This is a genomic window from Deinococcus radiotolerans (assembly GCF_014647435.1).
In the GTDB taxonomy this organism is placed as follows: domain Bacteria; phylum Deinococcota; class Deinococci; order Deinococcales; family Deinococcaceae; genus Deinococcus; species Deinococcus radiotolerans.
In genome coordinates this window covers 111,625-156,611 of the sequence record NZ_BMPE01000007.1, presented here as the reverse complement: position 1 = coordinate 156,611, position 44,987 = coordinate 111,625, and the positions used below count along the sequence as shown (strand labels likewise).

Below are 44,987 nucleotides of genomic sequence, written 5' to 3'. Positions count from 1 at the left end.
AAGCGGACCGCAAGGTCACCGCCTACCACGAGGTCGGCCACGCCCTCGCCGCCCAGCTCCTCCCGTACGCCAACCGCGTGGCGAAACTCACGGTCGTGCCGCGGGGCCGCGCCGCCGGGTACATGATGCCCGACGCGGACGACCGCCTGCACGTCACGCAGCCCGCCCTGGAGGACATGATCGCCGTCGCGCTGGCCGGGCGCGCTGCCGAGGACGTCGTATTCGGCGAGATCACCACCGGCGCGCAGAATGACTTCCAGCAGGCCACGGGCATCGCGCGGCGCATGGTGACCGAGTGGGGCATGAGTGAACGCCTTGGGAAGGTCGCGCACGCCAGCGACCAGGGCTCGTACCTGGGGGGCGGGCCCCAGATGCTCCCCATGAGCGAGGGGACCGCCGCGCAGATCGATGATGAGATCAAGGGTCTCATCGACGCGGCGTACACGCGGGCCGTGAATCTCGTCGGCGAGCACCTGCACCGCGTGCATGAGATCGTGCAGGTCCTCCTGACCCGCGAGACCCTGACGGGCGAGGAGTTCGCCGCGCTCCTCAACGGGGAGACGCTCGAACCCCTGCCGCCCACGTCGCCCACCCCACCCGCCAGTCTGGCCGGGTGAGGAGTGAACCTCAGCGGATTTTGACGCCGTCGCGGTAGATGTTGTAGATGTCGGCAGGCCTGGCTTCCACGACCGGGCGCGTGCCGGTGTACTGGTTGATCTGCGTGTCGTGGATCGTCACGGCCCCGTCATAGTTCTGGTGCACGCCCGGCAGGGTCGAGTCGATGCCGGTCAGCGTCACGTTCTGCAGGGTCACCCGCGCGCCAGAGCGGCCCCCGGGGACGAGTGAAATGAAGCCGTTCCGGCCGGACGCGACGGGATTGAACTTGTAATCCCGGCCGGTGAGGCCGTCAACTTGGATGGCGCCGCCGTCGGGCATGGCGAAGAAGGCCGTGCCGTTGCTGTTCGCCACGTGGTTTTTCACCACGATGTTCTGGTTGTGGTGCCCCGCCACGTCCACGCCCCCGCCCCGGTTGTTCGACGTCTCCACGTTCGTCAGGTACACCCCGTTGTTCCCGTATGTGTCACTGGTGTTCGGTTCGATGTCGATACCCGCCTCGGGGTTCGAGCCGTTCGCGCCGTTGAAGCGCCCGCCCGTGATGTACACGTTCTTGCTGCTGATCACGCTGGCGTTGTTTCGCGCGGCGTTCAGCATCTCCGCCCCGTCGATGTAGATCTCCCGCGGGTACAGCGCGTCCGAATTCCGGCCGACCTGATCGCGGATGTAGAGGTTGTCGACGGGGCTGTTCAGGCCGCGGATGCCCTTGAGGCGGACGTTGACGCTGCCGCCGTCAATGAACCACGCGTACTGGTTCCAGTTGGTCAGGGCGGGGCGCCCGGCACGGTTGGCGTCGACGGTGAGGTTCTCGACGGTGACGTTCTGCGCGGCGATGCGCAGGACGTAGAGGCTGCTGGCGGTGGTGGTGCCGTCCATGACCTTGATGGTCGCGCCGTTGCCCTGCACGGTCAGGCCGTTGGTCGTGACGCTGTACTGGTACACCCGGGACCGGCCCGTGAGGTAGGTCTTGCCGGCGGCGAAGGCGATGGGTTTGGCCTGCTTGTTGGCGGCGTTGAACAGGGCAGTCAGCGCGGTGGTGTCGTCCGTGACGCCGTCTCCGCGCGCGCCGAACGATTCGGGCGTCAGGCTGCCGGGCGCGGTCACGGCCTGCGCCGCACTGGGCACGCGAACGGCGGCCTCAGCCACGCCAAAGGCGGGTGCGCCGCTGTCTGGCGCGATGGTCACGCGGACGTACCGGGTGAGCTGCTCGGGGAACGTGTAGATGTCCGGCCCGGCCGAGCGGGTACTCCGGCCGCTGGCGACGGTCTTCCAGGTACTGGCGTCGCCCGATACGGCAATGGTGAACTGGTACGTCTGCGCGGCGCCGTTTAACCAGAGGACCGCCAGGGCGTTCACCCGGGCCGGGGCGTCCAGATCGAAGCGGATCCACTGGGCGGCGTCGGTCTCGCTGGTGGCCCAGTAGGTGCCTGCCGCCTCATCCCGGGCGCGCCAGGAGGTGTGGTCACTCAGGGCGTCACTGGCGAGCGAATCGCTGGGTTTCAGGAAGCCCGGCGGGAAGGCCACAGGACGCGGCGCAGCGCTGCCCGGGGCCGCTGGCGCAGTCACCTGCGCCGTGGCGGGGGGGCTCAGGCTGCGCTCGCCGAAGAAAAGCAGCAGCAGGCAGAGGTACTGCACTGAGAGCATCACGGTCCGACCGGCAGGGGCCCTAAACGTGAGAATCACCTCCCACGACGCGAGGTTCGTAGTGCCTTCATGGTACCTGAATCGCCGCCAGAATCGGTGAACATCACAGCATCGTTAAAAGCACCCCCGGCCAATCACGCCTTCCATCCCATCAGCGCACAGGGGGTTCAGAAACGGCGCGCCCCCCGCCGGTCCTGAACGGGGCGCACGGTCTGCCCGTCCTAGCCGAAGTATCCGAGCAGGTCGATCAGGGTGCGCGCGTAGTCGTTGGGTTTCAGCCCGCGTTTGTCGAGTTTCACGCTGGGCGGGAAGGTCACGACCTCGGTCTTGAACGGGAAGCTGCGCAGGCCGGACGCGTCGTAGTCGAGGGCCTTGTAGGCGAAGGTGACCTGGATCTGGGTCATGGTCTCGCCGATGCTCAGCACGCGCCTGGCGGCGGCGGTGAGGCGGAGTTTGGCAAGATCGATGAAGTTCTGCACTTCGGGGGTGGGGAGCCCGTATTTCTTGCGCAGGTCGCGTTCGACGCGGCTGATGGCCTGGAGGGTGCGGCTGTCACTCAGGCGGCCATAGGTGGCGATGCGGGCTTCCTCGTCATTCTCGAAGTACTCGGGGCTGAGGCGCGCGTCGATGGGCAGGTCGATGCTGATCGTGGCGGGCGCCTCGATCTTCTCACCCTTGAGTTTGGCGACGGCCTCGGCAAGAAGTTCGGTGTACACGTCGATGCTGACGGCCTGCACGTGCCCGTGCTGCTCCTCACCCAGGATGTTGCCCACGCCGCGGATCTCCATGTCCTTCTCAGCCAGCAGGTGGCCGGACCCGAGGTCCTGGAGGTCGGCGATGGCCCACAGGCGGCGCTGGGCGTTCTCGGTCATGCGCGGCGGGTAGAACAGGTACGCGTAGGCGGTCTGGGCGCGGCGGCCCACGCGGCCACGCAGCTGGTACAGCTGGGCGAGACCCAGGCGGTCGCTGCGTTCAATCAGGATGGTGTTCGCCTCGGGAATGTCCAGGCCGGTCTCGACGATGGTGGTGGCGAGCAGCACGTCAAACGCACCCTGCTCGAAGCCGAGCATGATCTCCTCGAGTTCCTCCTCGTTCATGCGGCCGTGCGCCACGCCGATGCGGGCTTCCGGGACGAGGTTACGCAGGTACAGGCTGCGCGCGCCGATGCTGGCGATGCGGTCGTGGATGTAGAAGACCTTGCCGCCGCGTTCGATCTCGCTGAGGATCGCGTCGCGCACCGTGATCGGGTCGAAGGGGGCCAGGACGGTCTGGATGGGTTTGCGACCCTTGGGCGGCGTCTGGATGCTGCTCATGTCGCGCAGGCCCACCATGCTCATGTACAGCGTGCGGGGAATGGGCGTGGCGGACAGTGCCAGGGTGTCCACGGCGCGGGCGTCCTCGGGAATGTCGATCTTGCCGTCCTTGGGCGCGTCGGGCAGGCCGCGCAGCGCACGGAGTTTCTCCTTCTGGCCCACGCCGAAGCGGTGTTCCTCGTCGACGATGATCAGGCCCAGATCGCGGAACTGCACGTCGCCGCTGAGGAGGCGGTGCGTGCCGATCAGGATGTCCACCTTGCCCTTCGCAGTGTCAGCCAGGATCGCCTTGGCCTGCTGGGGCGTGGTGAAACGCGACAGCCCCTCGACGCGCACGGGCAGGCCCTTGAAGCGCTCCACGAAGGTGCTGGTGTGCTGCTCGGCCAGCAGGGTGGTGGGGACCAGCACCGCCACCTGCTTGCCATGGCCGACGACGCGGTGCGCGGCGCGCAGGGCCACCTCGGTCTTGCCGAAGCCCACGTCGCCGGAAATCAGGCGGTCGGCGGGGTTGGCCTTCTCCAGGTCGCGCATCGTTTCCTTCAGCGCCGTTTTCTGGTCGGCGGTGAGTTCAAACTTGAAGTTCGCCTCGACCTGACTGTCCCATTCGGGCTGCGCGGGGAAGGCGTTGCCGGGCGTGACCTGCCGCGCGGCGTACTGCACGAGGAGTTTCGCGGCGACCTCTTCGGCGTTCTTGCGGGCCTTCTCCTTGGCTTTCGCCCAGTCCTTCTTGTCGAAGGAACTTAAGCTTGGCGGGTCGTCGGTGGTGCCGGGGTGGCGGCGCAGGACGGGCAGCTGCTCGATGGGCACGCTCAGGCGCGCGCCGCCCCGGTACGTGAGGTTCAGGTAGTCGCGGGTGACACCCAGCACCTTGCGGGTTTCCAGGCCCTCGAACTGCCCGATGCCGTGCTCCGGGTGAATCAGGTAATCGCCGACGTGCAGGCCCAGCGCGTCCGTGACGGGCTTGCCGCTCAGGCGCTTGCCGCGCAGGGCGCTGCCGCCCTGGAAGCCGTAGATCAGGTCCTCAGTCAGGACGACGGTCCTGTGTTCGGGAATGACGAAGCCGCCCTCGCCCGCCGCGCGCAGGAAGCCCAGGCCACCCTCCGGCACGCGGGGGATCTTCAGCCAGGGAATCTCGTGGGTGTTCAGCAGCTTGTCCGCCAGGTACGCGGCGGTGCGGTCGTGCCGCACGAGGATCATCACGCGGTAGTCCGCGTCCCGCCACTCGTTCACGTCGCGTTCCAGGTCGCTCAGGCGCGCCCGGTAGAACGGGAGGGTCGTCAGGCCGGTGTCCAGGTCCGGCAGGTCGAGGGGTGAGCGCCCGAAGCTCGTCACCTCGCGCGCCGCCAGTTTCGGCCAGAGGGTGTCGATCAGGACACCCAGCGCGGACGCGTAGAACTCCGGCGAGTCCAGGAACACCCGCCCGGGCACCAGGTCCAGGCGGGTAGCGTCCCACTTCACCTCCGTCAGGTAGTCGGCGGTGGGTTCCAGCGTGAAGCTCTGCGCCTTCTCGCCTGTCAGCGCGCCGGGCTTCAGGAAGCGCAGGGTGTCCAGCTCGTCCCCGAAGAACTCTGCCCGGACCCACAGGCCCTCCTCGGCCTCGGCGGGCAGACCCGACCCGGCCGAGAGGCGCAGTTCCAGCGTGTCGCCCTGAATCTCGAAACCGGGTTCCTCGCCGCGCTCGTAGCCCAGGCGTTCCAGGCGTTCCAGCAGGACCTCGCGCGGGTAGCTGGCGCCCACCTTCAGGGTCAGCGCGTGGTCTTCCGGGCGGGACGGGAACAGGTCCAGTGCGGTGTTCACGTCCAGCACCACGTGCTCGTGCCGGGCGTCCCAGTCGCGCAGGCCCGGGTTCACGCTGACCGGCGCGCCCAGCACCCCGGCCGTGGCGTAGCTGCCCAGGCGGTCCGGGGTGGTCAGTAGCACGGCCGGGCCCGGGAACGCCGCGAACAGCGCCGCGCGCGCCACCTGCGGCAGCAGCAGCAGGTTTCCAGGCGGGGCGGCGGGCAGCAGTTTCGACAGGTTCGGCGCAGCAACAGTCACCGGAAGAGTGTACGCGCCCCCGCCAGTGAAGACCGAGAGCGAAAAGACTTACCGAAGAGAGAGGGACGCCTGCGCGAGGGCCAGCACCCGGTCCGGGAAGACGCTGAAGGCGCTGCCGGGGGCTTCAACCTGCGAGTGATCCCAGCTGATCATCCGCACGGCGACCAGTTCCGCGTCTCGGTGCACGATCAGGTTCTGTCCCCGGAACCCGTCGTGCCGGAAACCCACCTGCGGCCCGGCGTGCACGGTCATCCAGTTCAGGCCGGCGGGCAGGTCCTGCGGGACCAGGGCCGCGCGGCTCAGTCGGTTCAGCAGGTCCTCGCGGGTGGCTTCGCGGCACGTGCAGGCTTCCAGCGCCTGAAGCTGCGCGTCGTTCACCCCGGCGTCCCGGGCGGCCTGCACGTGCGCGGGCGTCACGCTGTAGCGCGTCCAGGCGGGCAGCAAGTACCACAGCAGGCCCATCTGATCGTTCAGGGGCGTGGCAGGGCCCGTACTCTGCTGCATCCAGTCCGCGCGGATCAGGTCTTCGCCGTCGCGCAGGGCCAGCACGCCCAGGCGGCCCAGGTCCCGGGCGTGCAGGAACAGGTCCGCGAAGCCGTTCGGCAGGCCCCGCGCGTCCACGGACTAGTGCCAGTCGGTGATGCCCAGCGGCCCCAGCAGGTCCTCCCGCGCGAACGTCTCCAGGCGGCGTCCCGTCACGCGTTCCAGCAACCCGGCGATCAGGGCCATGGCCTTGTTGTTGTACGAGAACTGCGTGCCGGGCGCGGCGTCCAGTTCGGCGCACAGGGCCAGTTGCAGCCGGTCCTCGCTGGCGTACACCTCCTGCCCGGCGTGCGGGACGTTCTGCAGCCCGCTGGTGTGGGTCATCAGGTGACGCAGCGTCACGTCCCGCTTGCGGCCCTGCCGCCACTCGGGGAATACCTCATGCACGGGCAGGTCCACGCCGGGCAGGTGACCCAGGGTGACGGCGCGGCCCACGAGCAGGCTCAGGACTGCTTTGGTGACGCTCATGGTGGCGATGGGCCGGTCGCCCTGACCGTCCATGGTCTCGTCGGCCAGCACCTCGCCGCCGCAGGAGATGAACAGGACGCTGGTGTGCGCGTGGCGGGCGTCATCCAGCAGGGCGTCCAGCTCGGTCCGGGGCATGGCCGCAGCTTAGCCGGGCGTGTCTGCATGCGGCGCCGCATTCTCGGAGGGCGGTGAAGAATGACGTCAGGGACGCTTCAATGGGGCTGAAGGCAGGCCGGGCGCCCACCCGTCACACTGTTTGACATGAAACGGATTGCTCTGGTGTCTCTCCTGCTCACCCCGGCGCTGGGCGCGTGCATGTCCGAAGCGCAGACAGCCGCGCCCGCCCGCCTCATCCTCAGCGGGGTGGGGCACGACAACCAGGGCCTGAACAACTGCGGGCCGGTCACGGCGTCCGTCGTACTCGGGTACCACGGCAAGAAGGTCACGCAGGCGCAGGCGGCCGCCGCGCTGAAAGACGGCCCGAACGACGTGGAGGTCAGCACGCAGGAGGTCGCCGCGTACCTGGAACGCCAGGGGCTGCGCACGGTCATCCGGTACGGGGGCACGCCGGAACTGCTGCGCGACCTGATCGCCGCCAGGCTGCCCGTCGTGGTGCAGCAGCGCCTGAAAGACGGCGACAACACCGCGCACTTCCGCACCGTGTACGGCTTCAGCGCGCAGGGCCTGACCAGCAGCGATTCCCTGCTGGGCGCGAAACTGACCCACACCGAGGCGCAGTTCGAGCGGCTGTGGAACTACTACAACGGCGAGTACCTGCTCGCGTACCCCGCCAGCCGTGAGGCGGAGGTCCGGCGCCTGCTGGGCAGGGACTGGGATGAGACCGCCAACTGGACGCGCCTGCGCGACGAGATGCAGGCCCGCACCCAGAAGGGCGGCGCGACCGCGTTCGACTGGTGGGGCCTGGGGCAGGCGCGGCTGGCGCTGGGGCAGCCCCAGGACGCCGCGCTGGCCTTCGACCGCGCCGTGCAGATCGGTGTGCCCCTCCAGTACCACTGGTACCGTCAGGGCGCGCTGCTCGCCTGGAACCGCACCGGGCAGGCCGAACGGACCCGCGAGGTGGCGCAGCGCATCCTGGCGCAGCAGCCCGGCATCAAGGAGATTGAGGCGCTGCTGGCCCAGGCGAACGCGGAGTGACGTTCGTCAGCGGGCCGGGGCCTTGCAGCCGGTCAGCAGGGTCTTCGTGGTGGTGGTGCTGTTCCCCACGAACGTACTGAGTTCCGCCGTGCCCTGATGCTCCCACCATTGCAGGCCGCCCCGCGCGCCAGCCGGACCGTTCAGGCTGGCGTACCGAGCGCCGCTGGCGCTGATCGCCTGCGCCAGCCCGTACTTCTGCCCATTCCATTCCAGCACCGCGAACATGGGGTCCGTGCCGAACTGCACGTAGTACACGCTGAGGTTCTGCCCGCCCGCGCAGGCGTACTTGAACACGCGGTAGTTCACCTGCACGGGCGGCGTCGCCGCGCCCGCCACACCCAGCATCAGTCCAGCTACTGTCAGAATGACTCGTTTCATCCTTCCCACCGTAGCCACTGCACGTGAACACTTCACGAGCGTCAGATGACAGTGCCCCGAAGTATGCTCCGCGCATGACCCCCACCGAACGGCGTCACCACCACGCCGCCCGACGCCTCCTCATCGGCATAGCCACCAGCCTCGTGATCGGGCTGGCCACGCCCGCCACCTGGCCCGCCGAAGCCCGGATCCTGATCGGCTGGAACGTGCTCACGCTGACCGTCATGGCGCAGCTGTGGCCCCTCATGATGAGCGCCGGACCGGGCCGCACCCGTGAACTCGCCACGCGCGAGGACGACAGCCGCGCGCTGGCCGGGACCATCACCATGACGGCCGCCCTGGTCAGTCTGGTGGGTGTCATCTTTCTGCTGTCCGACGCGCATGACGCCAGAGGCACCCGCGAACTGCTGCTGACGGCCCTGGCGGTCGCCACGGTGGCCAGCAGCTGGCTGCTCGTGCAGACCGAGTACACCCTGCACTACGCCCGCCGCCACTACCGCGACGGGCACGGCGTGCAGTTCCCGCATGGGGACAGCAACCTGGAGGAACCCACCTACTGGGACTTCGCGTACCTGGCCCTCACGGTCGGCATGACGTATCAGGTCAGTGACACGAACCTGAACACTCGCGCTATGCGCCGCCTGCTGCTGGGGCACGCGCTGTTGTCCTTCGTGTTCGGGACCGTGATCATCGCGGTGACGATCAACGGGATCGCCGGACTGATCCAGTAGGCACCCTGACCGCCTGCGGGCACAGGAGGACACAGTTCGGCCCGCCCTCACACCGGAGAGCGGGCCGGGCAGATCAGGTCAGCTGAGGCGTTCGACGGCCCGCGCGGCGAGGACGTCCACGAGGTGCGCGCGGTACTCGGCGCTGGCGAAACGGTCCCCGAGCAGGTCACCCGCGTCTACGAGACCAGTGGGCACGCTCTGGGAGCCGTTCACGGCATCCTCCAGTGTCGTCAGGCGGTGGGCCTTCTCGGCGGCGCCAGTGTACGCGGCGCGCACGCTGCCGTCCGCGTGCCGGACCACGGCGACGCCCACGACGGCGTAGTGGCTGGCGGGGTGGCGGAACTTCTCGTACGCGCTCGCCTGCGTGGTCGCGGGAATGCGGATGTGCGTCAGGAGTTCACCGGGCTGCACGGCACTCTCGAACATGCCCTGGAACATGTCGTCCGCATGCACGGTGCGCTCGCCGCCGGGGCCGCGGATGACGAACTCCACGCCCAGCGCCAGCGCGGCAGCGGGGTAGTCGGCGCTGGGGTCAGCGTGCGCCAGGGAGCCGCCGATGGTGCCGCGGTTGCGGACCATCGGGTCGCCGACCCAGCCAGCCACCTCGGGGAACAGCGGCAGGTCGCTGCGCAGCACATCCGCGTGGGTGGTCATCGCGCCGACCACCCAGTAGTTCCCGTCGCGGGTGATGCCTTTCATCTCCTGAATGCCCCAGATGTCCAGCAGCGCGGGCGGCTGCGCCAGCCGAAGCTTCATGGCGGGCAGCAGACTGTGCCCCCCCGCGATGACCTTCAGGTCAGGATTCTCGGCAAGGGCGGCAAGGGCCTGATCGACACTCTCGGCCTTGTGGTACTCGAAACTGGCTGGATACATGAATCCCTCCGGGATGGGGGTGAGGGTTGAAAGGGGACAGTTGATGGAGAAGGAACGGTCGACCGACCATCAACCTTCTTCCATCAACGCTTCAGTCGTCGGCGGCCTGCGGCTGGCTGCCGCCCCTGGCTTCCCTGAGGGCGCGCCAGACCTTCTCGGCGGTGTAGGGCATGTCGAGGTGCGCGATGCCCGCCTCGTGCCACAGGGCGTCCATGACGGCGTTGGCGACGGCGGCGGTGCTGGCGATGGTGCCGGCCTCGCCGATGCCCTTGACGCCCAGGGGGTTGTGGGGGCTGGGGGTGACGGTGTGGCCGTGCTGGATGAACGGCACGTCGTCCGCGCGGGGCATGGCGTACTCCATGTACGTCCCGGCCAGCAGGTTGCCGTCCTCGTCGTACGCGGCTTCTTCCAGCAGCGCCTGCCCCATGCCCTGGGCGATCCCGCCGTGCACCTGCCCCTCGGCGATCAGGGGGTTGATGAGGGGCCCGCAGTCGTCGACACTGCCGTAGCCGCGCAGTTTCACGTGGCCGGTGTCGGTGTCGATCTCGACGACGGCGATGTGCGTCCCGAAGGGGTACACGAAGTTCTTGGGGTCGTAGAACGCGGTGGCTTCCAGCCCGGGTTCCAGGTCCGCGGGGTAGTTGTGCGCGAGGTGGGCCATCAGGGCGATGTCGAAGAAGGTTTTGCTCTTGTCGGGCGCGCCCTTGATGCGGAACACGCCGCCCTCGTGCTCGATGTCGTCCTCGCTGGCTTCCAGGAGGTGCGCGGCGATCTTCTTCATCTTCGCGGTGATCTTCTGCAGCGCGAGTTTCAGGGCGCTGCCGCCCACCGCGGCCGAGCGGCTGCCGTAGGTGCCCCAGCCGTAGGGCATGCGGCCGGTATCCCCGTGGATGAGTTCGATGTCCTCGATGGGAATCTGGAGTTCGTCGGCGGCGATCTGCGGGAAGGCCGTCTCGTGGCCCTGCCCGTGGCTGTGGCTGCCGGTGTACAGTTCGACCTTCCCGGTGGGGTGCACGCGTACGAGGCTGGATTCCCACTGGCCGGCCTGCGCGCCGAGCTGCCCGACCAGGGCACTGGGGGCCAGGCCGCAGGCTTCCAGGAAGGAGATCAGGCCGACGCCCAGGATCTTCTTGCCGCCTTTCATGCGGGCCTGTTCCTCGCGCAGGGCGGCGTAGTCCATCATCTGCATGGCCTGATCCAGGGCGGGTTCGTAGTCGCCGCTGTCGTACACGAGCGCCACGGGCGTCTGGTAGGGGAACTCGTCGGGCTGGATGAAGTTCTGGCGGCGCAGTTCGGCCGGGTCCATGTTCAGTTCGTGCGCGGCCATGTCCACGATCCGCTCGATGAGGTACGTGGCCTCGGGACGGCCGGCGCCGCGGTAGGCGTCCACGGGGACGGTGTTCGTCATGACGCCCGTGACCTTGGCGTGAATGGCGGGGATCTTGTACACGCCGTTCAGCAGGGTGCCGTACAGGTACGTGGGCACGGCGGGCGCGAACAGGGTCTGATACGCGCCGAGGTTCGCGTGGGTGTTCACGCGGAAGCCCAGGATCTTCCCGTCGTCACTGACGGCCAGTTCGGCCTCGGTGTCATGGTCGCGGCCCTGCGCGTCGCTGACGAAGGCCTCGCTGCGCCGCGCGGTCCACTTGACGGGGCGGCCGATCAGGCGCGAGGCGAGCAGCACGATGACCTCTTCCTGGTACTGGAAGATCTTCGTGCCGAAACCGCCGCCCACGTCGGGGCTGATCACGCGCAGCTTGTGCTCGGGGATGCTCATCACGAACGCCGCGATGATCAGGCGGTGAATGTGGGGATTCTGGCTGGTGGTGTACAGCAGGTAGTCGCCGCCGGCCGGGGTGAACTGCGCGAGGCTGCTGCGCGGCTCGATGGGGTTGGCGACCAGGCGGTGGTTGCGCAGCTTCACGTGCACCTTGCGGGCCGCGCCGTTGAAGGCCTCGGTGGTGGCGGCCTCGTCCCCGATCTCCCAGTGGAAGGCGACGTTGCCGGGCACGTCGTCATGCACCAGGGGCGCGCCGTCGGCCAGGGCCGCGTGGGTGGTGGCCACGGCGGGCAGCGCGTCGTACTCGACTTCCAGTGCGGCGGCGGCGTCCTCGGCCTGCGCGCGGGTCTCGGCAATCACGACGGCCACGATGTCCCCAACGTGGTTCGCTTCCGTCAGGGCGATGGCGGGGTGGGCGGGCGTCTTGAGGTCCGGCAGCAGCCAGCCGACCGGGATGCTACCCAGTCCGGCCTCCTGCACGTCCTGGCCGGTCAGGACGCGGATCACGCCGGGCATGCTCTGCACGGCGTCGGTGTGAATCACGCCGATCTTCGCGTGCGCGTAGGGACTGCGGACCATCGCGGCGTGCACCATGCCGTGCAGGACCATATCGTCGGTGTAGTGCCCGGTGCCGGTGATGAAACGCGGGTCCTCCTTGCGCTTGAGGGCCTGCCCGAAGTACTTGTCGGTACGGGATTCGCTCATGGGGTGATGCCTCCCTGGGGATGGGCCGTCGGCGCTGGGGGCGGGACAGAGCCCCACTCAGCGGTCAGGGCCCCGAGCTGGTCTTCAGTCGTCGGCAGCCTGGCCCGCGCCGCCCTGCATGGCGGCTGCGGCGTGCTGCACGGCCTTGACGATGTTGTGGTACCCGGTGCAGCGGCAGTAGTTCCCTTCCAGGTGGTGGCGGATGACGTCCTCGCTGGGGTTGGGGTTGTGCTTCAGGAGTTCGGCGCTGGCCATGATCATGCCGGGCGTGCAGAACCCGCACTGAAGGCCGTGTTCCTCCCAGAAGCCAGTCTGGAGGGGGTGCAGGTCGCCGGGCGTGCCGAGGCCCTCGATGGTGGTGACTTCGGCGCCCTGGGCCTGAACGGCCAGGAGGGTGCAGCTTTTCACGGCGTCGCCGTTCACGTGCACGGTGCACGCGCCGCACTGACTGGTGTCGCAGCCGACGTGCGTGCCGGTCAGGCCGAGATCCTCGCGCAGGAAGTGGACGAGGAGCGTTCTGGGCTCCACGTCACGGGTGTAGGTCTTGCCGTTCACTGTCAGGGTGACGTTCATGCGGGCCTCCCACGGGCTGGGGTGGAATGAGGGAGTTCCAGAGCTGGAACCTGAGTTGTCTGACCGACCCCATCTAAACACATGAAGGTTGGAAAAGGGTGCGTGGCCGGGCACACTCGCGCGCGCCCGCCCCAGGTGGGAGCTCCCGTGCAGACGGGCTGCGCGCCGGGCACGCTGCCGCAGCGGCGGAAGTGCTAGCGTGAGGTCATCACCCGAGCCGGAATTCGCCGCTCACGGCGGGGCTCCCCGACGTGGCCGCGCGGCGCTGGCCGCTTCACGAGGACGCGCTATGAACGACAGATTGACGCTGGAACGGCAGAAACTGATCAGCGCCTGGTACCGGTACGTGTCCCAGCAGCACGCGCCGGTGCCCGCAGGCACGCCCGTGACCGAGGAGGTCGCGGCGTCCTGGGCGCGCTCATCCCTGACCGTGCCGCCCGAACGGGTCAGCGCGCCCGTCAAGAACGAGGCGGATGTGCAGCACGCCTGGCAGGAGAGCCCGCTGGAGTACGGCGTGCGCGGCCTGATCCCCGAGCTGCGCCGCCTGGCTGAGGAAGCCGACCTGATCGTGGCGGTGGGGGACGTGGACGGCACGCTGCTGTGGACGCAGGGCAGCGAGCGCATGACCGGCCTGGCGCGCGGCGTGAATTTCGTGCCCGGCGGCCAGTGGGGTGAGGGGAGCGTGGGCACGAACGCCCTGGCCCTGTCGCTGCGCACGCGCCAGCCGGTGCGGGTCTTCAGCGCCGAGCATTACGTGCAGACCGTGCACGACTGGGTGTGTTACTCCAGTCCCATCCGGGATACGGGGACGGGCGCGCTGCTGGGCGTGCTGGACATCAGCAGCACCTGGGAGCACAGCACGCCGCTGGGGCTGGCCAGCGCCCGGCATTACGCCGCGCAGATCGAGCAGGCCATCCAGGGGCGGCCCAGCGTGCCGGCCGGTCAGCTGCACCTGGCGTTCTGCGGATCGCCGCGCGTGACCTTCGGGGGGCAGCGCCTGCACCTCACGCCGCGGCAGCACGAGCTGCTGGGCGTCCTGGCCCTGAACCCGGGCGGCCTGACGCTGGACGCCCTGCACGCGCACGTGTACGGGGATCAGCCGATCAGTCTGAGCACCCTGAAATCTGAGGTGAGTACCCTGCGGGCGCTGCTGGGCGGGCAGATCGCGTCCCGGCCGTACCGGCTGGGGGTGCCCGTGACGCTGGACGCGCAGCGGGTCGAGGAACTGCTGCTGGCCGGCCGGGTGAGCGAGGCGGCCGACCTGTACGACGGGCCGCTGCTGCCGCATTCGGCGTCGCCGCTGCTGACGTACTGGCGTGAGTACCTGGACGCGGCGCTGCGGGAGGCAGTGTGCCGCAGTGGCGATCCGGACCTGCTGTGGCGTTACGCGGCGCGGTTCGACGACCCGGAGTGTCTGGACGTCCTGGACGGCCTGCTGCCCGAGGGTGACCACCGCCGCCCGATTGCGCGGGCGCGGCGCGCCGCGCTGGACGCGGCGTTCTGAGCGGCGTCCAGCGCGCCGGGGAGGCCGCGTGATGTTCCGCCTGAGCGCCGCCTCTCCCCCGCCCCCGAACGTGGCATTGACCCTGCTGGCCCTGAGCGTGGTCCTCAGCATGGCCCCGTGGTTCAGCGCTGCGGCCGCGCTGCCTCAGTTGCGGGACGGCTGGGGCCTGAACGCCTATCAGGGCTCGTGGCTGACCCTGGCCGTGCAGTGGGGTTTCGTGCTGGGCGCGGTGCTCAGCGCCGCCCTGAATCTCGCGGACCGGGTGCAGCCGCGGATGCTGATTCTGGCGGGTGCGCTGCTGGCCGCCGGGGCGAACGCGGCGCTGCTGCTGCACCCGGCGCTGGGCGGGGCGCTCGTGGCGCGGGCGGGGGTGGGGGCGGCGCTGGCGCTGGTCTATCCGCCCGCCCTGCGGGCCATGAGCGCCTACTTCACGCGGGGGCGCGGCCTGGCGCTGGGGGTCATGGTGGGGGCCCTGACGCTGGGTTCGGCCCTGCCGCACCTGGTCAACGCCCTGGGCGGCGCGGACTGGCGTGTCGTGATCGCCACGACCAGTCTGCTGGCCGCGCTGGGGGGCCTGCTGGCGCTGCCGGTGCCGCCGGGACCGCGGAGCACCCAGGCCCCACCGTTCCGGCCCGCGCAGGCGTGGCGGGTCCTCACGGCGCGCGGCCCGGCGCTGACGACCCTGGGGTACCTGGGGCACATGTGGGAGCTGTACGCCCTGTGGACGTGGTTCGCCCTGTTCTTCAGTGGTGTCCTGAGCGGAGTGGGCGCCGTGGACGTCCCGCGCGGCGCGGCGCTGGCGACCTTCTGCGTGGTGGGCGTGGGTGGGCTGGGGTGCGTGGTGGGAGGCGTGCTGGGGGACCGCTGGGGCCGCACCCGCCTGACGGAACTCGCGATGTGGCTCTCCGGCGGGTCGGCCCTGGCGCTGGCGGGGCTGCTGCTGGTCGGGCCGCCCAGTCCAGCGCTGGTGCTGGCGCTGAGCCTGTTCTGGGGGTTCTGGATCATTGCGGACAGCGCGCAGTTCAGCACGGTCATCAGTGAGATCGCGCCTGGAGCGTACGTGGGTACGGTCCTGACCGCGCAGCTGGCCCTGGGGTTCACGCTGACGGGCGTGACCATCGCCCTGGTGCCGGCGCTGCTGGGCGCACTGGGCTGGCCGGGCCTGTTTGCGCTGTGGGCGCTGGGGCCGCTGCTGGGCGCGCTGGCCATGAGGGCCCTGCGCGCCACGCCGGACGCCGCGCGGATCGCGGGTGGGCGCGGCTGATGGTGCCGGCCTCGCGCGCGCATGGGATGGAAGTCGGCGTCCACCGGGCGGCCTAGCTCTCGGGTGGACTCCCCTAGATGAACAGTGTCACTAGATCAGGCAACACTGGACAGGCGCCAGAAGATGTATTTGGTGTAACATGTACACTGTTGCCGTGTGGAAGTCGCCGACTTCCGGCGGTGTTTACGGGACGGCGGGAGCACTCCCAGCCAACTCGTGAATTCGTTCACAGGAGAAAGAGACATGAAGACCCTCATCCTTGGTGCTGGTTACTCCGGCCTGGCCGTCGCCACCAAAATGAAACCCGCTCCCGGCCTCGAAGCCCTGATGGTGGAGCAGAACGCGTACCACACCTTCGAAACCCGCCTCCACGAGGCGGCCGCCCACAACACCCCCGTCACGCTGCCCCTCGCGCCCCTGCTGCGCGGCACCGGCGTGAACCTTGAAAAGGCCCAGGTCGAGCACGTCAACCTGGACGACAAGGAAGTCAAGCTCAAGGACGGCCGCGTCCTCACGTACGACACCCTCGTCGTCGGCCTGGGCAGCGTCACGAACTTCTACCGCATCCCCGGCCTGGCCGAGAACGCCAGTGAACTCAAGCAGCTCAGCGACGCCGACGAGATCTTCACCTTCGTCAACCGCGCCTACACCACCGAGTACCAGGGCAACCGCGACATCGTCGTCGGCGGCGCGGGCCTCACCGGCGTGGAGCTCGTCACTGAACTCGCCCAGCGCGCCCAGCTCCTGACCAAGGAACGCGGCCTGCCACCCTTCAACATCTACCTCGTGGAAGCCGGCCCCAAGATCCTCCCGATCCTGGACGACGCCCTGCGCGCCAAGGCCCAGCGGACCCTCGAGGAGTACGGCATTCACATTCTCGTCGGGCACCGCATCACGCAGGCCACCGCCGACACCGTCACCGTGCAGACCGCCAGCGGCGAGCAGAAGACCCTCGCCGCCGGGAAGATCATCTGGACCGGCGGCATCCAGGCGCGCGACATCGTCAGCGGCAGCAAGCTGGAGAAGGGCCCCGGCGGCCGCATCGCCGTGGACGACAAACTGCGTGCCAAGGGTTACCCCGAGGTGTTCGTGATCGGCGACATGGGCCTCGCGCTGAACCAGGAAGGTAAGCCCGTGCCCACCACCGCGCAGCACGCCGGGCAGCAGGGCCGCCTGACCGGGAAGAACATCATGCGCCTCGTGCGCGGCGAAGAACCCGAGTCCTACGAGCCCACCACCCTGGGCGAGTTCGTCAGCCTGGGCGGCCTGATGGCCGTCGGCTGGATGAAACTCCCCTGGAACCAGAAGCTCGCCATCACCGGCGGCATCGCGCACGTCATGAAACGCGCGAGCGAATGGCGCTGGCGCATCAGCATCGACTGAAGCCAGTTCATGCCTCAAGACCCCCGAGCCCTCACGTGGCGCCGGGGGTTTTTTGCGCTGTAGGCCCTCTGGCCTACCAGCCACACCTGCGGTCTCCGGCTGTTCCCCTGGCCTCTACACTCGGGTCATGCGCCTTCCCCTCCTGCTGATCCTGGCCCTCCCCGCCGCGCTGGCCTCTTGCAGCGGCATGTTCGAGAAACACAACGCCGACCGCGCCGAACAGCTGAAGATCGACAACGCCCTATACTTCCGTACGCAGTGCATCCAGGCGCTGGAACGCGCCCGCGCGACCGCCACGCCCCAGCAGCTGCCCGCCAAGCTGAACGGTCAACCCTGCACCTCCGACGTGCTGGGCGACTACGCCCTGAGCGCCGACATGGCCCGCACCATCACATCCAGCGTCGTCACCCTCGACCCGGAGCGGCTGAGCGACTACACCATCACCGTGACCAGCCTGAACGGCAAGACGTTCCGGTACGTGGACCGTGGCGACGCCGAAGCCGCCGCCGAACAGGCAGGCACGTACACCGAGAGCGCCCCGGATGTCGTCAGCGCGGACACCGACAGCAGCACCGTGAACGTCGAGCAGCAGACCCCCTGACCGATCAGGGAGATCCACCGTTCAGCCCGCGCCAGCCCTGGCCCTGCGTGGGCTGGTTCTTTGCGTCCTCAGTCCAGCCAGGGGAACCACCACGGGTCGGCGGCGCAGCGGGCGTCCACGGTGTCCGCGTCGTGTAGGCGCACGGGCAGTGGGAAGTCAGTCGGCGTGACCGGCGCGGCCAGGACCGGCCGGACCGGGTGAGGGCAGAGCAGGTGCGGTTCGCGCACGCGCCCCAGACCCGGCCAGTCGTAGGGAGGTGTGAGGTCGAAGCCGTCGGGGGGCAGAACGTACACCACGCCGGGGGCGAGCAGGTCCTCGCCCACCATGACGGTCACCTCCGGTTGCGGTGCCAGTGAGAGGAAGTACCGCAAGTCGCTCCAGCCGCCCGCCTGCTCGACCTGAAGGGCGGCGTTCAGGATGAGCCGGACCCGGCGTCGGTCACGCAGGGCGTACATAAGCGCCCACAGTGAGTCCGAGGTGGCATACACCCCGGTGCGCTTGCTGAACTCATCGACGCCGAGATCGTGGGGGGTGCGCGGCTCGAATTCGGTCAGTCCGACCTGCGGAGATCAGTGGAACAGGATACCCTTCCCGTATAGCCAGTTCAGGAACTGCTAGCGAGGCACTTCAGGTGGCAGCCGGGCCGGATTGCGTGCGACCCACGCGCCCTGGAATGCCGTGAGGTCAGATTCGGCGAGGATGACCTGCGGGGCGGTCAGCATCCAGGGGCGCATGACCAAACTTGGCATTTCAGTAGCAGCAACACATCGGCCACCCACTACATAGGCAGACTGAGCTTGACAGAATCTAATCCAAGGCAGACTATGTAGACAGACATAGCTATGCAGGGGCGGCAACCACGCGGGACGCTGCGCGGCCAAAGCCCCACACCGGAGCACCCATGAACCCAGACCTGCTGCGCGGCAACCTCGACCTCATCCTCCTGACCCTCCTCGAACAGCAGCCCCTCTACGGCTTCGCGATCATCCAGGCAGCCCGCGACCGCACCGGCGGCTACTTCGACTTCAAGGAAGGTAGCCTCTACCCCGCCCTGCACCGCCTGGAAGCCGAAGGGTTCCTCGCCGCGCAGCACGGCGAAACCGGCCGTAACGGCAAACCCCGCAAGTACTACGCCATCACCGACCGGGGCCGCGAAATCCTGAAGGCCAAACGCCAGGAATTCGCCGCCTTTACCGGCGCCGTGCATCAGCTCGGTGGGACCGGCGCGTGACCACCGCCGCTCACACCACCCCACGTGTGCTCACCGCGTACCTGCGGCGCGCCACCTGGGGCCTGCCGGAGGCGCGCCGCCAAGAACTGTGGGACGAACTCGAAGAGCACCTGCTGACGCGCGCCGACCACCTGATGCTGACCGGCCTCACCCCCACTCAGGCCACCGCCCAGGCCATCCGTGAACTCGGGCCACCCGCCCGCGTCACCCTGGGCATGGCACAGGTGTACACCATGCCAAAACTCATCCTCACCGCCGCCACCCTCGCCCTCGGCATCAGCGCCGGACTCTACGCCCTCGCAGGCGGCAGCGGGCCTGCCGTGCATATCTCCGTCGTGAAAGGCACGCTCCCGCAGCCCATCTGTCAGCAGGGCAAAGTACCACAGGAAAAAATTGCCAGTATTGTCAGCCAGGACAGCACCACCTGCTACATCCCAACAAGCTCTGCCGATCTGCTTCCGGGCGCCTACGTCAGCGAAGCGACGGTCCGCACTCTTGCGGAGTCCCTCGGCCTGCAGGTCACCATGCGACCTGATGGCTGGATGAATGTGGCTGACCGTGAAGGACGTATGAGCTTCTCATCGCGGGCGGCCAGCGTTCAGAACGGACTGCGCTATTTCGACGTCACCAACATTCCCCACGTGCTACGGATCGCGTCACCCGTCATCTTCTCTGGCTTCGACCATCCCGTGGTTCGCACCGACAAAACCGCCTATGATCTCTCCCCGGCGAGTGGAGCCGACGTGTACGGCAGCTTCTCCACGGTCTTCTGGCAGATGGTAGACAGAGTGTCCAATCTCACAGTGAGCCTCGACGCTCGGTACACCCATGTCATCAGGACCGATCAGCCCGAGGGGGAGGTCGTGATGTTGACGTCCTCCAGAGACCAAAAGTATGCCTTCAATTTCGCTGAGGTGAAGAAGGATGGCATCATCACCATCCGCTCCGCTGAACAAAAACTCCGGTGGACTTCCGACCCGAAGAAGCTGGAAGGGCAGGGCAACACGGGGCGGCCACAAGCGGTGCTCATGCGCGTTTCCAACGTCCCCCTCAACACCCTGAAGTCCGGCATTTTTGTGCCTGCTCAGGCGACGTCCGACGCCCGTTAAACCTGTTGGCCCCCGGTGCGCCCGGTCCATTCTTCCAGGAGGTACTGGAGTCTGGTCTGGGCGTTCTCCTGGCTGCCGTACACGCTGCGGATGAGGTCGCCGCCGGGGGCGAAGGCGAGCCAGTGGGGGGTGCCTTCGGTGTGCCAGTGTCGGGCGAGGGTGCCAGTAAGGTCGAGGGCGACGGGGAACGGGAGTTTCGCGTAGGTCTGGGCGAATTTTTTCAGGGTGGGTTCGACGTCCCCTCTAGGCAGTTGGCGGTGGCCGTAACTGGTGTGGACGGCGAGGAGGTGGACGGCGTCGCCGAATTCGGCGTGCAGGCGCTTAATGAACGGGATGCCGCGGGAGACGCAGCCGGGGCATTCGAGGTTGAAGGTCATGACCAGCCCAGGCCGCGTCCAGTCCTGTGGTGGGGGGAGGGGGTCGCCGTGGACGAAGTCGGTGGGGGCGGGCCAATCCATGCAGGCAGCGTACTGGACGGGCGGGGCGGGCCTATGCTGGGCGCATGAAGCGTTTCGTGATGATTGCGGCGGTGCTGGGCGTGGCGGTGGCGGGTGCGTCCCAGGCGGCGACGGTGGCCGAGGTGAAGAAGAAGGGCGTGCTGGTGCTGGGGACCGATCCGACGTTCGCGCCGTTCGAGTTCAAGGGTCCGGACGGGCAGGTGCAGGGTTTCGAGATTGATATTGCGCGGGCGGTGGCGAAGGATCTGGGCGTGCGGCTGGAGATCCGCGCGGTGGGCTTCGGGGCACTGATGCCGCAGGCGGTCACGTCGGGCCGGGTGGACATGGCGATCAGTGCGATCACGATCACGCCGGAGCGGGCGAAGGTGGTGTCGTTCAGCCAGCCGTACTTCCGGTCGGCGCAGGTCTTCATCGTGCGGGCCGGGAATCCCGGGAAGTTCGCGTGGCCCGCGAGCGTGAAGGGGAAGGTGATCGGTGTGCAGGGGAACACGACGGGGCAGTTCGTGGCGAACGACACGCTGAAACCGAAGGGCGCGACCATCAAGGTGTATGACGATTTCGCGGCTGGACTGGCGGACGTCCGCGCGGGCCGCATTGCGGCGCTGGTGGGGGACGCCCCCACGGTGGATGACCTGAAAAAGCGCCTGCCGGGGCAGTTCGAGCAGGCCGGGAAGGATCTGGCCGCCGAGGATTACGGCATGGTGTTCAGGAAGGGCAGTGATCTCGCCGCCGCCGCGAACAGGACGCTGGCGCGCCTGAAGGCCAGCGGAGAATACCAGCAGCTGCTGAACAAGTGGATTGTGCAGAAATAAATGCTGCACAGGGGGCAGGAGGTTGGATGGGCACCCATCTCCTCCTGCCCCCTGTGCCCTGATCAGGGTGTCAGGCTGAGGACGGCGAGGCTGCCAAGGATCAGGGCGAGGCCTGCCCAGCCGGTGGGTGTCAGGCGGGCGCCGTCGATGCGCTGACTGAGGAGGGCGGTGGTGCCGATGCCCAGGCCACCCCAGAGGGCGTAGGCGACGGCGACCGGCAGGTCGCGCGCGGCGAGGCCGATCAGGCTGAAGGCCAGCAGGACGGTCAGGACGGCGCCGACGAAGTACGCGGGGCGGGTGAACCCGTCGCTGCGTTTCAGGAGGAGGTTCGCCAGGACGTCCAGCAGGGTGGCCCCGATGATGAGGAGGGCAGTGGTGAGGGTCATGCGGGCTGCCCCGTGACAGGTGCAGGGGGGACCGTGTGGTCGGCTGGGGCCCGCGTATCCTCGGGTGGGTGGCGGGTGCCGCGTCCGAGCAGGGCGCTGCCGAGCAGCAGGCCGCCCAGCGCGAGCAGGTGCGTGGGGGGCAGGTGCTCGCCCAGCAGGACGGCACCCAGGACGGTGAGGCTCAGGAGGCCCAGCGCCTCCCAGGTGGCGAAGGCCACGGCGACCGGGATCTGCCGGAACGCGCGGGACAGCAAGTAGAACGCACCAGATAGCTGGGCGTATGTGAGCAGTGTGTGCGTCAGCGGCTGGTCGTGCAGGTGTTTCAGGCTGAGGGTGCCGGTGACCTCCAGGGCGATTGCCGTCAGGAGGTACAGCCAGGCGTGCATAGGTGGATCACCTTCCATGGGGCGGGCGTGGAGGCCCCGATCTGCCACTCAGCGTACCGGGGTGCGGGGCGCACATGGGGTGCAGATGCACGTTTCGTGGTGCGGGGGTGAGGTTGCCCTATCGTGGGGCGGTGAAGGTGTTCGCGTGAAGGAGTACGGTTGTGCTGTGCCTGTCGGGGTGCGCCCGTGACGGAAGTGCTGGAGGGGTTCCGGACGGTGCTGTCCGGGGCGTACCCGCGGCTGCTGCTGTCGGGACTGGGCCTGACGCTGGCGGTGAGTGTGTGCGCGCTGCTCGTGTCGGTCCTGGTGGGCACGGTCCTGGGTGCGGCGCGGGTACTGCGCGTGCCGGTGCTGGGGCGGCTGGGGGACGCGTACGTGACGGTGGTGCGCGGCATTCCGCTGATTGTGCTGCTGTCGGTGGTGTACTACGGCCTGCCGACGCTGGGCGTGACGCTACCGGATTTCCCGGCGGCGGTACTGGCGCTGGGGCTGTACTCGGCGGCGTACACGAGTGAGATCGTGCGTGGGGGCATGGGCAGCGTCCCGGCTGGGCAGGCTGAGGCGGCCCGCAGTCTGGGCCTCAGCCGCATTCAGGCGCTGAGGTTCGTGGTGTTGCCGCAGGCGTGGCGGGTGGCGCTGCCGGCGCTGGGCAACGAGTTCATCAGTCTGATTCTGGGCAGCAGTCTGGCCAGCGCGGTGACCTTGCAGGAACTGTTCAGTCAGGGTCGGTACATCACGAACGCCACCTACCGGCAGTTCGAGGTATACGCGGTGCTGGCGCTGGTCTACTTCCTGCTGACGTTCGCGCTGTCAGGGTTGGTGCGGTGGCTGGAGTCGCGCCTGAGTCGCGGTGTGACCTTACCGGAACGCCGCGTGATCTGAGGTCATAGGGAGTGGGGATGAGGCGGCGTGGGCCGCCTTTTTTCGTATCGCCGTAAGGGTTGTGGCGTGTGCGGTGGCGTGGGCGTGGTGGGTGGTCTGGCGGGGGCGTGCTGAGTGAGGTGGCGCATCACACCCTACGCTCATTCTGCTATTTGCGAAATTAGTGACATTGTTCTATAATCTACATAGTTATTCAGAGAGTCCCAAACGGCTCCACGCCACCAGAATTCACGCTCACTCCACACGAACCCTTCACCCCAGCCATGCCTGAGGTGAACGGCGTTCCACACCCACCGGCGGCCTGAAACGGGTGACATCCCGCTTCCGCTGCCGCGCCACCTCCCCACATGCAGTCGGCCCAGACCACCCGGTACCCCACGGACACCGGACAGGCCGCGACTGGAGATTGATTATGTTTTTAACGTATTTCTTGACCTTTCTGATTTCCACGTTCACACATACGAATCTCTTTTTTGATGTCCCTCTCTTGGCAAACGATGAACAACGGCCACGTTTATAAATGCAATCAGCTAGGCTTTCGCTGTGTCCGACTCCCTCATCACGCTCCGTCAGCTGCTTCTACTTGACGATGCCGAGGGAACGCTGCACCATCTGATCCATACGGCGCAAGACGTACACAAAGCGGCGGACGTCCTCCCGATCATCGCAGCCATACCAGAGGTACCGCAAGACTGGTTGGACAGCGACTTGGGTGGGCTTGCCCTGGCATGGCTGTACTTCCGGGGCATGCAGCACCGCCAGCTTGACGACCTGCTGGACTCCCAGCCCACCGAGCAGCTTTTGCCCTTTCGGGCCCATCTCCACCTGATTCACCGGCGCAGTGAACTGGCCCTGAATATCGCGCGTTTCAGCATTATTCAGACTCCTGACCGCCCGACCCGTTGGCTCACTCTCACCCAGTTGGCAGGGGCGGCCGCCATGCTCGATTTATCTAACTGGAAGCAGCTATACCGATTCCAGATCACTCATGCCACACCCCTTTACCGGGGGATGGCACGCGTGCAGTTCGCGTTCGACCTTCAGCATCATCAGCAGTCTGCGGAAGCGACCATTGAGCTTACGCTGGCGCTCCGAGACTTGCAGCAAGACCCGACGACAACCACATACGTCTACCGAACACTCATTGCTATTGCCCTCGACACCAATCGACCAGCCGCGGCATTAAGCTCCCTACGTAGGGCAGACTCGATTGCACAGGACGGCCTGCTCGCCTCAGAACTCTTCTTCCCGAGATCACTCCTCACGCTGAGCTTGTCTCAGTATCCCATCACGCTCCATACCGCAACCGTCGCGCGCGCGCACATCTCAGCCGTAGAGAGGCTTGCTGAAATCCGAGTCCACGGCGCCCAGGCACTCGCCCTCATGGGGCAGCCATTCGAAGCGATCCTTATGGCCCAGGAGGCCGCGTCGCTGCACCGGGTGCTGGATTCGGGTCGGCACGCGATCCTCAACCATCTGGCGCTGGCGTACCTGCACGCGGGGGATCTACCCCGCGCGCAGGAAGCCCTGAGCCGCGCGGACAGTTACTCACAGCATGCGGGGACCCTCTCGTGGCTGGCCCGTGCGGAGTGCGCCCGACAGGCGGGGGGAGAGCCGCTGCCGCCCAGCGACGCGATTCGAGGGCAGCTGGCGACGTTGCGGTGGTCATGGGTACGGGCGTATCTGCCCGTACTGCTGGAACACTATGGGGTGGTGACGTTCGCACCGCCGGAGTGGACGGTGCGGGTCAGTCTGGCGGGGCCGGTGCGGGTGTGGATGTCCGGGGATGAGTTGCCGCTGCGTTCGACGCGACCCGAGGCGGGGTTGCTGGCGCTGCTGGTGGTGGCGGGGGGGCAGGTGTCGCGGGAGCGGGCGCTGGACGCGCTGGATCTGCCGGGGAAGACGCCGACGGCGCGGCGCAAGGCGCTGAGTGCGGCGGTGGCGGCGCTGCGGGAGTTGCTGGGCTGGCCGGACGCGCTGCGGGTGGAGGGAGGGGTGTTGCGCCTGTCAGACGCACCGCGCTGGGAGGATCCTTCTTTTCCAGTGGGTGGACGGGAGGATTTCTTCTGCGAGGGGCGGTTTGATCCGTGGGTGCTGGAGTGGCGTCAGGAGCGGTCTCTGGCGGGCCTGCCAAACTGAACCGAAGGAATGATTCGATGTTCTCAAAAATATGGACGTTCCGCGGACAGGTCCTCCGCACACTGGGGTCATGACCTCCGACGAGCCGACCGAGCGTGTCCAGATCCCCATCCAGCGCCTGTTCCTACTCGCGCGCCTGCTGCGCGACCGGCCTCATACTGTGGCGGAACTCGCGGCGACCACCGGGCAGACGTTGGCCGTCACCGCGCGCGACCTGCACGAACTGGAAGGTCTGGAGCCCGACCTGCGCGTGCAGCCGGGGCCACCCCAGCGGTACGTGATCGGCGTGGGCCAATCACTGGATGACGCAGGGCGGCTGACGCTGCTGCGCGGCCTGGACGCCCTTGCGGGCCACAGCGGCCAGGGGAGCGCCAGCCTCGAACCTCTGCGCCGCATCCTGACAGACGCGCTGCCGGCGCACGTGCAGGCCGCGCTGCCCAGCCCACCCCGCACGGCCCGGCCCGCCGCGCTGGATCAGGCGCTGACTGCAGTCACGCAGGCGTGGCTGGCGTGCCGCCCCATTCGCTTCCAGGAGTGGCGGCCCGGCGCACGCCGCGCCGCGAGACTCCACCCGCTGCGGATCGAGGCGCACCCGGTCACGGGGGACCTGCTCGTCGTGGGCCGCGACCCCGACCACGCGGGCGAGGTCCGCATGTACCGCCTGAGCCGCCTGCTGCACGTCACGCTGGAGGACGGCACCTTCACACCCGATCCTCTCGACCCGTCGCAGACGCCCGCGCTGCCCAGCGTCCCACAGCCCGCCGGGAAGGGACCCAGCGTGAACGTCCTGCTGCGCTTCACGGGCGAGGCGAAGTTCCGGGTGCTGGAGGGTGGGCACGCGTGCCTGGGCGAACCCATCATCAACCCGGACGGCAGCGTGGACGCGCCGCTCCTCGCGCCGTTGGACGCGCAGGGCCTGCCGCGTAGCGTGCTGCCGTGGCTGCTGTCCTGGGGCCCGAACGTGCAGGTGATCGGCCCGGACGCCGTGCGCGCCACGTGGCAGCGCCTGACGCAGGAGGCCGCCGCAGCTGCGCAGCAGCTGCCCACCCTGTTCGTCCAGCACGGCGCGGCGTGAGAGATCAGGAGGCAACGCCGCCCTCCTGATCTCCGTGTTCACTCCTGCTGGGCGTCGGCCCACGCCGTGACTGCCGCGCTCTGATACGCAGCCAGGCCAGGGCGCGCGCGGTCAATGTTCTTCGTGAACCGCTCGTCGGCCACCCACATCTGCGCCAGGCCGCGCATCATCGCGGCGGAAGCGTCGTAGTACGCGCCGCTGATGTGCGCCCGGTGCCGCGCCGCGACCGCCTGAGCCCGCTCGTCCGAGGCGGGCACGCCCCCGTCCATCAGGGTCAGGTACTCGGCGGTGATACCGTCCATCTCCGCACGCACGCGTTCCCAGTCGGCCTTCGTGTACCGGGCGGTGCGCGCCGCACTCTGCTGGTACGCGTCCGTGTCACCCCATCGCTCCCGGGCCTCATCCTCGTACTGCGCGGGATCGAACCCGTCGAATACTGCTTTCACGTCCTCGATGTTCATGATTGTCTCCTCTGCCCTGCTGTCCAGGGCGTCCAGCCGGGCCTGCACCTCCCGCAGCGTGTGCTCGGCGCGGCGCAGGCTGTCCTGTAGCCGCGCGGCGTGGGCGCGCAGGGCCTCGCGTTCCAATTCCGGCGGGGCGTCCAGCACACCCGCCACCTGGGCCAGGGGCACGCCCAGCGCCCGCCACGTCAGCACGCGCCGCAGCCGCGCCAGATCGTGCGGGGTGTATAGGCGGTAGTTTCCGTCGCTGCGCTCGGCGGGGCGCAGCAGCCCGATCTCGTCGTAGTGGTGAAGCAGGCGCACGCTCACGCCCGTGAGTGCCGCCACCTCCCCCACCGTCCAGCGCGGATGGCTGTCCAGGGTGCAACCTCCCTGCCCGGCAGCCTAGGCCCTCCCGCCACGTGAGGGTCAAGCGGGTGCCAGACTGACCGGATGAAGCCGCCCGCTGCCTGGACCGAGCCTGCGCGGCTCGACCTGTCGCCCGGGGAGCGCGCGGTGTTCCGCCGGCCGCCGGACCTGCCCGGCGTTGAGACCCTCACGGCGCGCTACGTGACGCATTCGTTCCTGCCGCACGCGCATGAGGGCGTGGCCGTCGCGGTGCTGCTGAACGGGGCAGAACGCTACCGCTACCGGGGTGGCGAGCAGACGGTCGGGGCGGGCGAGGTGGCGATCGTCGCGCCGGGCGAGGTGCACACGGGTTCGGCGCTGGACGCCGGGGGGTGGGCGTACCGGGTGGCGTACGTGCACCCGGACTGGCTGGGCGGCGCGGCCGGCTTCCGCGAGGCCGTCGTGCGGGACCCGGTGCTGGCCGGCGCGTGGCAGGCGGCGCATGCAGCGCTGGCGTCAGCGGAGGCGTCTGCGCTGGCACGCGAGGCGCTGGTGCGCGAAGCGGTGGAGGTGCTGCTGGTCCGATGGGGGGATGCCGCACCGGCCCATCAGGCGGCGGTGGATCACGCGGGGGTGCGTGAGGTTCAGGCGTTTCTGGACGCGCACCCGGACACCACGCTGAATCTGTCAGCGCTGGCGGGGCGGGTGGGCCTGAGTGCGTCGCACCTGTCGCGGTCGTTCCGGTCGGTGGTGGGCGTCCCGCCGCACGCGTACCTGCTGGGCGTGCGGGCGCAGGCGGCGCGCCCGCTGCTGCTGCGCGGCATACCGATCGGGGAGGCGGCGCTGGCGGTGGGCTTTGCGGATCAGGCACACCTGACGCGGGTGTTCACGCGAGTGTTCGGCGTGACCCCCGGGGCGTTCGTGCGGGGAGCAGGATCATTCAAGACCGCGGGGCGCGCCGTCCGGTAGCCTGCGCGCGATGACAGCGCGGGTTGTGAAACACAAGGTGGACTGGGCGGCGTTTGGGCGGGGGTTCCGGGTGATGGTGCCGTTGTGGGCGGGCGTGGTGCCGTTCGCGGTGGCGTACGCGGTGACGGCCCGCGCGAACGGGCTGAGCGTGTGGGAGACGTGCCTGATGAGTGTCACGGTGTTCGCCGGGGCGAGTCAGTTCGCCGCGGCGGGGCAGTTTATGGCTGGGGGCGTGCCGGGGGTGGCGTCGGCGCTGGCGCTGGTGGGGACGACGTTCGTGCTGAATGCCCGGCACGTGCTGTACGGCCTGAGTCTGTCGCGGCAGCTACCCCTGTCGCGCGCGCAGCGGCTGGTGGCGGCGCAGTTCCTGACGGATGAGGCGTACGGGATGGTGCTGGTGGCGGGTCCGCGTGACCCGGGGGGCCTGAGTCTGGGGTTCCTGCTGGGCGCGGAGCTGAGTCTGTTCGCGGCGTGGAACGCGGCGACGCTGCTCGGCGCGCTGGCGGGGGCGGTGCTGCCGGACCCAGACGCGCTGGGAGTGGGCGTGATCTTCCCGCTGGCGTTCCTGGGGCTGCTGGTGCCGCTCCTGGCAGGGCGGGTGGCGGTGCTCGTGGCGCTGCTGTCGGGGCTGGGCGCGTGGGGGTTGGGTCAGGTGCTGCCGGGGGGGCTGGTCGTGCTGCTGGTGGGTGTGGGTGGGGCGCTGCTGGGCGCGCTGGTCAGCACGCGGGCGGGGGGGCGGGCGTGAGCGGCTGGCTGGTGATCCTGCTGATGTGGGCGGTGACGTACCCGGCGCGGCTGCTGGGGCTCAGCCTGGGCCGCCTGGAGTTGCCGCCGTTCTGGCTGGCGTTTCTGCGGTTCGTGCCGGTCAGTGTGTTTGCGGCGCTGATCGTGCCGGACGTGCTGGGCAGCCCCGAGTGGGCGCGGCGGGTGGTGGGGGCCGTGGTGGGCGGCGCGCTGCTGTGGCGGACCCGCAGTCTTGCGTTGGGCATTCTGGGGGGTTTCGCGGCGTACTGGGCGGCGCGGCTGGCGGGCGTGTAGGGGTGTAAGGGCCGCCGCGGCGTGTTGGGGCGGGGGCGCGCTATGCTGGGCGGCGCATGACGGGTCAGGCGGACAGAGTCAGAATGATCGACGGGAAGTACGAGGTGCTGCGTGAGGTTGCGGTGCAGGGCCCGGTTACGCTCTCGGAGGTCCGTTCGGCCGAGGGCGTCACCCGTCAGGTGGCGTGGTTCACGGTGGCGACGCCCGCGGACCGGCAGGCCTTCCATGCGTACCGGACGGCGCTGCGGGCCCTGAGCCCGGCGGGCCTGACGGACGTGGTGGCGCGGCCGGGCGCGTTCTACGCGGTGTGGCAGCCGGTGACGGGTCAGCCGCTGGAGGCCGCGCTGGCGCACAAGGGCGTGCCGCAGGATCTGGTGGAGCAGGTGCAGGGGCTGGCGGCCGCGCTGGCCGAGCACGGGTACGCCCTGGAGGACGCGCAGGTGCTCGTGGAGGGCCATGAGGTGCGCGTGGCGTACCTGACGCCCCGCGTGACGCCGCGGACCCCGGAGGACGTCGCGGCGCGGAACGCCGTGACGCTCGCCCCGCTGAAGCGGGCGCGGGTGCGGCGGCGGCGCGAGCCGGGCGCGTGGCTGACGTTCATTCCGGGGCTGCTGCTGCTGGGCGGCGCGACGTACGTGGGCGCGCAGGCCGTGCAGATCTACCTGAACCCCCCGGTGCGGCCGGTGCCGACCGTGGTGGGTCAGGCGGCCAAGCCGGCGGCGCAGCAGCTGACCCGCGAGGGTTTCCGCGTGGAGTTCGTGAAGGGTCAGGCGGCGGGCCGCGCGGTCGGGTCGATCATTAGGCAGGACCCGGTGGGCAATTCGAACCTCCCGGTCGGGCGCCTGGTTACGCTGACGGTGAACAATCCCCCGTCGATCGAGGTGCCGCGCCTAGAGGAGATGACGCCGGCTCAGGCGCGGGACGCGCTGAAGGGCAGCGCCATGACGGTCGGGAAGATCGTGAAGGTGGACGGCACCCTAACCGGCACGCCGGAAGGGCGGGTGGTGGCGCAGCTGCCCGAGGCCGGCTCGACGGCGCAGCAGGGGCAGGCGGTGCAGCTGATGGTCAGCACCGGCATTGTCGGGAAGAGAACGTTTATTCCGGACCTGAAAGGGATGCAGTACGAGGACGCCCTGAAAACCATCCGCGCCGCGGGCCTGGTCGTGACCAAGGTCTCGCCGCAACCCAGTGACCTGAAGGAAGGAACGGTGCTGGAGCAGACGCCCCTGGCGTACGCGACCGTCACCACGGGCGGTCCGGTGTCTCTCACGGTGGCCGCGCCGCGGTACAGCGCCCCGAGCCGTCCGGCGGGCAGCCTGCCCCTGCCGCCCGCCCCGGAACCAGAACCCCAGCCAGAATCTCAGCCGGAACCGGATCCCGTTCCGGAGGACACGTCCACCACCTCCACTCAGACCCCGGAGACCAGCACGTCGGGGGGCACGCAGGAGATTCCAGCCGTGCCCGCCAGCGGGTCCACGCCGGAGGTGGCGGCGCCCCTGCCGCGCAGCGTCACGTTGCGGTACACCTTCCCCACGGACCTGCCGGACGGGACGTACACGCTGGCCGTGCGGGACGCGAACGGCGAACGCGCCCTGAACCTGAGCGCGGCCGCCGAGGCGCTGGCCGGGAAACAGATCACCACCACCGAGACGGTGCGGGGCGAAGCGGTGTTCATCATCCGGCGAGACGGGCAGGACTTCGCGCTGGAAACCCCCTGAGCGGCCCGGCCGGAACCTGAGGAACACGGATGATCTACCTGGATTACGCGGCGACGCACCCCATGACGCCCGAAGCGCTGGCGGCGTACGCGCAGGCGGCGGCCCTGCCGGGCAACCCGGCCAGTGTGCACGCGGCGGGTCAGGCGGCCCGTGAGCGGCTGGAGGAAGGCCGCGCGCGGGTGGCGGCGGCGTTCGGGGTGGACCCGCGCACACTGATCGCCAACGGTGGCGGCACCGAGGGCGACAACCACGTGCTGCTGGGCGTCACGCGGGCATGGCAGGAGGCGCACGGGCGGCCCGGTCACCTGATCACCACGCCTACGGAGCACTCGGCGGTGCTGGCGCCCGCGCGGGCGCTGGCGGCGCAGGGCTGGGCGGTCACGTTCCTGACGCCGGACCGGTTCGGGCGCTACGACCCGGCGGAACTGGCGGGCGCGTTGCGGGACGATACGGCGCTGGTGTCCATTCACCACGCGAACAATGAGGTGGGGGCCGTGCAGAACACCCCAGCACTGGCGGCAGTGGCGGCTGCACGCGGGGTGCCGTACCACACGGACGCCGTGCAGGCGCCCGGTGTGCTGCCGGTGGACCTGCCGGGCTGGGGCGTGACCTTTGCGACGTTCAGCGCGCACAAGTGGGGCGGGCCGCGCGGCGTGGGCTTCGTGTACGTGCGCCGCGGCACGCAGTTACCGCCCGTGACGTTGGGTGGCGGGCAGGAGGGCGGCGTGCGCCCGGGCACGCAGGACACCGCTGGGGTGTACGCGGCGGGCGTGGCCCTGACCCACGCGGCGGCGGCGCAGGGCGCGACGCTGGCGCACCTGGGAACCCTACGCGAACAGTTCATGCGGGAGGTCGCGAGCATCCCGGACCTGAGCGTGAACCACGCGCCGGACAGCAGCCCGAAGGTCGTGAACGTCACCGTGGGCGGCGCGGACGGCGAGGCGCTGCTGATGAACCTCGACATGCTGGGCGTGGCGGCCAGCGCCGGGAGCGCGTGCAGCGCGGGCACCATGCAGCCCAGCCACGTCATGACCGCCCTGGGCCTGAGTGAAGCGCAGGCCCGCGCGTCGCTGCGCTTCAGTTTTGGCGCGGCCACCACGCCTGCCGAGATCAGTGCGGCGGCGCACGCCCTCGTGCAGGCCGCAACCTGGAGCCGCGTCTAACCCACCGTATCCACGCAGGCGGCGGAACGTCACCCCGCCGCCTCTTCAGACCGGGCGTGCGCCCGGCCACCCTCGACCTCAGGTGTTCTCGTTCTCCTCGGGGTCGCGGGTCAGGGTGGGCTGCACCGGCGCGTGGCCGCGGTCCTGCGTGGCGCGGGGGTCACGGCCCAGATCCTCACGGGTGAGTTTGATCTCGATGGGTGAGCCGCCGAAGTTCAGGCTGCGCTGCGGGAAGGGAATCTCGATGCCGGCCTCGTCCATGGCGATCTTGATGCGGCGGTTGAACTCGCGGCCGATGGCGTACTGACTCTTGGGCTGCACCTTGAACAGGGCGCGCAGGGTCACGCCGTCCGGAGCGAGTTGCGTCACGCCCTGCTGCTCGGGTTTCTCCAGGAAGAAGTGCTTCCACTCGTCGGCCTCGTAGATCTCAGTGCTGACCTGTTCCAGGACGCGCAGGGCGTCGTCAATGTTCGCGGTGTACGTGACGTCCACGGTGGCGACCACGCGGGACCAGTCCTTGCTGCTCACGCTGACGGTGTTGATCTGCCCGTTGGGGATGATGTGCACGGTGCCGTCCAGGGCGCGCAGGGCGGTGACACGCAGGTTCAGGCGTTCTACGCCGCCGGACAGCTGGCCGGTGTTCACGGTGATCACGTCGCCCACGCCGTACTGGTCTTCGAGCAGGATGAAAAAGCCGTTGAAGACGTCCTTGATGAGGCTCTGCGCGCCGAAGCCCACGGCGAGACCCAGCACGGACACCCCGGCCAGGAGGCTGGTGGCGTTCACGCCGAGTGCCTGGAGGGCGGCGATGACGCTCAGGATGACAACCACGACCCGCAGGGTGCTTTCCACGACGCCCTTGAGGGTTTGCACGCGGACGCTGCGGCGGTTGAATTCCTGTTCGGCCACGATGCGCTGCGCGAGCGTACCGATCAGGTTCCAGGCGATCAGCGCCATGGCGATCACCACGACCAGCTGCCCGGCGCTGTGCCGGAAGCCGTCCATGATGTCGCGCCCCAGGTTGAACAGGACGGGCACGCTGGGCAGGTACGCGACGGCCGTGGCGACGGCCAGCCAGCCGATGATCACGACCAGCCACCACAGCCACTTCAGAGCGGGCAGCAGGCGGCGGGGCACGTGCGGTTCGAGCGCGCCGATCAGTACGCGCCCGAAGCGGTAGATGGCGTACGCGGCCACCGCCGTCAGGGCCAGGCCCACCCAGACCTGGGGTTTGACGATCTGAACACTGAGTTCCTGCAACATGACCCACACCTTCTCATGAGGTGGTGAGCGTGCCAAGAGGAGCGGCGCAGCAGCAGTCACGCCCGCCCGGGCTGCGGTCAGAGCGGGCGTCGAATAGGGCGGGTCAGCCGGAGGACTGTTCCGTGAAGGCCGCCTCCAGGCGGGGAATCAGGTTCGCCTCGTGCGCGCGGGCGGCGCGCAACAGGGCGTTCTTCACGGCGCGCGCGTCGGCGCTGCCGTGCCCAATGAACGCCAGGCCCTTCACGCCGATCAGCAGGCTCGCGCCGTACGTGCTGGGGTCCATCCGCTCGGCCAGGCCGCGCAGCGAGCCGCGCACGAGCAGGCCACCGATCTTGCTCTTGAGGCCACTCTGGAGGGCCTCCTTGACCCAGCCGAACAGCACCTTCGCCTCACCCTCGGCGAGCTTCAGGACGACGTTTCCGGTGAAGCCGTCCGTGACGACGATGTCGGTGGTGTTGCGGAAGATGTCGCGGCCCTCCACGTTCCCGTGGAAGTTCACGCCCCGGCCGTGCAGGGCGCGCAGCAGCCCGTGCGCTTCAAGCACCAGCGCGCTGCCCTTGTGGTCCTCCTCGCCGATGGAGAGCAGCCCCACGGTGGGGTTCTCGCGGTCCTCGACGACTTTCAGGTACACGCTGGCCAGCCGCGCCCACTGCGCGTAGTACGTGGCCTTCACGTCCGCGTTTGCCCCGGCGTCCAGCAGGGTGGTGAAGCCTCCCTTGGCAGGCAGATGCGTGAGGATCGCGGGCCGCTCGACGCCCCTGATGCGGCCCAGCGTCAGCAGGGCGGACGCCATGGTCGCGCCGCTGTGGCCCATGCTGACCACCGCGGACGCGCGGCCCTCCTTCACGAGGCGCGAGGCGACGTTGATGCTCGCCTGCGTGCGGCTGCGGACGTCACTGGCGTGCTCGTCCATGCCGATCACGTCGGTCGCCTCGACCACCTCGACGGGCAGGCTGGCGCTCCCCGCGTGCCGGCCGAGTTCCGCGTGGAGTTTCACGCGGTCCCCCACGAGAATCACGGACACCCCCGCGCGGGCCGCGGCCAATGCGCCCTCCACGTTAGGTGGGGCGCCGTGATCGCCGCCCATCGCGTCCAGTGCGACCGGCAGACTCATCAGCGGTCGTCGCCGTCCAGGGCGGCGGACGTGTAAAAGGGCCGGGTTTCCAGGCCGCGCTGCTCGCTGGGCAGGCGGTAGCCGGGGCGCTCGACGTGCTCGCGGATGTCCTTGAAGTCCACGTACTGGTCGGCAGCGTTGCGCAGCTCGTAGCTGGTCATCTCCGCGATGCTGGCCACCACGACGCGCTTGCCGCGCGCGCGCAGCACCTCGACCGGCCGCTCGAAGTCCCCGTCGCCGGTCAGCAGCACCGCTGTGTCGTACTGGTCACTGGTGGTCAGCAGGTCCGTGACGATCTCGATGTCGAGGCTGGCGCGCCGGTACGTGTCGCCGCTGTCGTCCGTCGCCTCGCGCAGGGGGCGGGTGCGGACCGTGTAACCCATGTAGGTCAGGGCGTCCGTGAAGCGCTTCTGCTTGTCGTCAATGGGGGTGGGGACGGCCGTGTAGTAGAAGGCGTTGTACAGGCGGCCCGGAGCGGAGAAGTGCTCCAGGATCTTGCGGTGGTCGAAGTTCCACCCGAGTCGTTTCGCTGCTGCGTACACGTTGGCGCCGTCAATAAAGAGTGCAATACGTTCCATCTGTCCTGTCTCCTGGGGCCGGGGGCCTGCCATGGGGCGGCTCCGGCGGACGCCCGGCGCGGCCCACTGTGGGGCGTGACCTGAGCGTTCGCGGGTCAGGATACCTGACGGACTGTCACGCGGGAAACGGCCCACCCGATGGGCCATGCAGTGCGGGCCGCCCAGCCTCCGGTCGCGTGGAGCCCTGCAGGGCGTCCCAGACGTCGGCGCGCAGCTGCGCGAGCGCCACCCCCCCGTACTCGGCGGGCAGCGTGTCCAGGTACCGCAGGGCCTTGTCGTAGTTCCGGTGCGTCAGGCTGCCGTGCGCCCAGCGCTTATGCAGCGCGGCCGCGAGCAGAATCAGCGCCTGCAGGAACGCCCGGTCGTCCCCGCGCGCGGTCATCCAGGGGCGCTCCCAGGCCTCGTGCGCCTCCCACCACTCGCCCCGCGCGAACAGCGCCGCGCCGCGCCGGAAGTCGCCGGAATCCGTGACCGTCATGCCCGGCAGGCTAGCGCGTTCCCGGCCGCGGGACCGCCAACTGCGACGCACCTCACCACGGTTAAACAACCGGTGAGGGAACACCCCCTCCTGGCATATCTCCGCCCTGCCCCCCAGGGGTATAGTCGGGGCATGAAGCCTGTGGAACTCACGGACAGCAACTTTAACAACGAGATCAGCGAGGGCCTGACCCTGGTGGACTTCTGGGCCCCCTGGTGCGGCCCCTGCCGCATCATCGCGCCGGTGATCGAGGAACTCGCCGGGCAGTACGAGGGCAAGGTCAAGATCGCGAAACTGAACGTGGACGAGAACCCCGTCACGCAGGGTCAGTACCGCGTCATGAGCATTCCCACCCTGATCCTCTTCAAGGACGGCCAGCCCGTTGAGGGCGTTGTGGGCGCCCAGCCCAAGCGCGCCTTCGAGGCGCTGCTCGACAAGTACAGCAACGAGAAGATCGCCAGCACCTGACGCTGAACGGACAGCGCGCCCGGGTCATATGATCGGGGCGCGCTTCCAGTTTCAGGGTTCAGGCAGAAGAGTGTGGGCAGGGACAGGCACCGCCGCACTAGACCGCTGAGGACCCGTCTCCTCGCCTACTCCACCCGCCACTTCGACTGTGGCGGTTCAGAGTCGCACGATATCTGGTGGTGTCCAGGCGTGCAGGGCCTCGCCCAGCAGCACCTCGCCGTCGGGCCAGTCGCCGTGCCCGCTGGCGACGTTGATGTGCCCGGCCTCGCCCGCCGAGATGAATTCGGCGTCCCACGCTTCAGCGAACGCCTGGGCACGCTCGAAAGTGGCGAAGGGGTCGTTCTCGCTGGCGACGACCAGTGCCGGGAACGGCAGGGGCTGCATGGGCACGGGCGCCATGCCCTGCACAGCTGGATACTCCTCGATCGTCATGTCCGCGTCGGTGGGGCCGACGAGCATCGCGCCCTTCACGCGCGGGTGCCCGCCAGTCAGGCGCGCCCAGTGGACGATGTTCAGCACGCCACACGAGTGCCCAATCAGGACCAGATCGCCGGGCGTCGCGTCGATGACCTCCTGAAGGCGGGCCGACCACGTCTCGGGGGTGGGCCGGTCCGGGTCGTCCTGCCGCACGCGCGCCGCGCCGAACTTGCTGGTCCAGAGGCTCTGCCAGTGCTCCGGGCCGCTGTCTCCCAGGCCCGGCACGATCACGATGGTCGGCGTCATGTGCTCAGGCTAACGCGCGGGCGGCGGCCAGTACGGCGGATGTGCTGCCCCCAGTGCGGGTCAGGCTTCGAGGAGTTCCACCTGCCGCCCGTCGGGGTCCTGCACGAAGGCCATGTCCCGGCCGCTGGGACTGGGTTGCAGGTCGCGGGTGACGGTCACGCCCGAGTCACGCAGCGTCTGGAGCAGGGCGCGCAGGCCGGTGACGTGCAGGGCGATGTGCTCGGCCCAGTGGGGGTGCGGGGCGGGGGTCTCGCCGCTCACCTGGAAGAACTGGAGGAGGCCGTTCCCGAGACGCAGGACGGCGCGGCGGTGCCCCTCGGTGGTGGTGAGGTTCTTCTCGGTGGTCGCCCCGAGGCGCTCGTAGAAGGCGACGGTCGCGCCGATGTCGCGGGTCAGGAAGGAGACGTGCTTGAGCATGCGTGCAGGGTATACGCTGCCGGGCGTGTCTGGTGCGCCGTGGAACTTGAAGGGTCGGGGAGTGGTGGCCGTGTACGGGGGCCAGGAGGCGGGGGCGCTGATGCTCGTGCGCTACGCGCAGTCCGGCGTGGGGCCGTACGACGAGCTGCTTTGGGTGTCCCTGAGGGACAAGCCGCAGGTGACGCGAAACGTGGTGAGCACGAAGGAGAGCGTGGTATGGGGCCGCCGGAACTGGGCGATTCCCAAATCACGGGCGGATTTCGCGTGGGAGGGCGTGCCGGGGCGCGAGCAGGTGCGGGTCACGCAGAACGGGCGGCTGCTGGCGCACCTGAGCGTACAGGCCTGGGGACCGTCGCTGCCGGTGACGACCGCGGTCGTGCCTGCCGCGTGGCGGACGCTGACGCAGCCGCCCCTGCCGGAAGCGGAGGCCCGGGAGTCACTCTTGACGACCGTCTCGGCGTCCGGCTGGGTGCGGCCCGCGCGGCTGAGCGTGATCGGCGGGGACTTCCACTCGGCCCTGCTGGAGCGGCGGCCGCGACTGACCGCCGCGGTGCCCGACTTCCAAATGGTGTTTCCCGTTCCGCGCGTGCGGCCTGCCTGACCGGTCGTTCGGGGTCATGCGCCCCGCGCGGCGGGTGAAATAGTTCAGCGCGTGCGCCCCCACCCCCGCGCTTCCGGCGCGGCAAACCCTGGGCCCCCCTCCCCTTCCCCCTTTCCTGACTTCGGCGCCCCGCGCGCCCCGGTGATCCCATGAGCGAACAGCCCGACACGAACACCCAGCCCGCCGCACCCACCCACGGAGCCCCTGCTGGTGCGCCCGCCGGTCGCCCCGCCCGCAAGCGCATGGTGGACCTCGACCCCAGCGGGCAGGTCACGCAGCGTGAACCCGACCGCTCGGGCCGGCAGTTCATGAACTACTCGTTCTTCAAGCTTGACCCGGCCTTCCGCCGCCTGCCGCACGCCGAGCGCGAGGAGATCAAGGCCGAGTTCATGGCCGCCGCCGACGCGTGGCAGGCCGACGCGCCCGCCGCGAAGGGCCTCATCCAGCGCAGCTACTCGCTGGTCGGCGTGCGCGGCGACGTGGACTTCATGATCTGGCGCATGGCCTTTGACGTCCGCGACTTCCAGGACGCCCAGGCGCGCCTGAACCGCACCCGCCTGATGGGGTACCTGACCCAGCCGTACACGTTCACCAGCATGAACAAACGCAGCCAGTACGTGAACCGCGTCGAGGGCAGCGGCCACGGCCTGGAGATCCTGCCCGGCCAGGGCCGCTACCTGTTCATCTACCCCTTTATCAAGACCCGCGCGTGGTATGACCTGACCCCCCACGCCCGCCAGGGCATGATGGACGAGCACATCTACGCCTCCGAGCCGTTCAAGGGCGTGCGCATCAACACCAGCTACTCCTACGGCATTGACGACCAGGAGTTCGTGGTGAGCTTCGACAGTGACCACCCGCAGGAATTCGTGGATCTCGTCCACCGCCTGCGCTACACCGAGGCGAGCAACTACACATTGCAGGACACCCCGATGTTCACCTGCGTGAAGAAGGATCTGAACGAGACGCTGGACGACCTCGCGTAAACCGTGGATCTGGTCTGGGGGGGAGGTTGGGTGGCCTCTCCCCTTCTGCTGCCATCAGCGGCCCAGCGCATCCAGTGCGGCGCGGATCTGCCGGGCGCCCTCGATCAGGCGGGGGCCGGGGCGACCCAGGCCGCTCTCGGGCACGGCGACGACGGGCACGCCCAGTCCGCGCGCCTCAATGACCTCGGGGCGCAGTTTCTTCGCGCCGCACCACGAGCACACGATCAGGTCCGGGCGGGCGGCGCGGACCTCGTCCAGCGTGAGGGGGCTGCTGCGGCCCTCCCGGGCTGCCAGGGCATTGACGGCGCCCAGACTGCTCAGCAGGTCCGTGACCCAGGAGTCGCGGGTGGCGGCGATGATGGGTTTCGGCCACCACTCGACCAGCACGCGCGCTGGGGTGCGGACGGGGCGGTGCAGGGCGGCCAGTTCGGCCTCCAGCGCGTCGGCGACCGCCGCCCCACGTTCCGGCAGGCCCAGCAGCGCGCCCACCTGCCGGATGGTGGCGGCGGTGTCCGGCACGCTGGTCGGGTCGAGGATCACGGTGTTCAACCCGGCGTCCTGCACGGCCTGCACGACGCGCTCCATGCCCGGCACGCTCAGGCTGGCGAGCACCAGATCGGGGCGGGCGCGGGTCAGGGCGTCCACGTCGATGTTCAGGTCCGGGCCCAGCCGCATGGCGTGGTCGATGCCGGGCGCGTCGCTGTGGCTGTCCACGGCCACCAGCCGGTCCGTGGCGTGCAGGGCGTGCAGGATGTCGGTGTTGCTGCACGTCAGACTGGCGAGGCGCACTTGGGGCATGCCCGGCAGTGTAGGCCGCGCTGCACGCGTGATGGAAGTGCGCGCTGGCACGGGCAAACGCCCCCCTGACCGTATGGTAGGCTCGGTCGTATATGAAGAACACGTTCGTCGTTTCTATGGCGCTGCTGCTGGCCCTGACCATCGGCGGGTCCGTCGTCGGGTACAACAAGGCCATCCACAAGGAAGAAAAGGGACACGAGGAAACGAAGGCCCCCGAACAGAACGGCGAGTCCGCGCCCAGCGCCAATGGGGCGTCCTCCGGCCCTGCGGGCGGCACCCAGGCGAACACCCGCGCGGCGAACGACGGGGGCGAGCAAGCGGGCGTGAACGGCGCGACGGTCGAGGCCCAGGGCAACACCACCGGTGACGTGCAGAACAGCACCACGGAGGGCAGCGCCACCGACACCAACACAGCCGGGTCCACCGGGCAGCAGCCCGCAGAGACGGCAGCGGCGGCTGAGCCCCAGGGGGACGCCTCTGCGGGCGGGAAGACCTTCGCGGCAAACTGCGCGGGGTGCCACGGTGCGAACGGGCAGGGGCAGATCGGGCCCAGCCTCGTGGCGGCCAACGGGCCCAAGGACTGGACGCTGGATCAGTTCAGGACCACCCTGCGTGAAGGCAAGACCCCGGAGCGTGAGCTGCAGGCCATGATGCCCCGCTTCACGGAGGCGCAGCTGACCGACAGTGACATCGCGAACCTGCAGGCGTACATCAAGACCCTGAACTGAAGGTCTTCACGAGGCGGCCCGCGGATGTCCGGGGCCGCCTCGTGCGTTGCCAGATGGCTGCTAGATGGGGTAGTACGCGCGGGGCTGACCCTGCACGAAGTCGCGGGTGGGGACCCAGATCAGCGGGTTGCGTTCCTCGACTTCCGGGGGTGGACCGTAGCGGACCAGGGACTCGACCTGCGCGAACGGCACCCACTTGACGCCCACGACTTCGGGGTCGGTGGGGTCGATCTCGCCGTGGAAGGTGGCGGTGAAGCGCCCGAAGATGGCGTAACACTCGTTGCGGGTGCCGGTCAGCAGTTCGCCTTCAAGCAGGCTGACGAACATCAGGTCCGTGACGGTCAGGCCGGTCTCGACGAGAACCTGCCGGACGGCGGCGTCGCCGAGGGTCTCGCCTGGGAGGGCCTTGCCGCCGGGCAGGCCGTAGAAGATGCTGCCGTCGTCCATGCGTTCCTCGACGAGCAGCAGGTGCCCGTCCCGGACGAGGTACACGTGCGCGGCACGTTTGAGCGGCAGGGTGCGCGACAGGTGGCTCATGTGCCGGGCAGTCTAGCGCGGCTGGCCCTGAAGCAGGCTCAGGACGTCGTCCGGGAGGCGGGCGGGGCGGTAGGTCTGGTCGGTGGCGATGTGGCGGGTCTCGCCTGTGGCGAGCAGTTCGTCGCCGCGCAGGACCTCGTACGTGAAGGTCATGGTGCGCGAGCGGACGCTGCTGAGCCGCGCCACGATGTGGAGTTCATCGTCGTAGCGGGCGGCGCGGCGGTACTCGACGTTCAGGCCCGAGAGCATCAGGTAGTACCCGCGCGCCTCCACTTCACGGTACGGCAGGCCCAGGTGGTGCATCAGGTCAGTGCGGGCCACCTCGAACCACACGGGGTACGTGGCATGGTGCACGACGCCCATCGCGTCCGTCTCGGCGTAGCGCACGCGGATGAGGGTGGGCGGCCAGGGTGCCGTCTCAGGAACGGTCACAGGGGGGGGCGGTCGCTGGCATCGTGGAATTCCAGCACGGGCGTGCGGCGCAGTTTCACGTGATCGGCCACCTGCCGCTGCAGGTACCCGCGGGCGCCGCGCAGGGCGTCCAGCAGGTCCTCCATGTCGCCGGTCATGGCACTGACGTACACGCGGGCCAGGGAGTAGTCGGCGGTGACGGTCACGCGCTCGACTGTGACGATCATGGGCACGCGCGGGTCGCGCAGGCCGCCGATGGAGTCGCTGATCACGCGGGTCAGCTGCGACTGGATCTGTTCGGGCTTCACGCGCCACTCCGGGGGACAGGGGGGGTCGGGACTGACATCCCGGCATGCTACGGCATCCTTGGGCGCCGCAGCAGCAGTTCAGAGGAAATGATCAATCGGCCCACAGAGCCCTCTTCCTGACCGGGTTGCGGCGCGAAACGAGCCCCGTCAGCGTGCGGGCGCCCGTGGAACTTCTCAGGGCGGGTGCGCGTAGCGTGGGGCATGAACCTGAAACTTCCGTTCCTGAAGAGTGATGACGCCCTGCCCGGCGGCGTGATCCGCCCCACGTGGGTGGTGCTGGACCTGAGTGGCCCGTACCCGGAGCGTCAGCCGACGAATCCAGTGGCGGGGCTGCTGAGCCGCACGGAGTCGCTGGAGGCCCTGGCGGCGCGTGTCGAGAAGCTGCGCGGCGCGTCGTGGCTGCACGGGGTGCTGGTGCGCTTCGGGGAGTTCACGGCGGCGCCCGCGACGGCGCACGCGGTCCGGGGCCTGCTGGCCGACCTGCAGAAGGACAAGCGAGTGGTGGCGTACCTGCCGCAGCTGAACATGCTGTCCCTGATCGCAGCGAGCGGCGCAGGGGAACTGGTCGCGCCGGAGTCCGCCGAGGTGAACGTCAGCGGCTTCGGGCTGGAGAGCACGTTCCTGGGCGAATTCCTGAAGAAACGCGGGATCGAGTTCGAGAACCTGCGCATCCGCGAGTACAAGGCGGCCCTGACGCGCTTTTCCGAGGAGCGGATGGACGACCACAACCGCGAGCAGCTTCAGGCGTACCTGTCGGGCCTGGAGGGCGCGTGGATGCGCGATCTCGCGGCGGCACGCGGCGTCCCGCAGGACGTAGCGGCCGGGTGGCTCGCGGCAGACCTGACGAGCGCCCAGGCGGCTCTGGAGGCGGGACTGATCACGAAGGTGGCGTACGAGGACGAGCTGATCGGCCCGGCCAGCCGCCCGTTCGCCGCCGTAGCGGACCTGCTGATGCCCAGCCTGCCCGGCAAGGCGGCGAAGGAGGGGCGGGTGGCGGTGGTGCCCCTGGTGGGGACGATCATCACTGGGAAGAGCCGCACCAACCCCATCCCGCTGCCGCTGCTGGGCGGCCCGATGGCCGGGTCGGACACGGTCGTGGCGGCGCTGCGCCGCGCCAAGGGGGACAAGTCCACCAAGGCGATCGTGCTGTACGTGAACAGCGGGGGTGGCAGCGCCCTGGCCAGCGACCTGATCTGGCGCGAGGTCGCGACGAGCGAAAAGCCGGTCGTGGTCGTGATGGGCGAGTACGCCGCGTCCGGCGGGTACTACGTCGCCACGCACGCCAAGACGATCGTCGCGTCACCGTACACCCTGACCGGCAGCATCGGCGTGGTCAGTGGCAAGCCGGTCCTGACGGAATTCAACCGCCGTCACGGCCTGAACCCCGAACGGGTGGGCCGGGACCGCGCGCTGATGTACTCCGCGGCCCGCCCGTATAGCGAAGACGAGCGCGAGCACGTCGAGAAGGGCATCCTGGAGGTGTACGACCGCTTCACGACCCGCGTCGCGGAGGGCCGCGGGCTCAGCAAGGAGCGCGTGAACGAGCTGGGCCGCGGCCGCATCTGGAGTGCCACTGACGCGCTGGACCGCGGGCTGGTGGATGAGCTGGGCGACCTGCGCACGGGCCTGGCGCGCGCGCGGGAGCTCGCAGGTCTGCCGGGTGACGCGCCCGCGTGGAACGTCACGCCGAAGAACCACGGTCCCCTCCCGGAATTTGCGCAGGAGGCCGCGCAGGCCGCCCGCGTGACGGTGTGGCCGTTCGGGAGCGAGCGCGTGCTGACGTGGTTCGATCAGGACGTCAGGGTGCGCTGACGCGGGGCATAGGCAGTGGGGCGTGGCTCGGGATCGTCTCCCCTCGACGCCCCACTTCTGCCCTCCTTACGCCTGCGTGGTGGCCTCGTAGGCGTCGATCTGGCGGCGGATGACGTTCAGGCTGCCCTCCCAAAAGTCCGGGGCGTGCAGGTCGATGCCGAAGCGCGCGGCGAGGGCCAGCGGGGTGGCCTGCCCGGTGGCGGCCAGGAGGGCGTCGTAGCGGGCCTGGAAGTCCGCCTCCTGCCCCTGGGCGCGGGCCTGCTCGTACTGGGCGTAGAGGCCCAGGCCGAACAGCAGCCCGAAGGTGTACGGGTAGTTGTAGAAGCTGCGGCCGTAGTAGTGCGGCTTGACCGCCCACATGTAGGGGTGGGGGGTGTTCAGGGCGTCGCCGTACGTGTCGCGCTGCGCCTGCACCATCAGGGTGTTGAAGTCGCTGGGGTTCAGGTCGCCCGCGGCGCGGCGTTCGAAGACGGCCTTCTCGAACAGGAAGCGGCTGTGGATGTCCACGACGACCTGCGCGTGGCCCATGAGCTGCGTTTCCAGAACGTACAGGCGCTCCTGGCCCTGCGCGGTGGCCAGGGCGGCGTTCTGGATGATCGTCTCGCAGAAGATGCTGGCGGTCTCCGCGAGGGTCATGGGCGTCTCCTGTTGGAGGGGGTCCAGGCCGCCAAGCTGCACGTTGTGGTACGCGTGGCCCAGTTCGTGCGCCAGGGTGCTGACCGAGTCGAGGCTGGGATCGTGGTTCATCAGGATGCGGCTGTCGGCACCCTGCCATTTCATGCAGAACGCGCCGCTGCGTTTGCCGTCGCGGGGGCCTGCGTCGATCCAGCGCTCACCGAACGCGCGGGCGGCGAAGTCACCCAGGGCGGGGCTGTACGCGCGGAACTGGCGTTCCACGAACGCCTCCCCGGCGGCGTAGTCCCAGTGGGTGTCGCTCTGGCCCACCGGGGCGAACAGGTCCCACCAGTCGAGTTGTGTCTTGCCGAGGTGGCGGGCCTTGGCGCGGAAGTACCGGCGGAAGTCGGGCAGCGCGCGGATCACGGCGCCCTGCATGGCGTCCAGCGTCTCGCGGTCGATGCCGTTGCTCAGGAGGCTGGGCGCGACGACGTCTGTGAAGCCGCGCCGCTGGGCGAGGGTGCCCTCCTCCCCTTTCACGCCGTTCATGCAGGCGGCGAACACGGTCTCCTGGGTCTTCCAGGCGGCGATCTCGGCATTGAAGGCGTCCTCGCGTACCTGCGCGTCGGCGTCGCTGGCCAGGGCGCGCAGGGCCGTCACGGGCAGGGCCTGGCCGCGGTACTCACCAGACAGGGTGCTGGACACGTTGCCGTGCAGTTTGCTCCAGCCGCCGCCGCTGGCCGGGTGCAGGCGGGCGGCGAGGTCCTCCTCAGGCGGGGTCATCTGGTGGCGGGCGAGTTGAGCGGCGCGGCGCAGTCGGTGTTCGTGCGCGCGGGCAGCCGCGCTCTGCTCCAGCAGGGCGTTCAGGGCGTCGTCGTCCAGGCCGCCCAGCCAAGCGGTCAGGCGCGAGCCGAGCGGGCCCAGCGGCAGGGTCAGAGTGGTCAGGGTGGCCATGCGGGCCTGGGCGGTCTCGTCGCGGCTGTCGGTGGTCACGTGGGCGTACACGAACGCGCGCACGCGCCCCAGGCGGGTCAGCACGGCGTTCAGTTCGCTCAGGGCGGCGTCCACGGCGGCGGGCGTGACGGCTGATCCGGCGCGGACGCCCTGCGTGTCGAACAGGGCCTCCAGGGCCTGCACGTCCTGGCCCAGCGCGCTGAGGTCGCGGTCCAGCTGCGGGTCGTTCAGGCTGGCGTACAGGTCGTCGGTGCGCCAGCGGGGCATCTCGGTTGTGGTCACGTTCCGGAGTGTACGGCGACTCCCTGGCGGGGCGGTAGGCCAATTGGCGCACCGGACACAGGCGCGCACTGCGTTCAGGGTCTTCCGTGCGTGGTCTGTACAGCGTCACGGGGGCGACTGGAACAGCAGAGCATTAGTTGATAAAACAAGTCCACTTTTTCCGGAGGTTCCCATGCGTACCCGACTCACCCTG

At 69.2% G+C, this 44,987-nt stretch carries 47 protein-coding genes and 1 pseudogene (1 of these 48 running past the window's edge); 24 read left to right on the top strand and 24 right to left on the bottom strand.

Annotation, left to right across the window (positions count from 1 at the left end):
* A pseudogene (locus tag IEY63_RS13345) lies at nucleotides 1-617 on the top strand (ATP-dependent zinc metalloprotease FtsH); the annotation flags it as partial.
* Nucleotides 618-627: 10 nt separating this feature from the next.
* On the opposite strand, the gene IEY63_RS13340 reads toward IEY63_RS13345, so the two are convergent.
* The 4 genes from IEY63_RS13340 to IEY63_RS13325 all read right to left on the bottom strand — a co-directional run bounded on the left by IEY63_RS13340 (nucleotide 628) and on the right by IEY63_RS13325 (nucleotide 6,755).
* Nucleotides 628-2,250: a galactose-binding domain-containing protein gene (locus tag IEY63_RS13340; RefSeq protein WP_189069497.1), complete on the bottom strand. Its 1,623-nt coding sequence runs from the start codon at nucleotides 2,248-2,250 to the stop codon at nucleotides 628-630.
* A 230-nt stretch (nucleotides 2,251-2,480) separates the two neighbouring features.
* Nucleotides 2,481-5,609 carry a DEAD/DEAH box helicase gene (locus IEY63_RS13335; protein WP_189069496.1) on the bottom strand — a complete coding sequence of 1,043 codons (3,129 nt, stop codon included), beginning with the start codon at nucleotides 5,607-5,609 and terminating at the stop codon, nucleotides 2,481-2,483.
* A gap of 48 nt (nucleotides 5,610-5,657) precedes the next feature.
* Nucleotides 5,658-6,230: a hypothetical protein gene (locus IEY63_RS13330; RefSeq protein ID WP_189069495.1), complete on the bottom strand. Its 573-nt coding sequence runs from the start codon at nucleotides 6,228-6,230 to the stop codon at nucleotides 5,658-5,660.
* A gap of 3 nt (nucleotides 6,231-6,233) precedes the next feature.
* Nucleotides 6,234-6,755: a serine hydrolase domain-containing protein gene (locus IEY63_RS13325; protein WP_189069494.1), complete on the bottom strand. Its 522-nt coding sequence runs from the start codon at nucleotides 6,753-6,755 to the stop codon at nucleotides 6,234-6,236.
* Between the two features lie 126 nt (nucleotides 6,756-6,881).
* Here IEY63_RS13325 and IEY63_RS13320 point away from each other — a divergent pair, with 126 nt between their 5' ends.
* Nucleotides 6,882-7,775 carry a C39 family peptidase gene (locus tag IEY63_RS13320; protein WP_189069493.1) on the top strand — a complete coding sequence of 298 codons (894 nt, stop codon included), beginning with the start codon at nucleotides 6,882-6,884 and terminating at the stop codon, nucleotides 7,773-7,775.
* 6 nt (nucleotides 7,776-7,781) lie between these two features.
* On the opposite strand, the gene IEY63_RS13315 is transcribed toward IEY63_RS13320, so the two are convergent.
* The gene (locus IEY63_RS13315; RefSeq protein WP_189069492.1) at nucleotides 7,782-8,153 is read right to left on the bottom strand and encodes an MliC family protein; all 372 of its coding nucleotides are present in this window, start codon (nucleotides 8,151-8,153) and stop codon (nucleotides 7,782-7,784) included.
* A 74-nt stretch (nucleotides 8,154-8,227) separates the two neighbouring features.
* On the opposite strand from IEY63_RS13315, the gene IEY63_RS13310 reads away from it, so the two are divergent.
* Entirely contained in the window at nucleotides 8,228-8,884 is a 657-nt protein-coding gene (locus IEY63_RS13310; protein WP_189069491.1) for a DUF1345 domain-containing protein, read from the top strand.
* 78 nt (nucleotides 8,885-8,962) lie between these two features.
* On the opposite strand, the gene IEY63_RS13305 is transcribed toward IEY63_RS13310, so the two are convergent.
* From IEY63_RS13305 to IEY63_RS13295, 3 genes are all read right to left on the bottom strand, one after another.
* Entirely contained in the window at nucleotides 8,963-9,757 is a 795-nt protein-coding gene (locus tag IEY63_RS13305; RefSeq protein WP_189069490.1) for an FAD binding domain-containing protein, read from the bottom strand.
* Nucleotides 9,758-9,848: 91 nt separating this feature from the next.
* Nucleotides 9,849-12,242, bottom strand: coding sequence for a xanthine dehydrogenase family protein molybdopterin-binding subunit (locus IEY63_RS13300; protein WP_189069489.1), 2,394 nt, complete (start codon nucleotides 12,240-12,242; stop codon nucleotides 9,849-9,851).
* 84 nt (nucleotides 12,243-12,326) lie between these two features.
* Complete coding sequence (locus IEY63_RS13295) at nucleotides 12,327-12,815, bottom strand: (2Fe-2S)-binding protein (RefSeq protein WP_189069488.1); 489 nt, start codon at nucleotides 12,813-12,815, stop codon at nucleotides 12,327-12,329.
* A 289-nt stretch (nucleotides 12,816-13,104) separates the two neighbouring features.
* Here IEY63_RS13295 and IEY63_RS13290 point away from each other — a divergent pair, with 289 nt between their 5' ends.
* The 4 genes from IEY63_RS13290 (at nucleotide 13,105) to IEY63_RS13275 (ending at nucleotide 17,567) form a co-directional block, all read left to right on the top strand.
* The gene (locus tag IEY63_RS13290) at nucleotides 13,105-14,319 is read left to right on the top strand and encodes a GAF domain-containing protein (RefSeq protein WP_189069487.1); all 1,215 of its coding nucleotides are present in this window, start codon (nucleotides 13,105-13,107) and stop codon (nucleotides 14,317-14,319) included.
* Nucleotides 14,320-14,350: 31 nt separating this feature from the next.
* Nucleotides 14,351-15,583, top strand: coding sequence for an MFS transporter (locus tag IEY63_RS13285; RefSeq protein WP_189069511.1), 1,233 nt, complete (start codon nucleotides 14,351-14,353; stop codon nucleotides 15,581-15,583).
* A gap of 243 nt (nucleotides 15,584-15,826) precedes the next feature.
* Complete coding sequence (locus IEY63_RS13280) at nucleotides 15,827-16,966, top strand: NAD(P)/FAD-dependent oxidoreductase (RefSeq protein WP_189069486.1); 1,140 nt, start codon at nucleotides 15,827-15,829, stop codon at nucleotides 16,964-16,966.
* Nucleotides 16,967-17,093: 127 nt separating this feature from the next.
* Complete coding sequence (locus IEY63_RS13275; protein WP_189069485.1) at nucleotides 17,094-17,567, top strand: hypothetical protein; 474 nt, start codon at nucleotides 17,094-17,096, stop codon at nucleotides 17,565-17,567.
* A gap of 68 nt (nucleotides 17,568-17,635) precedes the next feature.
* Here the strand turns inward: IEY63_RS13275 and IEY63_RS22260 are convergent, their stop codons facing one another.
* The gene (locus IEY63_RS22260; RefSeq protein ID WP_229784701.1) at nucleotides 17,636-18,022 is read right to left on the bottom strand and encodes a hypothetical protein; all 387 of its coding nucleotides are present in this window, start codon (nucleotides 18,020-18,022) and stop codon (nucleotides 17,636-17,638) included.
* A gap of 446 nt (nucleotides 18,023-18,468) precedes the next feature.
* On the opposite strand from IEY63_RS22260, the gene IEY63_RS13265 reads away from it, so the two are divergent.
* Both IEY63_RS13265 and IEY63_RS13260 read left to right on the top strand, forming a co-directional pair.
* Entirely contained in the window at nucleotides 18,469-18,798 is a 330-nt protein-coding gene (locus IEY63_RS13265) for a PadR family transcriptional regulator (protein WP_189069484.1), read from the top strand.
* The gene (locus IEY63_RS13260) at nucleotides 18,795-19,907 is read left to right on the top strand and encodes a permease prefix domain 1-containing protein (RefSeq protein WP_189069483.1); all 1,113 of its coding nucleotides are present in this window, start codon (nucleotides 18,795-18,797) and stop codon (nucleotides 19,905-19,907) included. The genes IEY63_RS13265 and IEY63_RS13260 overlap by 4 nt, the downstream gene beginning before the upstream one ends.
* Here IEY63_RS13260 and IEY63_RS13255 read toward each other — a convergent pair.
* Nucleotides 19,904-20,365 (bottom strand): TlpA family protein disulfide reductase, encoded by a 462-nt coding sequence (locus tag IEY63_RS13255; RefSeq protein ID WP_189069482.1) that lies wholly within the window; start codon nucleotides 20,363-20,365, stop codon nucleotides 19,904-19,906. The two genes, IEY63_RS13260 and IEY63_RS13255, sit on opposite strands and share 4 nt — an antisense overlap.
* 44 nt (nucleotides 20,366-20,409) lie before the next feature.
* Here IEY63_RS13255 and IEY63_RS13250 point away from each other — a divergent pair, with 44 nt between their 5' ends.
* A complete protein-coding gene (locus IEY63_RS13250; RefSeq protein WP_189069481.1) occupies nucleotides 20,410-21,177 on the top strand; it encodes an ABC transporter substrate-binding protein in 768 nt (255 codons plus the stop codon).
* A gap of 62 nt (nucleotides 21,178-21,239) precedes the next feature.
* Here IEY63_RS13250 and IEY63_RS13245 read toward each other — a convergent pair whose 3' ends face one another.
* Together IEY63_RS13245 and IEY63_RS13240 are read right to left on the bottom strand one after the other, a co-directional pair.
* On the bottom strand, nucleotides 21,240-21,563 hold the full coding sequence (locus IEY63_RS13245; protein ID WP_189069480.1) for an SMR family transporter: 324 nt from the start codon (nucleotides 21,561-21,563) through the stop codon (nucleotides 21,240-21,242).
* Complete coding sequence (locus tag IEY63_RS13240; RefSeq protein WP_189069479.1) at nucleotides 21,560-21,949, bottom strand: DMT family transporter; 390 nt, start codon at nucleotides 21,947-21,949, stop codon at nucleotides 21,560-21,562. Before IEY63_RS13240 ends, IEY63_RS13245 begins: the two co-directional genes overlap by 4 nt.
* A gap of 186 nt (nucleotides 21,950-22,135) precedes the next feature.
* Between IEY63_RS13240 and IEY63_RS13235 the strand changes: the two genes are divergently transcribed.
* The 3 genes from IEY63_RS13235 (at nucleotide 22,136) to IEY63_RS13225 (ending at nucleotide 26,045) form a co-directional block, all read left to right on the top strand.
* Nucleotides 22,136-22,831: an amino acid ABC transporter permease gene (locus IEY63_RS13235; RefSeq protein WP_189069478.1), complete on the top strand. Its 696-nt coding sequence runs from the start codon at nucleotides 22,136-22,138 to the stop codon at nucleotides 22,829-22,831.
* A gap of 543 nt (nucleotides 22,832-23,374) precedes the next feature.
* Nucleotides 23,375-24,970 carry an AfsR/SARP family transcriptional regulator gene (locus IEY63_RS13230; RefSeq protein ID WP_189069477.1) on the top strand — a complete coding sequence of 532 codons (1,596 nt, stop codon included), beginning with the start codon at nucleotides 23,375-23,377 and terminating at the stop codon, nucleotides 24,968-24,970.
* A gap of 70 nt (nucleotides 24,971-25,040) precedes the next feature.
* Nucleotides 25,041-26,045, top strand: a complete 1,005-nt coding sequence (locus IEY63_RS13225; RefSeq protein ID WP_189069476.1) for a helix-turn-helix transcriptional regulator — start codon at nucleotides 25,041-25,043, stop codon at nucleotides 26,043-26,045.
* Between the two features lie 38 nt (nucleotides 26,046-26,083).
* Here the strand turns inward: IEY63_RS13225 and IEY63_RS13220 are convergent, their stop codons facing one another.
* Nucleotides 26,084-26,833 (bottom strand): MerR family transcriptional regulator, encoded by a 750-nt coding sequence (locus IEY63_RS13220; protein ID WP_229784700.1) that lies wholly within the window; start codon nucleotides 26,831-26,833, stop codon nucleotides 26,084-26,086.
* 105 nt (nucleotides 26,834-26,938) lie between these two features.
* Between IEY63_RS13220 and IEY63_RS13215 the strand changes: the two genes are divergently transcribed.
* The 5 genes from IEY63_RS13215 to IEY63_RS13195 all read left to right on the top strand — a co-directional run bounded on the left by IEY63_RS13215 (nucleotide 26,939) and on the right by IEY63_RS13195 (nucleotide 31,721).
* A complete protein-coding gene (locus IEY63_RS13215; RefSeq protein WP_189069474.1) occupies nucleotides 26,939-27,802 on the top strand; it encodes a helix-turn-helix transcriptional regulator in 864 nt (287 codons plus the stop codon).
* 10 nt (nucleotides 27,803-27,812) lie between these two features.
* Nucleotides 27,813-28,547, top strand: coding sequence for an AzlC family ABC transporter permease (locus IEY63_RS13210; protein WP_189069473.1), 735 nt, complete (start codon nucleotides 27,813-27,815; stop codon nucleotides 28,545-28,547).
* Nucleotides 28,544-28,840 carry an AzlD domain-containing protein gene (locus IEY63_RS13205; RefSeq protein WP_189069472.1) on the top strand — a complete coding sequence of 99 codons (297 nt, stop codon included), beginning with the start codon at nucleotides 28,544-28,546 and terminating at the stop codon, nucleotides 28,838-28,840. Before IEY63_RS13210 ends, IEY63_RS13205 begins: the two co-directional genes overlap by 4 nt.
* Before the next feature lie 83 nt (nucleotides 28,841-28,923).
* Nucleotides 28,924-30,558 carry a PASTA domain-containing protein gene (locus tag IEY63_RS13200; protein ID WP_229784699.1) on the top strand — a complete coding sequence of 545 codons (1,635 nt, stop codon included), beginning with the start codon at nucleotides 28,924-28,926 and terminating at the stop codon, nucleotides 30,556-30,558.
* A gap of 29 nt (nucleotides 30,559-30,587) precedes the next feature.
* Nucleotides 30,588-31,721, top strand: a complete 1,134-nt coding sequence (locus tag IEY63_RS13195; RefSeq protein WP_189069470.1) for a cysteine desulfurase family protein — start codon at nucleotides 30,588-30,590, stop codon at nucleotides 31,719-31,721.
* A 78-nt stretch (nucleotides 31,722-31,799) separates the two neighbouring features.
* On the opposite strand, the gene IEY63_RS13190 is transcribed toward IEY63_RS13195, so the two are convergent.
* The 4 genes from IEY63_RS13190 to IEY63_RS13175 form a co-directional block, all read right to left on the bottom strand.
* Nucleotides 31,800-32,984 (bottom strand): mechanosensitive ion channel family protein, encoded by a 1,185-nt coding sequence (locus IEY63_RS13190; RefSeq protein ID WP_189069469.1) that lies wholly within the window; start codon nucleotides 32,982-32,984, stop codon nucleotides 31,800-31,802.
* Nucleotides 32,985-33,087: 103 nt separating this feature from the next.
* Nucleotides 33,088-34,098 (bottom strand): phosphate acyltransferase PlsX, encoded by a 1,011-nt coding sequence (gene plsX, locus IEY63_RS13185; protein ID WP_189069468.1) that lies wholly within the window; start codon nucleotides 34,096-34,098, stop codon nucleotides 33,088-33,090.
* Entirely contained in the window at nucleotides 34,098-34,676 is a 579-nt protein-coding gene (locus tag IEY63_RS13180) for a LabA-like NYN domain-containing protein (RefSeq protein ID WP_189069467.1), read from the bottom strand. The genes plsX and IEY63_RS13180 overlap by 1 nt, the downstream gene beginning before the upstream one ends.
* Nucleotides 34,677-34,791: 115 nt before the next feature.
* Nucleotides 34,792-35,154 carry a DUF309 domain-containing protein gene (locus IEY63_RS13175; protein ID WP_189069466.1) on the bottom strand — a complete coding sequence of 121 codons (363 nt, stop codon included), beginning with the start codon at nucleotides 35,152-35,154 and terminating at the stop codon, nucleotides 34,792-34,794.
* Between the two features lie 132 nt (nucleotides 35,155-35,286).
* Here IEY63_RS13175 and trxA point away from each other — a divergent pair, with 132 nt between their 5' ends.
* On the top strand, nucleotides 35,287-35,622 hold the full coding sequence (trxA, locus tag IEY63_RS13170) for a thioredoxin (protein ID WP_189069465.1): 336 nt from the start codon (nucleotides 35,287-35,289) through the stop codon (nucleotides 35,620-35,622).
* Between the two features lie 156 nt (nucleotides 35,623-35,778).
* Here trxA and IEY63_RS13165 read toward each other — a convergent pair whose 3' ends face one another.
* Together IEY63_RS13165 and IEY63_RS13160 are read right to left on the bottom strand one after the other, a co-directional pair.
* Complete coding sequence (locus IEY63_RS13165; protein WP_189069464.1) at nucleotides 35,779-36,345, bottom strand: RBBP9/YdeN family alpha/beta hydrolase; 567 nt, start codon at nucleotides 36,343-36,345, stop codon at nucleotides 35,779-35,781.
* Between the two features lie 60 nt (nucleotides 36,346-36,405).
* On the bottom strand, nucleotides 36,406-36,762 hold the full coding sequence (locus IEY63_RS13160; protein WP_189069463.1) for a VOC family protein: 357 nt from the start codon (nucleotides 36,760-36,762) through the stop codon (nucleotides 36,406-36,408).
* A gap of 25 nt (nucleotides 36,763-36,787) precedes the next feature.
* Here IEY63_RS13160 and IEY63_RS13155 point away from each other — a divergent pair, with 25 nt between their 5' ends.
* Nucleotides 36,788-37,363 carry a hypothetical protein gene (locus IEY63_RS13155; protein WP_229784698.1) on the top strand — a complete coding sequence of 192 codons (576 nt, stop codon included), beginning with the start codon at nucleotides 36,788-36,790 and terminating at the stop codon, nucleotides 37,361-37,363.
* Between the two features lie 149 nt (nucleotides 37,364-37,512).
* Nucleotides 37,513-38,349, top strand: a complete 837-nt coding sequence (locus IEY63_RS13150; RefSeq protein ID WP_189069462.1) for a chlorite dismutase family protein — start codon at nucleotides 37,513-37,515, stop codon at nucleotides 38,347-38,349.
* Between the two features lie 54 nt (nucleotides 38,350-38,403).
* Here IEY63_RS13150 and IEY63_RS13145 read toward each other — a convergent pair whose 3' ends face one another.
* A complete protein-coding gene (locus IEY63_RS13145; RefSeq protein WP_189069461.1) occupies nucleotides 38,404-39,147 on the bottom strand; it encodes a helical backbone metal receptor in 744 nt (247 codons plus the stop codon).
* 92 nt (nucleotides 39,148-39,239) lie between these two features.
* On the opposite strand from IEY63_RS13145, the gene IEY63_RS13140 reads away from it, so the two are divergent.
* On the top strand, nucleotides 39,240-39,875 hold the full coding sequence (locus IEY63_RS13140; RefSeq protein ID WP_189069460.1) for a c-type cytochrome: 636 nt from the start codon (nucleotides 39,240-39,242) through the stop codon (nucleotides 39,873-39,875).
* 60 nt (nucleotides 39,876-39,935) lie between these two features.
* Here IEY63_RS13140 and IEY63_RS13135 read toward each other — a convergent pair whose 3' ends face one another.
* The 3 genes from IEY63_RS13135 to rbfA all read right to left on the bottom strand — a co-directional run bounded on the left by IEY63_RS13135 (nucleotide 39,936) and on the right by rbfA (nucleotide 41,131).
* A complete protein-coding gene (locus IEY63_RS13135) occupies nucleotides 39,936-40,412 on the bottom strand; it encodes an NUDIX domain-containing protein (RefSeq protein WP_062157810.1) in 477 nt (158 codons plus the stop codon).
* Nucleotides 40,413-40,424: 12 nt separating this feature from the next.
* A complete protein-coding gene (locus IEY63_RS13130) occupies nucleotides 40,425-40,775 on the bottom strand; it encodes an acyl-CoA thioesterase (RefSeq protein ID WP_229784705.1) in 351 nt (116 codons plus the stop codon).
* 65 nt (nucleotides 40,776-40,840) lie between these two features.
* Nucleotides 40,841-41,131: a 30S ribosome-binding factor RbfA gene (rbfA, locus tag IEY63_RS13125; RefSeq protein ID WP_189069458.1), complete on the bottom strand. Its 291-nt coding sequence runs from the start codon at nucleotides 41,129-41,131 to the stop codon at nucleotides 40,841-40,843.
* A gap of 201 nt (nucleotides 41,132-41,332) precedes the next feature.
* Between rbfA and IEY63_RS13120 the strand changes: the two genes are divergently transcribed.
* The gene (locus tag IEY63_RS13120) at nucleotides 41,333-42,943 is read left to right on the top strand and encodes a S49 family peptidase (RefSeq protein WP_189069457.1); all 1,611 of its coding nucleotides are present in this window, start codon (nucleotides 41,333-41,335) and stop codon (nucleotides 42,941-42,943) included.
* Between the two features lie 66 nt (nucleotides 42,944-43,009).
* Here IEY63_RS13120 and IEY63_RS13115 read toward each other — a convergent pair whose 3' ends face one another.
* On the bottom strand, nucleotides 43,010-44,779 hold the full coding sequence (locus IEY63_RS13115) for a M3 family oligoendopeptidase (protein WP_189069509.1): 1,770 nt from the start codon (nucleotides 44,777-44,779) through the stop codon (nucleotides 43,010-43,012).
* A gap of 187 nt (nucleotides 44,780-44,966) precedes the next feature.
* Between IEY63_RS13115 and IEY63_RS13110 the strand changes: the two genes are divergently transcribed.
* On the top strand, nucleotides 44,967-44,987 hold the start of the coding sequence (locus IEY63_RS13110; RefSeq protein ID WP_189069456.1) for an ABC transporter substrate-binding protein. It continues 1,218 nt past the right edge of the window; the window shows 21 of its 1,239 coding nt (coding positions 1-21); it begins with the start codon at nucleotides 44,967-44,969; its stop codon lies beyond the right edge, outside the window.

What these genes read in the sequence shown, in the direction of transcription:
- IEY63_RS13325 (WP_189069494.1), bottom strand. Translation starts at nt 6,755, where the DNA reads ATGCCCCGGACCGAGCTGGACGCCCTGCTGGATGACGCCCGCCACGCG.
- IEY63_RS13320 (WP_189069493.1), top strand. Translation starts at nt 6,882, where the DNA reads ATGAAACGGATTGCTCTGGTGTCTCTCCTGCTCACCCCGGCGCTGGGC.
- IEY63_RS13315 (WP_189069492.1), bottom strand. Translation starts at nt 8,153, where the DNA reads ATGAAACGAGTCATTCTGACAGTAGCTGGACTGATGCTGGGTGTGGCG.
- IEY63_RS13310 (WP_189069491.1), top strand. Translation starts at nt 8,228, where the DNA reads ATGACCCCCACCGAACGGCGTCACCACCACGCCGCCCGACGCCTCCTC.
- IEY63_RS13305 (WP_189069490.1), bottom strand. Translation starts at nt 9,757, where the DNA reads ATGTATCCAGCCAGTTTCGAGTACCACAAGGCCGAGAGTGTCGATCAG.
- IEY63_RS13300 (WP_189069489.1), bottom strand. Translation starts at nt 12,242, where the DNA reads ATGAGCGAATCCCGTACCGACAAGTACTTCGGGCAGGCCCTCAAGCGC.
- IEY63_RS13295 (WP_189069488.1), bottom strand. Translation starts at nt 12,815, where the DNA reads ATGAACGTCACCCTGACAGTGAACGGCAAGACCTACACCCGTGACGTG.
- IEY63_RS13290 (WP_189069487.1), top strand. Translation starts at nt 13,105, where the DNA reads ATGAACGACAGATTGACGCTGGAACGGCAGAAACTGATCAGCGCCTGG.
- IEY63_RS13285 (WP_189069511.1), top strand. Translation starts at nt 14,351, where the DNA reads ATGTTCCGCCTGAGCGCCGCCTCTCCCCCGCCCCCGAACGTGGCATTG.
- IEY63_RS13280 (WP_189069486.1), top strand. Translation starts at nt 15,827, where the DNA reads ATGAAGACCCTCATCCTTGGTGCTGGTTACTCCGGCCTGGCCGTCGCC.
- IEY63_RS13275 (WP_189069485.1), top strand. Translation starts at nt 17,094, where the DNA reads ATGCGCCTTCCCCTCCTGCTGATCCTGGCCCTCCCCGCCGCGCTGGCC.
- IEY63_RS22260 (WP_229784701.1), bottom strand. Translation starts at nt 18,022, where the DNA reads ATGTACGCCCTGCGTGACCGACGCCGGGTCCGGCTCATCCTGAACGCC.
- IEY63_RS13265 (WP_189069484.1), top strand. Translation starts at nt 18,469, where the DNA reads ATGAACCCAGACCTGCTGCGCGGCAACCTCGACCTCATCCTCCTGACC.
- IEY63_RS13255 (WP_189069482.1), bottom strand. Translation starts at nt 20,365, where the DNA reads ATGGATTGGCCCGCCCCCACCGACTTCGTCCACGGCGACCCCCTCCCC.
- IEY63_RS13250 (WP_189069481.1), top strand. Translation starts at nt 20,410, where the DNA reads ATGAAGCGTTTCGTGATGATTGCGGCGGTGCTGGGCGTGGCGGTGGCG.
- IEY63_RS13245 (WP_189069480.1), bottom strand. Translation starts at nt 21,563, where the DNA reads ATGACCCTCACCACTGCCCTCCTCATCATCGGGGCCACCCTGCTGGAC.
- IEY63_RS13240 (WP_189069479.1), bottom strand. Translation starts at nt 21,949, where the DNA reads ATGCACGCCTGGCTGTACCTCCTGACGGCAATCGCCCTGGAGGTCACC.
- IEY63_RS13225 (WP_189069476.1), top strand. Translation starts at nt 25,041, where the DNA reads ATGACCTCCGACGAGCCGACCGAGCGTGTCCAGATCCCCATCCAGCGC.
- IEY63_RS13215 (WP_189069474.1), top strand. Translation starts at nt 26,939, where the DNA reads ATGAAGCCGCCCGCTGCCTGGACCGAGCCTGCGCGGCTCGACCTGTCG.
- IEY63_RS13210 (WP_189069473.1), top strand. Translation starts at nt 27,813, where the DNA reads ATGACAGCGCGGGTTGTGAAACACAAGGTGGACTGGGCGGCGTTTGGG.
- IEY63_RS13200 (WP_229784699.1), top strand. Translation starts at nt 28,924, where the DNA reads ATGATCGACGGGAAGTACGAGGTGCTGCGTGAGGTTGCGGTGCAGGGC.
- IEY63_RS13195 (WP_189069470.1), top strand. Translation starts at nt 30,588, where the DNA reads ATGATCTACCTGGATTACGCGGCGACGCACCCCATGACGCCCGAAGCG.
- IEY63_RS13190 (WP_189069469.1), bottom strand. Translation starts at nt 32,984, where the DNA reads ATGTTGCAGGAACTCAGTGTTCAGATCGTCAAACCCCAGGTCTGGGTG.
- plsX (WP_189069468.1), bottom strand. Translation starts at nt 34,098, where the DNA reads ATGAGTCTGCCGGTCGCACTGGACGCGATGGGCGGCGATCACGGCGCC.
- IEY63_RS13180 (WP_189069467.1), bottom strand. Translation starts at nt 34,676, where the DNA reads ATGGAACGTATTGCACTCTTTATTGACGGCGCCAACGTGTACGCAGCA.
- IEY63_RS13175 (WP_189069466.1), bottom strand. Translation starts at nt 35,154, where the DNA reads ATGACGGTCACGGATTCCGGCGACTTCCGGCGCGGCGCGGCGCTGTTC.
- trxA (WP_189069465.1), top strand. Translation starts at nt 35,287, where the DNA reads ATGAAGCCTGTGGAACTCACGGACAGCAACTTTAACAACGAGATCAGC.
- IEY63_RS13165 (WP_189069464.1), bottom strand. Translation starts at nt 36,345, where the DNA reads ATGACGCCGACCATCGTGATCGTGCCGGGCCTGGGAGACAGCGGCCCG.
- IEY63_RS13160 (WP_189069463.1), bottom strand. Translation starts at nt 36,762, where the DNA reads ATGCTCAAGCACGTCTCCTTCCTGACCCGCGACATCGGCGCGACCGTC.
- IEY63_RS13150 (WP_189069462.1), top strand. Translation starts at nt 37,513, where the DNA reads ATGAGCGAACAGCCCGACACGAACACCCAGCCCGCCGCACCCACCCAC.
- IEY63_RS13145 (WP_189069461.1), bottom strand. Translation starts at nt 39,147, where the DNA reads ATGCCCCAAGTGCGCCTCGCCAGTCTGACGTGCAGCAACACCGACATC.
- IEY63_RS13140 (WP_189069460.1), top strand. Translation starts at nt 39,240, where the DNA reads ATGAAGAACACGTTCGTCGTTTCTATGGCGCTGCTGCTGGCCCTGACC.
- IEY63_RS13135 (WP_062157810.1), bottom strand. Translation starts at nt 40,412, where the DNA reads ATGAGCCACCTGTCGCGCACCCTGCCGCTCAAACGTGCCGCGCACGTG.
- IEY63_RS13130 (WP_229784705.1), bottom strand. Translation starts at nt 40,775, where the DNA reads ATGGGCGTCGTGCACCATGCCACGTACCCCGTGTGGTTCGAGGTGGCC.
- IEY63_RS13120 (WP_189069457.1), top strand. Translation starts at nt 41,333, where the DNA reads ATGAACCTGAAACTTCCGTTCCTGAAGAGTGATGACGCCCTGCCCGGC.
- IEY63_RS13115 (WP_189069509.1), bottom strand. Translation starts at nt 44,779, where the DNA reads ATGCCCCGCTGGCGCACCGACGACCTGTACGCCAGCCTGAACGACCCG.